We start from the raw sequence: 57,671 nt of genomic DNA, 5'->3' as shown, positions 1-57,671 counted from the left end.
ACTACAGAGGAAGAATGGAAAGAGGCATTGGGAGAGCAAAATCAGTATCTACAAGAAGAATATAGGTATTCTTTGCTAGATGATCAACAGGAGATAAAAGTAGACGAATTAAATGAAAAAGCAGTAGAAGCTGCTCGTTTTACCAATAAGATGATTGAAGCATTACAAAAAGGAACAAAATTTAATGATAAACAATTGCTGCAGACGATTGGAGAACACATTACTTATTTAAAAGCACAAAACCTGTTATCTTCTGATGCTCAATTTGTGGAGCAGACAAAATTTTTTTTAGAAGATGATTTTCATCGTACCATGCTGGAGAGTCAACAAACGGGACTTTCTTACTTTTTGTATGTCTCTTCAAAGGCATATGTTCAACAAAACGCATAGACAAATAATCATTTTACTAGTGAAATAAAAAATCAGTGCCCCCGCGTTCCGTACGCGGGGGCACCACACCTTCTGGGATCAGGAGGTGTTCTTGGATTACTTGTTGCGGTGGTCAGACACCGCCATCGCAGTCCAGGTGAAGATGACACCAACCAGTCCAGTCACCCAGTTGAACGATGAGTGACCGAAGACGGTGAGCAACGACAGCACCACGACGGAGAGCGCCACCCGGTTGTAAACCCGGTGGAACACCGAGGCGGCCAGCACTGCCGTACGCCTCCGCTGGGTGCGGCGGTAGTTCTTCAGGTAAACCCACATGAATACACCACCCATAATCATGTGCGGCAAGAACATGCCGAACACGTAGATCAGAGATGGCTGGTGGATCAGACCAAACGACAAACAACTACGGAAGCGTTCCCAAGGGGTCCAGTTCTCAGCGCCCTCACGGAAAGCCTGCTCCTCGTTAATCGCCGCCTTGTTGAGCCAGCCGTATGTGTACGGGGAGTAGCTTGTGACCTTCTTCTGACTACGACGAACAAGCTTGTTGTCGAGGTAGACGAGGATCACGAGACCGCCAATGGCAATCCACGAGTTGTCGATCTTCTTGCTGAACTCGACAGTCGCCGTCAGTGGAGAATACATCATCCAACTGAAGACTTGCGTCTGCAGGTAGATCAGCAAGAAAGTACCGATGAGCATTGGGATGACCCACAAGTAGTGCTTCAGACTGAAGCGCTTCTTCAGCTCGCCGAAACTGTAGACGGGCTGAATCGGAGTTTCCTTCGTCTTCTTTACTGGAGCCAACATCCAGGTGCAGAACTTGGACGAGAGGGTGTTTCCGGGACGGACGAACTCCTGCAGGTTCCGGTGCTTCTCGGGGAGTACCTCCATGAGTCGCCTCAGAGCTCGGCTTGCATTTGGGCGCTTACGCTCCGTGATGGCCTCGAGCAGCTTCGCGATCCGTAGAGAGATCTCCTGCTCAGGGACACTTGGGAGATCCTGCTTGTTGGTACTGTAGTAGATGCCACCGGGTTCCCAGTCCGTCAGGTGGTCGTCGATGTCATGGCTGATGAGATCGACTTCACCGTCGTACTTCTCGTCAAGCCGAATAATCACCGTACTTCCCAAGATCTCGATGGTAGCGAGACCCGGTACTACAATGGTTTCCAAGGTTGCTCCTTGGTCGAAGATGTGGATTAAAAATATTATATCAATAATTTTGCAGCAATGGACAATCTTAATGAAACATAATTGTAATCTTACAATCCTGAAAGAATAACTGTAAAAATGAAAGATAGATCAATGGTTGTAGTCATCAAGCGCCTCTATACTGAATGTAGAAATGAAAGGGGCGTTAGACGATGAAAAAAATATCGATCGAAATCTGGATTTATATCTTTCTAACTATTGGATGGACCACTATTTGCCTATTATCTGCTAATAATTTATTCAAAGCGATCAGCCAAGGAATGCCAATGCTCGTTGCCATTGGTGTTGTATTGTTCGTGAGGCGTAAAGGAAAGTGGAAAGATTTTGGGATGACTCGAATCGGAACGGCTAAAGGCTATCTACTGACACTTTTGGTAGTAGCAATGGTTGCTGTGAGTTTTTCTATTGCTTGGGTGATGGGGATTGTTCAATTACCAGTTATTACAAAAATGGAAATGAACCAATGGGGACGATTTGTATTCTTAGTGAAATTGTATCTACAAGTAGGTTTTATACTAAGCCCTCTACTCTTTGCTTTCGCAGAGGAGGTTGGTTGGAGAGGATATATGCAAACTCGGTTATTGCATGAAGTGGGAGCAAACAAAGCCATCTGGATTACAGCAGGATGTTGGGCCATTTTCCACTATCCCTTTTTTTTCTTATCGAATTACACAGACTCAGGGAATATCTGGATCAACGTGTTACTGTTTACCATCATGATTTTCCCATTATCGTTTCTATTAGGTTGGATTCGTATCAGTAGTAAGAGTATTTGGCCTGTGGTGTTATGTCATGGTTTGATTAACTATTTGCGAGGCTTCATGGATACACTTTTTTATGTAAAAAAATCGTATTGGACTTATGTCACAGGAGAAAGCGGGATTTTTACTATCCTAGTTTGGACGATTTTAGCAGTTATAGTCTATCAGTTTATGAAGCAAAAAAACAAAGTTCTCTAAAAATAGCTAATTCCCTGTTGATGGGGAATTAGCTATTTTTTTGCGGTTTTGTTACCCTAGCATAGAGAAATAGAAGCAGTTACCAATGTGAGCTTGGAGGTGTAAGAATATTGACTTATAGGTTGTATGTAATAGAAGATGAACGGACAATTGCAGAGAGTATAAAAAGTTTTTTGGAACCTTATGGATACACGATTGAGCTAGCAAAAGATTTTACGAGCATATTAGAAGAATGGAAAGAAATTCAGCCTGACCTGATTGTTTTGGATATTAATTTACCTTATCAGAATGGTTTTTATCTCTGTCAAAAAATAAGAGAGAAGTCTACTATTCCTATTCTTATTTTATCTGCACGTGCCTCAGAGATGGAGCAAGTTATGGGAATGGAGCATGGAGCAGATGATTATATGGTGAAACCTTTTCACTTGGAAGTACTGCATGCGAAGATCAAAGCATTGTTACGTCGTTCTTATGGTAATTTTGCAGAGTTAGCCCATCAAGAAGAGATTCAAGTAGGGGAGTTGGTGCTATCCATCCCTCAGATGGAAATAGCCTATAGAGGAGAGATACAGTCACTTACCAAAAACGAATGGAAGTTGCTGCATTTACTTTTGGATAATGCAGGAAAAGTGGTGACCAGAGATTCTTGTTTGGAAGCATTGTGGGATGATCATACCTTTGTAGATGATAATACATTATCGGTTAACGTCACGAGATTGCGAAAGAAGCTACAGAAGTGGGGATTGCAAGACCATCTTCAAACCAAAAGAGGTTTCGGTTATGTGTATATAGGCTCGGTGGATGCCGATGAATAGTATTCTTTTCTTTTTACGAACCCGTATGGATTGGATTGGTATGATATATACAACTTGGATCATCACTTATCTCTTATTTGCGATAGGCTTTTATTACTCAGGTTTCCCCTATTCTTTCGACTGGAAACTATTCGTTTACAGTGGGTTATTGGTGACGTTTTTTTTATGCTGCTTTCTTTTGTGGCAAGGGTTGCAGGTCATTCCTTCTCAAGATTTATTAAAACAACTTTCCAGGAAAAAGAAAATAGAAATTCAAACTCCTAGAAATACTCCTTTGGAATATCAGCTTACGTGGGAAGCACACCAGAACGTATACCAGCATTTAAAAGCAGAGCAACTTGGGATAGAACAGATCCATCAACGCCACTTAGAGTTTATTCATATTTGGATACATCAAATGAAAACGTATGTCTCTTCCTTGTCACTCTTGGCAACAGTATCAAAATGAGCAGAAAGCATTGATTTTAGAGGAGATTGATATGTTAAATGAGGGGTTGGAATTGGCATTAACGATGGCGCGTTTGAATCATTTTTCTCATGATTATCATATCAAAACAGTACGTTTATCGGATCTTGTTCGACAAGTGATCAATGAAAAGCGAAGGATGTTTATTCGGTTACATATTTTCCCAAAGATTGAGGTAGCAAGAGAAGCAATCGATGTGTTAACAGACCCAAAGTGGATGCATTTTGTGTTAGAACAGTTGATACAAAATGCCTGTAAATATACTTCCCAAATGAAAAAGGATGCATATCTCTTCTTTTATATAACCGAACAAGAAAAATACATTCGCTTGTCGATCACCGATGAAGGTCCAGGTATTCCAAAACAAGACTTGCCAAGAATTTTTGACCCGTTTTTTACTGGAGAAAATGGACGACAGTTTGCGGAAGCTACAGGGATGGGTCTGTACTTGGTACAAACTATTTTAACGCAACTTCAACATTCCATTCAGGTGGAATCAGTCGTTGGTACTGGGACAACCTTTCATCTGTTGTTTTCGAAGGTGACAAAAATGTAAGGGTATAGATACACTTTGCAAGGTAAATCGATGCAACCTGAATAGGAAGATAGATAAACTAGGAAGGGAGAAAGGAGAATGAGATATGATTTTAGAAGCAAAAAACCTTAGTAAAATTTATGGGGGTTCCTCTCCAGGTGCTTTTTACAAAGCATTAGATCAATTTAATCTTACAATAAATGAAGGGGAATTTGTTGGGATAATGGGTCCTTCTGGAAGTGGGAAATCCACTCTTCTACAAATATTAGGAACGATCGAGACCCCATCTTCAGGAGAACTCGTGATGGATGGAGAGAATGTCGTAGCTATGAAGCAAACCCAGTTGGCTGATTTTAGAAGAGAAAAACTAGGGTTTATCTTTCAAGACTTTCAGTTGCTTGATTCCCTGTCGATTAAAGAAAATATGTTGGTCCCCCTTGTGCTGAATAAAAAATCGAATCAAGAGATGGAAGAACGTGTGAAGCAGGTGGCTGCCTACTTAGGAATAGAAGCAATTTTATCTCAACGACCTTACGAAGTATCTGGTGGACAAAAACAGCGTGCTGCTGCGGCAAGAGCACTGATTCATCAGCCATCATTGGTACTTGCGGATGAACCAACAGGAAACCTTGATTCTAAATCTGCCAAAGCGTTAATGGAGTTGCTGGTGGATCTCAATCATCAAGAACAGACTACCATTTTGATGGTAACACATGACCCAGTCACTGCTAGTTATTGTGATCGCATTCTCTTTATTCAAGACGGACGACTACTCAATGAGATATATCAAGGTGACAGAAGAGCAGATTTTTACGATCAAATATTACTTGTGCAGTCTTCTTTAGGAGGGGAGCTATATGACACTAAAATCCCTCGCTTTTAAAAATATTCGACATCATAGTAGTAGTTATAGTGCCTATTTTTTAAGTTGTATTTTTGCAGTACTCGTATTTTTTCTCTATGCTTCTTTGCTCTTTCATCCGATCTTAAAAAATGAATTGTTTCCTGATCAATTTATTCTTTTTCTTTATCTAGTGGAGGCTATTGTCGCTTTATTTGCTTTCTTATTTATCGGCTACTCTCAATCCGCCTTCTTGCGAAATCGAAAACAAGATATTGGCTTGCTGCAAATATTAGGAATGCCTGTTAGACAGGTTGTTCGTATGATCTTTTGGGAAAATATATTGGTAGGTGCACTTGCTGTTCTGATTGGTATTTTTACCGGGATGATTGGGAGTAAGTTCTTTTTCCTTGCCGTTTCTTATGTTCTCCGATTACCTGCTCCCATACCTGTAAATCTGTCATTTGGTTCGATTATTCTCACGATTTCCTTTTTCTTCTGTTTGTTTCTCATTTTGTCATGGATAAGTAGATTTTCGCTGCAAAAGCAATCGATTAGTCAAGTATTACGGGAGAGAGTCCAAGAAAAGAAGAAACCGAAGTTTTCTATTTGGTTCGTTCTTTTATCGCTAGTCTCTATTGCGATTGCGTATTGGTTCTCCTTTACTACTTCTTTTGCAGGGATCACAAAAAATATGATCTTTATTCTCGTTTTCCTTTTCATTGGCACATACTTTGGATATACACAGTTGAGTATTGCGGTGATCGCTTTATTGGAAAAACTACCAAAATGGTTTTACCGAGGGACTAATTTGTTTCTATTCTCGCAGCTTCGTTTTCGTTTGAGAGATAATGCGCGTATTTTATTTTTGGTAACGATTTTTACCAGTATTGTCCTAACTGCTGTAGGTGTTTGTTTTACTTATTATATAGAATCAGATACGGTTGGAGAAGAACAAGCACCGTATCATATTAGTGTAGTAGCAAGTCCGCTAAATCAAGCTCAAATGGAGAAAAAAATTCAAAGTCTTGGTTTGAAACGAACAGCACATATCCAGTTTCAAATCTTGCAGTTAAAAACAACAGATCGTAACAAAAATATGAACAATCCAGTGGTTTATGCCATCTCGAATACAGCACTAAACCAGTTGCTCCAACAAGAAAAAAGGCAGAAAATCATGATTCATGCCGACGAGGTTATCCAGATACGAAATAGTGGTATTTGGAATAAAGCTCAGCAAAAACAAGAAGTCCAATCTTTTACTGTGCAGCAACAGCAAGAAAGCTTTCAATGGAAATGGGAAAAAATCATGCAAGGTGTGCTTTTTAACGAACATGATCAAACTCGTATCATGTGGGCTGTTTCGGATGCTACTTTTGCAAAACTTCAAAAGAGAGGCGCAGGAGTTATCCCAGTCGAGGGATACCGTTTTTCTGACCCTTCCAAGGGTAAGGTTCTTTTGGAAGATATGAAAAAGCAGTTTCAATCACACAACATGAATGAGAAAAATAGTACAGGGACGATTTTGCTACAAGCGTTTTTTCGAGATTTATTTTCTCCATTGTTATTTGTCAGTGTATTTATTGGGCTCCTGTTTTTCTTAGCAGCTGGTAGTATTTTATTTTTTCGTCTTTCTATCGAACTTCCTTCTGAACGACGTCAATTGGAGTTATTAAATAAATTAGGATTAAGAGAAGAAGAGGCAAACAAGATATTAGTAAGACAAATAAAACTATTGTTTGCAATCCCATTTTTAGTAGGAAGTATCCATTCTTTCACTGGGTTAACTTTGTTTAGTTTTTTGCTGCATCGACCAGTTTTCGCTAGTTATTTATTGGTTTGGTTTATTTATCTCGTTCTTGGTATGCTCTATTACTTCTGGACGAAAAGATCAATGCTACACGCAATTGGAAGATTCGAAAGTTGAACAGTCAGAAAAACGATTTTTATTTTTTTTTCGATGTAGGAGATGTAATTCAAAAGCTTAAGAAAAAATTGTCACAACACCACCTTAAAATATATTGTTAATGAGTTAAGTATATATTATCATATTAACTGAACGGATATCCGGTTTAATAATTAGGGGCAGGTGAATCAATTGGCACGAATAGCAGGAAAAGGGGAACATACAAAACGATTAATTGCTAGTAAATCGAGAAAGCTGTTCGAGCAAAAAGGATATGCAGCCACAACTATGGAAGAAATTCATACAAAAACAGGAATTAGCAAAGGCAGTATCTATTATCATTTTAAAAATAAAGAAGAGCTGTTCTTTTATATTTTGAATGAGTCTTCAGAGGAATGGAAAAAAACATGGAAAGAGATTTCAGCACCTCTGCATACATCGACAGAAAAACTATACAAATTGGCAGAACATTATGTTTCAGATTTACAAACTCCTTTGATTCAAACTGCTGCTGAATTCATTTCGAGCGAAGCTGCTGATCTATCCGTAAAAAACAGAGTAATGGAATGGATGAAGACAGATCACACTGTATTCTATGAATTATTAGAAGAGGGCATGCGAAATGGTGAGTTTGTTCAGACATCTGTTGATGATTTAACATTTATTATATATGGGTTATATAGTGGATTATCTATGAATCATCACTACCAAGATGGAAACTCTCTTCATCGATTATATAAAATCGCGATTGATGTCGTACTAAAAGGGATAGCAAAATAAAACACTGTTTCTCTTATAGACGCACTTATTGGATAACAGATAGCTAATTTTTTTAGGTAATTAATAAACCGTACGTTCAGTTTATTTTTTAGGAGTCATTAAAAGGAGAGAAAGAATATGCAAAGTCAATCATTATCTGTTCCGATTGATCAAGAAAAAAAACAAACCAGTCGTTCTTTAGCACCAGATTTGGCAAGAGGCTTTATGCTTTTGCTGATTGTATTAGCTCATGCGCCGATGTATGTACCAAGTAGTGGATCAGGAATACTAAATCACCCTCTAGGTGGATCCCTACTTGACAATATCATTAAATTTATTACTTTATTGTTTATTGATCTTCGTTCATATCCCATGTTTGCTGCATTATTTGGTTTTGGATTGGCAATGATTATTACACGTCGAATGTCTACAGATACTTCTCTTTCTGATACAAAAAGACTGATTTACCGCCGATGTTTGGCATTGATATTGTTTGGGGTATTACACGCTGTGTTTGTCTTCTCTTACGATATTCTAACTATATATGGAATAGCAGGCTTACTTATCAGTTGGCTCCTTTATCGTAGTGACCAAACGTTGTTACGGGGAGCAGCTTGGTTTTCGGCTTTCATTATTTTTTTCTTAGTGACACAATCCATCTTAATGGCTATCAGTGGAGAAACTAGTAGCCCACATGGATCCATGGCGGCAGATACATTTGTGATGTCTCTAATGAATCGACTGATGGAGTATCCAATGTGGATTGTATATAGTCTTCTTATTATGCCTTTACTCGCTCCCATACTTCTTGGTGCATGGGCGCAACGCAAAGAGTTACTAGAGAAGCCTCAGCAGAATAAATCTTTTCTAAGAAAAGTAACGATAATAGGTATTTCTGTTTCTGTGATAGGAGGATTGCCATTTGCTTTAGCTGGAGCACAGGTATGGCAACCCTCAGCAGAAATAAAAGGAGTTCTTATCTCGCTTCATACCATAACAGGGATGTTTGGAGGAATAGGATATACAGCTATGTTTGGATTAATTGCTTTACGTTTAAGAAATAACCGTGGTGTAATTATTAAAGCTTTGGCATCAACAGGTAAACGTTCCTTGACCTGTTATCTAGCTCAATCCATCTTGCTGGCTCTGCTCCTTGCGGATTGGGGATTGGGAATTGGTGGCAAGATTCATAGTTTTGGTGCTGCACTAATTGCTCTTTTTATTTGGCTGTTGACAGTTATCTTCGCTGAGATATTAGAACGAAAAGGGAAAAATGGTCCTGCAGAAGTACTACTTCGTCGTTTCATATATCGTAGAACATAATGGTAAGTGGAATCAGAAGGTTATCAAGTGAGGTAGTAATAGTAAAATTTAGTTTTTATTCCTATTATTATCTTCCAAAATAGATCGTTATGAGAGCGTCATCCGAAAAATAAAATAATATGTTGGGACATCTTTTAGACAAAAACAACCGACTACTTGTATGTTAAGCAGTGGTTGTTTTTTTTGATTTGATTATAATCTCTTAATCAGTGGTAAAAGCCAATGTATTATTAAATTTTGTATCCCACAAAATAGAAATTTTCCACCTTAAAAAACCAATATATTCAAAAAGTTGTTTTCCCTGAATTTGTACTTCAAAAGGAGTTGTATGGGAATAGGGTATTTTTTAACAGAGTACTTCCACTGTAAACCCTCCAGGTGCTTGAACATAAAAGGTGTAACCATGAGCGTGTACAGGAGGTTTAACATCGAAACCATCTTCTTTTAATTGGTGGTTGATGCGATTTACCTCGTCTTCATTGGCTTGAATGAATCCTATATGGAATGTTTTGGGATAATGAACATCATGTCCCTTCATCAAAGTGAGAACAAGTCCGTCGTTATCAAACAGGACAGTAAAACTATCCCCTCGACTCCCTTCACATCTCAAACCAAAATAGGTTTCTAAAAACTTTCGAGCAGCCAACACATCCGTCACTGTTAGATTAAGGTGGTTGATTTTCATTTCTTCACTCTTTCTTTTTTAAGGTTAGTAATCAACTTTCTATTATTATTTTACAATGTTCATGCAAGTGATAATGTTTTAGTATAATGATGCTTGATGTATATGATTTAGAATATAATTATCCGTCGCATAACTTTAATTTTTGGATTTAAGCTTTTGGCTAGGGGTGGAATGTATGTATTACAAACCAAAGGAGATTGCTGAAGCACTTGATGTTAGTACAAGTGCTCTTCGACATTATGAATCATGGGGCATCGTTCCAGCTCCAGCGAGGACGAAAAGAGGTTATCGACTGTACACAGAGGTTCACTTTGCTTACTTTCGATGTATTCGTGCGATGTATCCATCCTTTGATATGCGTGTGATATCAAAAATTCTTTTGCACATCCAACAAGGCGAAATCGATGCAGCGTTTTGGATTGTAAATGAAGAGCAAGCACGACTTCATCAAGAGAAAGTGTCTGCTGAACAAACGCTTGCTATGTTTTATAATCCAGATCTTACGAAGATGAATGTAAAAAGAAAAGAAAAAATGACAATTGGTGAGGTAGCTAAGTTAGCGAATGTATCCACATCAGCCATTCGGCACTGGGAGAAAGAAAGGCTAATTGAACCTAATCGAGATCCTGTTAATGGATATCGAGTTTATACACAAAATCACCTTCGACAAATTTCTCTCATTTGCGCATTTCGAAATTCAGTATATGGTCTTGAGAGTATGAGAAAAGTTGTCCAATCCGTTGAGTTCCATACTGTTTATAAGGCAAAAAGGGTTTTGCGAGATGCTCTGGAAAGTATCAACCTCCGAAACCAAAGTCGATTTCACGGGATCCATGAGCTGTATAACTTGTGCAAAGTAACTGGTTTGTTGTGATAAATTGGGTGCTGCTGAATACTCCATTTCGAGACTTTGAGGTTTTTTCCAGCGCATCATCATACAAGATTTCATTTTGGACTTCAATGTTTAGTAGACTGCTATTATTTCCATTTGACAAATACCACCTTCATAAGCGATAATACATCTAGTTTAAGAAGAACCTTTAATACAGTCCCGTGAGGCTGGCAAGGATGCGGAGATAGTACTATGACGTACTTCTTGTTCAGTGTGGACAAGAAGTTTTTTTAATACCCAAGAAGGAGCATTCCATTGTCCACGAAATTAATTTTGGATGAAGCGGCGATTCGTCGGTCTCTCACCAGAATTGCGCATGAAATTATCGAGCGCAATAAAGGTGTAAAAGATATGGTGCTAGTTGGGATCAAGACTCGTGGGATTTTTTTGGCTAGACGATTGCGAGAGCGTATTTGGCAGATTGAGGGTCATGAAGTACCGATAGGAGAACTTGATATTACTTTGTATCGAGACGATCTGACAGAGAAAAATAAAGAACCTCAGTTGCGTGATACAAATGTGCCGGCTATTGTGGGTAAGAAAGTTATTTTGATTGATGATGTCCTCTATACTGGTCGAACAATACGAGCAGCAATGGATGCTTTGATTGATTTAGGGCGACCTCAGATGATCCAACTCGCTGTTTTGGTAGACAGAGGTCACCGTGAGTTGCCGATCCGACCAGATTTTGTGGGGAAAAACGTTCCAACTTCAAAAAGGGAGATCGTACAGGTTTCTCTACTTGAAGCAGATAATCAAATGGATGAAGTTTCCATCAAGCTAAACAAGTAAATAATTCCTTTTAAGGTAGTCCTGTGAGGCTGACAAAGGCAAACTTTTGAAAGAACAAAAGTCTCTTTGTCATGCAGGCAAAAGAGACTTTTTTTGTGGATCCATAATCAAGTAGGGGGAGAACAAATGGCTAAAATACTATTGAAAAACGGACGTATTTTGGGAGCAGAAGGAGATGAGCTGCTGACTCGTGATATCCTCATCCATGAAAATCAAATCGAACAAATTGGGGAAAACATAGTAGACAGTGAAGCTGCCATCATTGATTTAGCAGGGAAGTTTGTTTCACCCGGATTTGTCGATTTACATGTTCACCTGCGAGAACCTGGCTATACCCATAAAGAAACAATTGAAACAGGAGCAAATGCGGCTGTGCGAGGAGGATTTACTACGATCGCATGTATGCCAAATACACGCCCGGTTATCGATACGATAGAAGTCGTAGCGGAAATTCTCTCTAAAGCAAAAGCAGCAGGCAAAGCGAGAGTATTACCGCTTGGAGCGATTACTACCCGCCAATTAGGAACAGAGCATACAGATTTTGAAGCACTGAAAGAAGCAGGGATTTTTGCTCTATCTGATGACGGTGTAGGAGTCCAGAGTAGCCAAATGATGCGGGAAGCAATGAGAAAAGCCAAAAAGCTTGGATTACCAATCGTTGCTCACTGTGAAGATGATACCCTGGTTAAAGGCGGAGTGGTTCATGAAGGTACATTTGCTGCAAAACATGGCTTGACAGGTATGCCCAGTTTATCTGAATCCATCCATATTGGACGGGATATTTTACTAGCAGAAGATACTGGGGTCCACTATCATGTCTGCCACATCAGTGCAAAAGAATCGGTGCGCCTAGTCAGAGAAGCAAAATCACGGGGTCAACAAGTAACAGCGGAAGTTACTCCCCACCATTTACTCCTTTGCGAAGAGGATATTCCAGATGTTGATGCCAACTGGAAGATGAATCCTCCACTGCGTGCAAAAGAAGATCGGGCAGCTTTAATTGCAGCTTTGCTAGACGGCACGATCGATTTTATCGCAACAGATCATGCACCACATACCGAAGAAGAAAAAGCAGCTGGTATCGAGCTCGCACCATTCGGAATTGTAGGTTTGGAAACAGCATTTCCTCTCCTTTATACTAACCTAGTAAAAACAGGACAGTTCACCCTGCGTCAACTGGTGGAGCTGATGAGTACCAAACCAGCTAAGCGGTTTAACTTGCCTTATGGAGAATTAGCAGTTGGAAAAGTTGCTGACATCACGGTGATTGATTTGGAACAAGAACAAGCAATTGATCCAAAATCATTCTTGTCCAAAGGGAAAAACACACCTTTTGTTGGATGGAAAACACAGGGATGGCCAACCTTAACCATCGTAGATGGCAAAGTAGTTTGGAAAGCTTAAATAGAACAGATTGTATAAGCGGAGGGTGACATGATGAAAGCACGATTACTTCTTATAGACGGAACAGTATTTACAGGTACATCATTTGGAGCAACTGGGGAATCCATTGGAGAAGTAGTATTTAATACCAGCATGACTGGGTATCAGGAAATCGTCACAGACCCATCATACTGTGGTGAATTGATCACAATGACCTATCCTCTGATTGGTAACTATGGATTCAATCGTGAGGACAATGAATCTTTAACTCCTCATTGCCAAGGGTTGATCGTACGTGAACATGCAGAGTATGCAAGCAACTGGAGAAATGAGCAGTCAATTGATGAATGGCTAGCCATGCATCATATCGTTGGAATCTCTGGGATCGATACTCGGATGTTGACAAGAAAAATTCGAATTCATGGCACGATGAAAGGCATGATCACGACAAGTGAAGAGCCAGTAGAAGTACTGTTATCTCGTCTGCAAGATACATCCCTGCGTACAGATCAAGTGGCACAAGTAAGCACCAAGAGCGTACAAATCTCTCCTAACAACGGCAAACGGGTTGTTTTAGTGGATTATGGTGCAAAACATAACATTCACCGTGAGTTAGTTGAACGAGATTGTGAAGTCGTAGTGGTTCCTTATAACACAACTGCAGAAGAGATTTTGAAGTACCAACCAGACGGTGTGATGCTCTCCAATGGCCCTGGAGATCCCAAAGATGTGCCAGAGTCTGTCCAAGCTATCCAAGGATTACTTGGGAAAGTTCCGATTTTCGGTATCTGTCTCGGACACCAACTCTTGTCGCTCGCTTGTGGAGCAGATACAGAGAAATTAAAGTTTGGCCATCGTGGAGGAAATCATCCAGTAAAAGAATTAGCAACTGGACGTTCTTACCTCACCGCACAAAATCACGGCTATGTCGTACGCGAAGCTTCGCTTGAACATACAGCATTGAGAGTGAGCCATGTCGCTCTAAACGATGGAACGATTGAAGGAGTAGAACACAAAGAATTACCTGCTTTCTCGGTGCAGTATCACCCAGAATCGGCTCCAGGACCACTGGACAATGGTTACTTGTTTGATCGGTTTATGACAATGATGGAGGGGAAATAATCATGCCAAAAGATACAGCGTTAAAGAAAATCCTCGTAATTGGTTCAGGACCTATCGTTATTGGTCAAGCTGCTGAATTTGACTATGCTGGAACACAGGCTTGCCAAGCGTTAAAAGAAGAAGGCATGGAAGTAATCTTAGTGAACAGTAACCCTGCAACGATTATGACTGATACCAACATGGCAGATAAAGTGTATATTGAACCACTCACTGTTGAATTTCTCACACAAGTAATTCGCAAAGAACGTCCAGATGGTTTACTGCCTACACTCGGAGGTCAAACAGGGTTGAACCTTGCAGTAAAACTTGCAGAAGCAGGTGTGCTAGAGCGAGAAGGAGTGCGTTTACTTGGAACGGAACTTCGTGCCATCACTTGTGCAGAAGACCGTGATCAATTCCGAGCTTTGATGCATGAGTTAAACGAACCAGTTCCTTCAAGTGAAATCGTGCAGACAGCAGATGAAGCTGTTAACTTTGCAAACTCCAATGGATACCCAGTTATCGTTCGACCTGCGTATACGTTGGGAGGAACAGGTGGCGGAATAGTAAATAATGCAGAAGAACTACGCGAAATCGTAGAAAATGGACTTCGTTTGAGTCCCATTACCCAGTGCCTCGTAGAACAGAGCATTGCTGGATTTAAAGAAGTAGAATATGAAGTAATGCGAGATGCCAACGATAATGCGATCGTTGTTTGTAACATGGAAAACTTTGATCCAGTCGGTGTCCATACTGGAGATAGTATCGTTTTTGCTCCAAGCCAAACCTTATCTGACAAAGAATATCATATGCTGCGTTCCTCCGCTCTGAAAATGATTCGCGCTCTAGACATTCGCGGCGGTTGTAATGTGCAATTTGCACTGGACCCAGACAGCTTTCAGTACTATGTAATTGAAGTAAACCCACGGGTGAGCCGATCCAGTGCACTAGCATCGAAAGCAACTGGTTATCCGATCGCGCGAATCGCTGCAAAGATCGCCATGGGTTACACTTTAGATGAATTGATCAACCCTGTAACAGGGCAAACTTACGCTTGCTTCGAACCGGCGCTAGACTATGTGGTTAGCAAGATTCCACGTTGGCCTTTTGATAAATTTTCTTCCGCTAACCGCCGGCTTGGTACCCAAATGAAAGCAACTGGAGAAGTAATGGCGATTGGTCGCAGCTTAGAAGAATCACTACTAAAAGCAGTCCGTTCTCTGGAAATCGGAGCAGATTATCTCTATTTACCAGAAACGAGTGAGATGACTCGTGAAGAATTGGAAAATCGATTGGTACGCGTAGATGATGAGCGACTCTTCCTGCTTGGAGAATGGTTCCGCCGTGGTTACTCCATGGAAGATGCTCACCAATTGACGAAGATCGACCGATTTTTCCTCATCAAACTGGAAAGAATCATCGCACTAGAACTTCAGTTAGAGAAAGAAAATGAACTATCTGCTGATTTATTACTAACCGCGAAACGGATGGGCTTTACTGACAGAACCATCGCACGTTTGACAGGTAACAAAGGAAAAGAAATAGCCAATAAACGAAAAGAGCTTGGCATTACACCAGTTTACAAGATCGTAGATACTTGTGCCGCTGAATTTTCAGCTTCTACACCATACTACTACTCCACTTATGAGCAAGAAGATGAAGTAGAAAAAGGGGATAAGAAGACTGTACTCGTACTTGGTTCTGGTCCCATCCGCATCGGACAAGGGGTAGAGTTTGATTATGCTACTGTGCATGCCATCTGGGCACTTCGCGAAGCCGGATATGAAGCAGTCATCATCAACAACAACCCAGAGACGGTTTCCACCGACTTCAACACATCGGATCGCCTTTACTTTGAGCCGCTTTTCAAAGAAGATGTGATGAATGTGATCGAGCGGGAAAAACCAATTGGCGTAATCGTTCAGTTCGGCGGACAAACAGCCCTGAACTTAGCAAGAGATTTACGAGAAGAAGGAATCGCTATCCTCGGTACTTCCTTAGAAGAGATCGATCGTGCTGAGGACCGTAAGAAATTTGAAAAACTGTTAAGTGATACTAACATCGCCCAGCCACCAGGAGCAGCGGTGACTTCGATTGAAGCAGCAGTAGAAACTGCTACAAAATTGGGATATCCTGTACTCGTTCGCCCTTCCTATGTTCTTGGCGGACGTGCGATGCAGATTGTGTACAATGAGACAGAACTCAGAGATTATATGGTAGAGGCAGTAAAAGTAAATCCAGAACATCCTGTACTCATCGACAGATATCTCTTAGGAAAAGAGTTAGAAGTAGATGCGATTTGTGATGGTGAACAAGTCGTAATCCCAGGAATCATGGAACATATCGAACGAGCTGGGGTTCACTCTGGCGACTCGATCGCTGTCTACCCACCGCAATTTATTACGAACGAACAAAAACAACGTTTAGTGGATATCACAACGAGCATTGCCAAAGCACTGAACACCAAAGGACTTATCAATATCCAATTTGTTCTCTTCCAAGACGAGATGTATGTTTTAGAAGTAAACCCGCGTGCTTCCCGGACAGTGCCTTTTTTAAGCAAAGTAACAGGCATCCCAATGGCACAAGTAGCTACAAAAATTATGCTTGGCGAAAGTCTGGCAGATCAAGGCTACACAGGTGGATTATGGCCGGAAACTCCAGAAGTAGCGGTGAAAGTTCCTGTCTTCTCCTTTGCAAAATTGCGCCGCGTAGACATCATGCTTGGACCTGAGATGAAATCTACGGGGGAAGTAATGGGTCGTGATCGTGACTATGCAAGAGCTGTTTACAAAGGATTAATCGCAGCAGGTATCTCTCTACCACGATTTGGCACAGTTGTAGCGACGATCGGGGATAAGGAAAAAGAAGAAGTCATTCCACTGATGGAGCGTTTTATTCAACTTGGATATCGAGTAGTCTCCACATCCGGTACAGCAGATGTTTTAGAAAATGCAGGGATTCCGGTACAACGAGTGAACAAACTGAAAGATGGATCTCCCCATATCCTTGATATGATTCGCAAAGGGGAAGCAGATTTAGTAGTAAATACATGGACACGTGGCAAAACACCTGAAAGAGATGGATTCCTCATCCGCCGGGAAGCAGTAGAACATGGGGTTGCTTGCTTGACGTCACTCGATACAGTAGAAGCGTTGCTCAGCACGATGGAGTCGATTCACTTATCTGCGCTGCCGATCGGTGAGGAAGCAAAAGTGAACAAAAAACAAACGGTAATGGTATAGGGGGAGCTATGAGTAAAAAAGTAATTGTAGCATTGGACTATTCGTTGCAAGAAGCAGAAGCTTTCTTACAATCGTTTCCTCCTGCATTTATCAAAGTGGGTTATCAATTGTTTTATGAAGCAGGCCCTGCATGGGTCGCGAAGAAGATAGAGGAAGGCTATCACGTCTTCCTCGATCTCAAGCTTCACGACATTCCTAACACCGTTTATCAAGGTGTAAAAACAGTGAGCAAACTGGGAGTTGACCTACTGACGATCCATGCGAGTGGCGGCAGTCAGATGATTGGACGTGCACGAGAAGCAGTAGAACAAACCGCTGCCGCAAATCACCGTACAAAAATTTTAGCTGTTACCCAATTGACGAGTACGGATCAAGCGATGTTAACGGATGAGCTACAAATTGGGACAAATGTGTCCGACTCTGCGATTCATCTTGCGCAGTTGGCACAGCGTTCAGGAGCAGATGGTGTGATTTGTTCCGGTCAAGAAGTTCGTGCGATCAAACAAGCTACATCATCTGAATTTCTAGCAGTAACACCTGGTATTCGTCCCAAGGAAGCTGGAGCAGATGATCAGAAGCGAGTCGTAACACCCGTACAAGCTATCGAGCGCGGAGCAGATTATTTGGTTATCGGTAGACCAATTACCAAAGCCAAAGATCCCAAACGAGCATATGAGACTATTTTACAATCGATCGAGGAGGCAACAACATGAGTGATTGGACATTAGAAGCAGCGATTGAACGGACAGGAGTATTGAAACAGGGTCACTTTTTGCTGACATCTGGTCGGCATAGCGATCAATACATGCAAATGGCTCAATTGCTCCAATATCCAGCAGAAGCAAAAGCAGCTGGAGCTGCTGTAGCAAAATTGTTTACGGATCAAGAAATCGATCTCGTAGTAGGTCCAGCGTTAGGTGGAGTTATCATTGCTCATGAAGTAGCCAGTAGCTTAGGAGTTCGCTGTATCTTTGCTGAACGGAAAGAAGGAGAAATGCAGATTCGCCGCGGTTTTGAAGTGGAAGCCGGAGAGCGGGTATTAGTCATTGAAGATGTAGTGACTACTGGTGGTTCGGTGAAAGAAGTTATTGCTCTGTTAGAAGAGAGAGATGCGATAATCGTAGGAGTAGGCTCTCTAGTAGATCGATCGAAAGGTACAAACCCATTTGAAGTACCTTATAGATCGCTAAAAGCGGTGCAGATTGAGAGTTATTTAGAAGAAGATTGCCCATTGTGTAAAGAAGGAATTCCAGCAGTGAAGCCTGGAAGCCGTCATAAAAAATAATGAACAAAGTTGTCCCCCTAACTAAGTTAGAGGGATGTTTTTTTTGTTACTGCTCATTATAATAAAATTAGGGAACTCATAGAGAAAAGAGAGACAGATGCCCTTTAAACTTGAAAAGAACCCGAATCCGATCCGAATTCACGATGGTAGCAATGTCTTTCAGTTGATGGACGTTGTTGGTGACGATAGGCTCCTTATCCTTGCTGTTGGTGTACCTGGATCAGGCAAATCCACTATTCTGAATAAAATGAAAATGATCTTGGAAGAACACTTTGATCTTGATCCAGCAGTTTGCGATTTGGATGATCGTCAATCGAAGTACTGGGAGATCCCATCCATTTTCCAGTATTTTTTGCCACCGCACATATACCAGTACCTGCGAACGAAGAAGATCGTTGATCCTGAAGGAAGCGATGAAGCGATGCAGTCCACTTGGAAGTGGATCTTGGATCAGATCTCGCTCGATTCCAAAGATCCGATCATTGTCTGTGATGCTGGTCCGAATTACTGGATGCGTTTTCAGCTTCTTAGTACAGCCAGGATGGCTGCGTACATGCGAAACGAAAGGCTTCACGTCCATCAGCTCTATGTGGATTGTCCTAATCGACTAGCCTTTAAACGCAATCTCATGAGAGAGAGGATTGTACACCCAAAGCCATTCCTCAATGCAGTGCGAGGAGTAAAAAGCGCCTTTCGCAAGGTGCTCCCATATTGCGATTCTTGGGGGATTGTTAAGAATAGTTGGGAGAGTCATCGGAAAGATGCCTGACCATTTCAAGAGTAACTGTATATTCATTCCCCGAAGAGCGGCGGTGTCGACGTTTTGTTGACACCGCCGTACTGCTTTTTAGGATAGCTAATAGAAAGAGAGAATAGTACAATAAAAAGTAGTGTCGTCTAACCTTGAGAGAAGACAGAGATGAACAAGGGTGCAGTACTACTGGAAACGCTTAAACCCTGGATCACCAATAACGGTCTCTTCCGAGAAGTTGCATTTTCTGATGAACAGCATTTCGCTGAGTTCTTTGGTCTCGATCCTATGTCAGCTCATAGGAGAATGAGGGAACTCGAGCTCGCTGGATACTGTCGTAGAAGATCTGATGGTAAACTGATCGTCGCAGTTCAAGATTGGTCCCGAACTGCTGAACCTCTCGTCGATGCCGTTCCTGTTGCAGTAAACGAGGCTTTTCTGCAAGAGGATGTAACAATGGACATAGAGGCATTCACAGGCGAAACCTACCTTGCGGCAATGAAGGAAAAGCTGGAGAAATTGAGGTCAGGAGAAACAAGACTTCGATCACTCCATATTCGCTTGTTGGTGCCAAACTTCAAGAAGGAAGTAGCCGTCCCCAGTGTCGTTGGTGCTCCTCATGATCCAAGTGCCCGTGAACGGCAGGATGAGATCAGTCAAGATGTGGTCACCTTGCTGCGGGATATCAAGAGGCTTCAGACTGATGACTATGGTAGCTACGCCTTCCGTGTGAAAGTGGAGATTGGGAGGCTTGACTACTTTACTCCGTGGGATAAGATCTTTATCTTTAACGGGGCTAAGGTTTTAAGAGGCGAATACGAAGTAGTGCAAGTTCAAGTCAGCTATAAGGATCGGCTCATGAAGATCAATGACTTTCGTGGGTTCGATGTGGCGATGAGTACCTCAGAGGAAGAAAGTGTCGTACGGAGGACAATCAAACAATTTGAGTCAAAGTGGCTACTCGCAGATGTTGTAGAACTCTGATGTTGTTGCCGCAATTTGGTGGGTTAGAGAAAATAGTCTCTGACCCGCCAGTTCGTTTATGTCAAGTAATTACATAAATCGAGTGCGGCGGTGATAAATGATGGCTATCACCGCCGCTGCTGCAAACAGCTCACCTCTTACGGCCACTAAACAACTTGAGTGCTGTTTTTTCCGTGGTGACATATGCAAGGGCTCTGTCTGCACGTTTTTTGGCATTGTAACTTATACGATCGACGTAGTCTTTTACATCACTTGTGATCACATGCCCAAATTGCTCTGGAGCTTCGATCTGGGACCACGTCTCATCCATGAGACGTTCACTGTCTGGCGCCTCGCTGTTTTTCAAATTCGTGTAGGTGGATTCCGTGAAAGTACTGATGGTAGTTGCTTTGTTTTTCACGTCGCGAAGAGCTTGCATTGCTGCATCGATAGCTTCTTGGGGGCTTACTTCGTGATTTCTTGAATACACTCTGTCCCTAGCCAAAGCTACCGTAGACTTGGCTGTCTCTTCAGCAGATTGCAAGTCTCGAACAAGCCCATTTGTCCAATCCAAAGACTGAAGCAACTCTAGGATGATGGGTGAGTTCCTCGACCCCCAAAACTCCCAGACCTCTCGCCGAGCTGCTTCAAGACTTTCCAGTTCTTCAACAATTCCGACAGAAGAGCCAACCCATACTTCCAAAATCTTTTGTTTCTTCAAGAGTTGCTGTAGGAGGTCTGGGTAGAGCTTTACCACCATGGAGGGGTTTTGCAGCCGAATCGCTTCTCTTACTCGCGAAGAGATACTCACAAGCAGCTCCAAGTTCCCATCCACAGAGTACTCACGTACACTGGCTTTGGAAACAGGAGAGTCTCGGAAAACCTCAGCAAAACTGTCACCGCATTCACGAATTTCATGCCACTTGTTGCGGAATTTATCCAGAACTTTATAATCCGCTCCAGAAGCCTCTTCCGCAAGAATGGCATGCCTCAACTCCCGGTAATCGCTAAGTACTTGGTGTACATATCGATTGTGGAAAGATGAGTAGCTGGAGATCAGTCCTGCGAGTTGCGTATTGCCCCAAGGATTGCTGATGATGATGATTTTATTGGAGCTTGCTTCCTGCATGTAGCGCATGGAGATTTCTCCAAGAACTTTACCCTCTGATGCTTCATCGAGGGCTTGCTCAGACAACTCCATGGTTACATGTTCCAGCGGTCCGCCATAAACCGATCGAACGGTAGCAGGATGAGACTGGTTCATATCGTTGATGCACCAAACTGTTGAGTCCACGTACTCTTGAAGTCCATGGGAATTTCCAGACACAACAATCGTCAGCGCTTTGGTCCCGCACTTTCGAGTAAGGACATCAAGATTCGCATGTTTGATTTGCTCAGCCACGGTATTCTCTTTTCTTTTGACGTAGGCTTAAGATAATTATACGGGATGGAGGTGGGAACTGCTAGCAAAAGTACAACAAAACGCACGCGGGCTAGGGACGATGTCCTCTAGCCCGTTTCACTACGTTTCCGTAGCGCTTATTCATTTAGCGATGTAGCATCCTCAGCAAACAGTAGCCACATCGAGTTGAAGAATGCGTTGGCCATATTGACGAACAAAGGATCACGTTCATCCCCTGAACCTGCCGCAAATGACAAGATCTGCCAAGATTGGTTGGTCATATCAAGGAGCCTAATCTCATCCCCGTCGTAAGGTGCTTCTGACTCTCTAATTTGGTACAAGCCAAAGGTAGCGACTTGATTGTTGACGATACACAGCTTAAAGAGTGGAGGGAAAGGAATTGTCTTTATCTTTAGTTCCACTTTTACTGGGTACTTTCCTGACAGCCTCTCAAGTTGCCCCCTGAGACGCATCACAGCACGACTCTGAATTCCATAAAGCCGCTGTTGTGGTCGTTTATCGTCAGGGTTGTCTACTGAACGCGGCAACTCTTGCAGCTTACCATCAGGGGACAGATTGGGCATCAACATCCTGACCTTGATCATGTCAGGACAAGGCAGCGTTCCATCTAGGATTTCCCCCAAAATGTGGAAGATAGAAGTATTCTGGGCTGTGAGAGTGAGGAGATCAAGGTGTACTTCTGCCTTTTGAAATTCCTCCCGCAAAGAACTTTCTGGAGTGGGCTTCTGTCTGACCACAATATACAGACTGTCTTTACGGGTAACTATGCCTTTTTCTACCAGAGTGGCGAGTACTCGATCAATGGTAGAACGGGATACGCCGAAACGGTCTACCAACTTAGTTTCATATGGTAGGATCATCCCAGGATACCATCTGCCTTCACTGATCTCTATCTCAAACTTTTCTGCTAGTTGGCTGTAAATCTCCTGTTCCATTACTTCTCCTAGTAGATTAGCGGATGTTTATTACTATTATACAGCCTTTTGTGAGCTGTCTCTAGCATATATCCAAAAAAGAGTGTAAGTTTTACTGGAAAATTAAATTTATTCCTATATATAATAGGCTTAGGTTCAACTGTTTTCAAAGAGAGAGAGAAAGCAATGGCTGTAGATTTCAATAGCCTTCCGCAAGAAAAACGACTGTACAGTCCTTCTGATGAGCGCCTTCTAAAGCTCAGTGTAGGTAGGCGACTCGTCGTTAGTCTGCACGGGCTTCCAGGTGGTGCGAAGAGTACAACTGAGAAGGACCAAATGTGGTGTCTGTACCAACTCAACGATACCAATCCACCATTGGTATCGATTACCTACCCGAATGGTCTTACGTGTGTGAGTGTCGATGCTGATCGATATCTTTCACCTGAAGAGCTGAGTGGAGATGTAGAAGTTACACCAGAAAGAGCCGATGAAGTTTATTACTTGGCTCAAAATTGGTTTGGAGAGGTCCTTAGAGAGTCAGACTCTATTATCTTCTGGCCAGATGCTGGGGATAATGATCCAGCTCGATACGCCAATCTGTCTCGAGCCAAGCAAGACTACAATTGCTACATTCATGTGAAATTTATGAGGGTCGATTTCAATACCGCGGTTCTCTGGAACTCAGGGCGACTTCGTAAAGTTTCGCCAGATGTGATGTGGCGGGTGTATGAGAAACTCGAAAAGGCGGTTGAAAAGCTGATCCTCTACGGAGACATTGACAGTTGGGAAATTGTTGATGTTGCGCCTGTAGACTTTCAAGCGGCACTTCAGGAAATGTCCCTTGAGGAACTCCAGAAGTATTTTGTGGAATTGGTCGAATCATCGCTGGAGAGTGTTGAGGATGCTCTGCAACTCCGCTATGCATTGTCTGCTCAAATGGCTTGGAAGAACATTAAAAAAGTAATCTCCTGGAAAAATCAGATCCTCCAGGCCTACAAATCTCGAGAGGGATTTGAGCAGGTCAAGGAACTAGTAGCCAAGATGGAAGATGCTCAGCAGATAGCTTGGAGGGCTTGGACTGAGCTGGAAAAACGTGAACCTGTCCGTATCACCATGCAACTGACCGACCAAGCATGGGAGTCATCGGCGCAGGTAGCAAGCAAAATCCGACAACTCCAGGAAGTTATTTCTGAGGAGGTGTCTGGATTTCCGCAATCAATTAGTCAGGTGAAAATGAACAATATCGAGACTCAACAGAAAATCGAGTCTCTCAAGTCGGTTATTACAGAGATAAGGAAAGCGGCACAGCAAGCCACGGAATCATGGGATATGGCTTGGACTCACTATACAAAGTGGGAAGAAGGATGGGAGAATTGGAAGGAGCTTTATCGGGGAATTCCGGAGGAAGTGGATATTCTCGGTGCTGGTCTGGAATCTCTTCAAGCTTCGATTGACTTCAGAGATATGGGCTTGGATGTTCCTCTGAAAGATTTGGAGGCGTCCCTCGATGCCCAGCAGAAAGTCCTCGAAGCATGGAGGACTGATCGGATCTGGAGAGATCCAGCCTGGGATGAGGCAGTAAATTCCGAGTATCAGGCTCTTAGGACTCTCAATAAGAAGCTCTCTTCACGTTCATAATCTCTTCCGTACAGCGGCGGTGACAATATATTGTCACCGCCGCACATTATTATATTGATTACTTTGAATATATTCATTGCTTTAAGTGCTCTTAATTTCAAAATTTATGGAAATATATGCTATAATTCTCTTGATATGGATCATGTTATGAGATGTTGAGGTGGGCTATATATGTTTAATAAAAGTTGTAAAACAATTTTTCCATTATTTTTAATTTTTTTATCCTGCACATACTTTTTATTCTCTTTGGATCATAAAGTAGAAGCAAAAGAAGAGAATGAAAAAGACGATATACGAATAGATTATGGGTCAATCGATCAAGAAGGCTATATTAACTATCTTCGTAAAATCGGCAAAATGAAAGCAGCCGCTACCTCTGAACAAATCGAAAAAATCATCAAAAACGAATTAAACTTAAAGCAAAATCCTTTTCCCTTTACAAATGGCATTGATACTACAAGTGAATTTGGGAAACGGGTATACTCCCAGCAACAAAACCTCTTTAAAAAAACAACTGAGAAAATCTACCACCTCTCCGAACGAACAAAACTTCCTACTTTAGTGCATCAAGATAATGCGGTAGTTGCATTGATAGAGTTTGACGATCAACGGCATAATCAGATCGCACAAACCGATAGCCGCAGTTTTTGGGTCAAAGATTTTAACCCTTCCCACTACCAGCAACTAATCTTTGGAAAGACTGGTTTCTTACATAATGGAAAAAAGCTGATCACCACCAATCAATACTATATGCAACAATCTGCTGGATCTTGGTCTTTAGCGGGTGAGGTTACAGATTGGAGCCTTGCCAAGCATGACGCTGCTTATTATGGTGCACATCACAAAACCGATGATTATACGCAGAATGATGTAAAGCCAACGGAATTGGTAATGGAAACTTTGCCGGGTGTTGCAAGTCGGATCAAAGGGAAAGAAAGGCTATATGACCAGCGTGATCCTTACGATTTAGATGATGATGGCAATGTGATGGAAGCAGATGGATTGCTCGACAATCTTTTTGTTGTCCATGCAGGCAAAGGAGAAGAAGCAGGAGGAGGGGACAACGCGATCTGGTCTCATCGCTCTGTCATTGGACCTGAACCTGTGTCCATTCCTGGAACGACATTAAAAGCTTATGATTACATTATCCAACCAGAAGACGGAGCAACAGGTGTTTTTGCGCATGAATATGCCCATAATTTAGGACTGCCAGATGAATATGATACAAGTGGCACAGGGACCGGTTCACCAGTGGAAGCGTGGTCGCTGATGTCGTATGGAAGTTGGACTGGGGTTATACCAGGAACAGAACCATCAGGATTTAGTCCATGGGATAAACTGTTCTTTGCTAGTTTGTATGGAGGTAATTGGTCTGTTCCTAGCGTGATCGAACTTGCAGATCTGAAAAATGTTCATCAAGTATCAATCAAGGAAGCAGTAGCAAATACAAAAAAAGGAAAAATGACAAAAATAAATTTACCCAAAAAAATCGTGTCTCCTCCTTTACAACCATTAGGAAAAAAATCGTATTATTCGACCAAAGGAAACATGCTTCGTACGAAACTGATTTCACCACAGATTGATCTGACACAAAAACAAAAGGCAGAGATTACTTTTGATACTTGGTACGATATCGAAGCTGGTTATGATTTTCTCTATCTTCAAGTGTATGTGGATGAAGAGGAGAAACCAAAACAAATAGCTTCTTATACAGGCACAACCAATAAAAAATGGATAAAGAAAACACTTGATCTGTCAGCATTTGTTGGGCATCGTATTCGACTAGAGTTTCGCTATGTAACCGATATAGGAGCAGTTCAGGAAGGTTTTTATGTAGACAATATCAAAGTGAGCGCAAATAACCAATTGCTTCTCTCAGATGATGCAGAAGGCTCTTCTTTTTTTTCAAAGGAAGGATTCCAACTTTTTGACGGTTCCCCAATCGCTTACCCAAATTACTATCTGCTGGAGTGGCGAACACAAAACGGGATAGATCAAGGTCTTGCCCATTTGCGTCGAAACGATAGTATGTTGAGCTATGATTCTGGGTTGCTTGTCTGGTACTATGATGGCAGCTATGGTGAAGACAATCAGACAGGACGACATCCAGGAGAAGGATTTTTAGGAGTAGTAGACGCACATCAAGTTGGTCATTATTGGAGCGATGGAAAAGTCGGTTCGACGCGCTATCAGGTCAATGATGCTGCATTTCATGTGATTCCCACCTCTCCTATACATGTTGTTTATCCAAATGTAACAATGAAGTATAAGTCAAAAGCAGGAATATCAAACTTCGATGATCAGGATGATTATAGTAGTCCGTTTAATCCGGCAGGTGGGAAAGTTTTGCCAAAGCATGGGTTGCAGATCAGGGTGGATAAAGTGAGTGAAGATAAGCGGAGTGTAAGAGTTGTGTTATCAAAAAGATAATAAAAGTACTGCTGCCCCTCTTGCATCTCTTTTCGAGAATTGGGAGGGGCAGCAAACCGACATTACATCACATATTTTACTCCGCGAAGGAGCGGTACACGGACTCGAAGATGGCACCGTTCACGGCACCCTCCATAGTGGAGGTACCGATCGAGGTGACACGACTCTTGCTGTTGGAGAGTGCTCGACGCCACCCGAGGTACTGGGTCAGCGGCACCCCCGCCTGTTCGTCCACCTTGTCCATGTTGGACTCGATGTACCCGTAGAAGCCGGACTGACCGTTGACCAGAGCCTCGAAGTTCTTCGACTTTCCAGTGGCCGGGGTTTCCGCGACGTTGACGGCGGAGCCATCGAACGCAGCAGCCGACATGGTGCTCTTCGGGCAGACATCGGCCAGCATGACGAACCGACCGAAGAGATCCTTGGGTGCGATGTGAGAAATCCCAATGCGCTTGCCCTCCTCGGTGCCGACACCATAGGTGGAACTCGCGATGATGTAGCTGATGAAGAGGCGAGCGGCCGGGTTGAACCCGAGCAGCTTGGCCTGCGCATCGGCCTCGATCATGCTGACGTACTCGGTGGAGACGTCCATGCCCTCCTCGGAACGGAACAGCTTCTCCGGCTCCGTGGACATGCTACGGAACGTGCACCCGCTGTGACCACAGTCATGGAACGCGAGCGCGAAGAGGAATGCCTGCTTGATCGCGTCGTCGATCTTCTTGGGAGCACGCTTCGCATACAGTCGCGAGATCAGCTTCGTGGCATGCTCCGACTTCGAAGACAGCCACGAGAACAGCCTGGGAACTCGATTCGAAGTCAGCTCCTCGTAGCCGTCAAGCAGTTCCTTGCCTGCCTCCACGATCTCCACGAAGTGACGGAGGTTGTGGTAGGCGGGGTTGGAGTACTGCACGGTCATATGAGCGGCGAACAGAGCACTGCTCAGCACGCGCTCGAACTTCGACCACTCGAGAGCCTCAAGCTCCTTGCCATTGGGCAGGTAGTTCCTGAGTTCCTCCTCGAGATTGTTGGGAAGTTCGTACCAGGTGGAGAACTCCTCCGGAACCGGGAACGCACCCATGTGAGGGCGGAGTTCAGCGTAGTTCCAGAAAGCCTTGGAGGCCATGACGGTGTACCTTTCCTCTGTGTGTGATGCCAGTTACTTGGCATGTGTGTAATCCAAATATATCATAAAAATAGACAAAAAAATAAGTAAATTATATGAATTTTTATTTTAGACACATCATTTTAAATATATATTTATTTTCCGATAATATTAAAAAACATCGATCTGTTTTTTAATTGAATTCCCATTTAAAAGGATTGTATTCTTATTATTTTTGGTACAATGATTATATGATATTTCTTAGGAGGGAACATGAAACATTATTCCATACATACTTTTCCGATAAAATCTGAATATAAGAGCAAACTACAGGAAGAATTAAGATCACAAATAAAAGAAGTCTCCTATGAAGGTTTACCCCGTGTCATTTGTGGCATAGACCTTGCTTATCACGAAGACAAAGCAGTAGCTGTACTCCTCATCATGGATCATCAAACCAAAGTAATAAAAGAAGTCGTACATCATGTGGATATCGTAGAAGAGCCGTATGTTCCGGGAATGCTCGCTTTTCGTGAACTGCCACTCATTTTACGAGCATGGGAGAAACTGAGTATCGAACCGGATGTTGTTTTCTTTGATGGAAATGGAATGCTTCACCCAATAAGAATGGGGATTGCCACTCATGCATCTTTCTTTTTGCAAAAACCAACGATTGGTGTTGCCAAAACATATTTGTTGGGAACACATGGTGAGTTGGGAAATGATCAAGGAGATTATCAATATATTTATGATAAAGGAGAATGTATAGGGGCAGTAGTACGTACGCAAACGGAAGTAAAGCCAGTGTATGTGTCCGTTGGAAATCAGATGACATTGGATGATGCGATCCGATTAAGTATGGAACAAGTAGGAAAAGAAAGTAGGCTACCAGAGATAGTCAGACAAGCAGATATTTGGACACGCAAGCTCCGTAGAGAACTATTAGAATAATAGCTTTAAACTGCAGCTTGTGCTATATTTAGGAAAATATTTGGATTAAATATATTTTCCTAAGAAAGGGTGCTTGACGTGAATCTACAATTAATTCGACATGCCACCTTATGGATGGAATATGCCGGAAAAAAATTTTTAGTAGATCCGATGTTTAGTAAAAAAGGGGAAGTAGAAGCTACCCCTCATACTCCTAATCAACAAGCAAACCCTTTAGTAGAGTTATCCGTAGAATTGAATGAGTATAAGAAGCCGGATGCGATTCTGCTCACTCACACTCATCGCGATCATTTTGATGATGCGGCAATAGCGTTACTCCCAAAAGAAACATTACTCTTTTGCCAACCCGAAGACAAAGCTAGAGTGGAAGAAGCATCTTTTACCCAAGTACAAGTGATACAAGAGCAGAATACATGGGAAGGCATTGCGATTACCCGCACTAGTGGGCAACATGGACGGGGAGAGATTGGAAAACAAATGGGGTCAGTTTCTGGGTTTATCTTACAAGCAGCTGGAGAGCCATCTGTTTATATTATTGGAGACAGCATTTGGTGTGAAGAAGTGGAACAAGCATTAGAGGAAAATCGACCAGAAGTGATCGTCGCTTTTGCGGGCGCTGCCCAATTTTTAACTGGTGGTGCCATCACCATGGATACAGAAGACATCAGACAACTGCGCCTAGCATCTCCAGAAAGCAATATTATCGTGACGCATATGGATGCTTGGAACCATTGCTTACTCACGAGGAAAAACCTCAGCGATTATCTGGTACAAAGGGATATGTTTGATAGATTCCATTTGCCACAAGATGGAGAAAGTCTCTCATTTCATAGATAGTTTCTTTGCAGAAAAATATAATAAACCCCAGTTAAAAAACTGGGGTTTTACGTATTCTCCTTCACTACTAAGTTGTTTTCTTTTATGATCGGTTTGGATAAGCGCATACGAGAAAATGTAAAGATAAGAAGAGCTATCCAGATAAATCCAAAACTAATAAATTCGATGGATGTAAAGGTCTCATGAAAGAAGAAAATTCCTAAAATAAGATTGAGACTAGGGGCAATGTATTGCAAAAATCCCATTGTAAACATAGAAACTCGTTTTGAACCGATTGCAAACCATAGCAAAGGCAGAGCAGTGATAATACCAGAACAAATAAGCAGCACCATAACCAATGGAGATACGTGAGCAATAGCACCAGTTCCATTAGCCTCCAGGAAAGCCAAGTAGATAAGGGCAAAGGGAGCCATAATCATGGTTTCCAAAGCTAGTGAAATCATCGCATCCGCTTGTACTAATTTTTTGAATAAACCATACAAAGCAAAGGAAAGTGCAAGAGATAGAGAAATCCAAGGTATCTGTCCATATTGAATAGTCAGAATAATAACACTAATAGATGCAAGACAGAGCGACACAGTTTGCCACTTATTTAGTCGTTCTTTAAAAAAAATCATACCAAATGCAATACTTATCAGTGGATTGATGTAATATCCCAAACTACACTCAATCACATGGTTGTTGGTAACGGACCAAATATAAATAAACCAATTTGCACTGATAAAAATGGCACATCCAGCTATATAAAAAACCGTTGTTAAATTGGAAAAAACTTGTTTGATAAGCGGCCATTGTTTATTTAATGTAATCAAAATGGCTACAAAAATAAAAGACCAGACAAAACGATGTGCCAGTATTTGCAAGGAAGGAACTTGTTTCATAGAGTTCCAGTAGATGGGCAATATTCCCCAGGAAATAAAAGTGGCTGTCGCATACCACATGCCGACTCTATCATCTTTTTGCTGTGATGACATAGCTGTATCCTCTTTTCTACGATATTCTAAATAGAAATCATTGTAAATATAAAGTGGATTTATATTTCTATATATACTATACTAAATAATCCTATCATATGTAAAAATCATTATATACTAAATAGTATATAATGATTTTATATACGAAATATGTGTGAACTATGAAGAATAAGTATTTTGCTAATGGAAGGAGTTTCTTATTTTTTACATTCATACACATTTTACAAATTATTTTATTTCATTCATGGTTTATATAGCGTTATAAGGTTCTGTTGTTGAAAAACACAACGGGCACTGCCTCCACTTACATCTGCGCTTTTGATACGAATAATGCATCGGTCTCAGGAGAAATAAAAATGTTTAAGAAAACCGGACAAAATCTGGTCACCAGCTTCATCTTTGCGATGGTTGTTGCCATACGAATCTTTGGATGATTTTGAAAGTGCCTTAAAGACGTATAGTATCTATTTTCCCATCACTTGGTTCGTTATTTTCTTGATACTGACATTTCAAAAGCAAATTTCTTTTCTTCGAAAAGGAATAATGCATGGGCTTAACAAAGCCTATGGAATCAAACTATACTCGTTTTTGCAACGATAGATTAGTATATGCTTTGATAGGGCTTTTGGCATGGATCGTTAGAATTTCACAGACGATTATCTACATACTAAAGTGAAAGAAAAATACCCCTCTCATATGCAAAGGGGTATTGTTTTATTTGTTGTTCAATATTTGCTTTACCTTTTGGTCATCAGGAGTTACATATAGTGTTTTTTGTTCCACATAAATGACAAATCCAGGTCGTGCACCAGATGGTTTTTTCACATGTTTTACAAGCGTGTAGTCTACAGGAACCTGACTCGATTCCCTTGCTTTGCTATAGTAAGCAGCTAGCATCGCAGCTTCTATTAAGGTATTTTCGGAAACGTGATCAGATCTTATCACGACATGGGAACCAGGAATATCTTTGGTGTGAAGCCAAGTATCTGTTTTTTTAGCTACTTGATGTGTGAGTCTATCATTTTGTTTGTTGTTTTTGCCAACTAATATCGTAGTGCCGTCACTTGCTGTATAAGTAGAGGGAGTAGGTTGAGAAGATTTCTGTCTGCCTTTTCTTATTTGTTTTTTGATCCATCCTTCTTCTGTCAGCTCCTCACGTATCTGTTCAATTTCTGCTAGATTTGCCAAAGCAATTTGGGATAGTACAGATTCTAAGTAATGATTTTCTTCGATCGCAATCTGGATTTGTTCCTCATTATAATGTTTCCCGGCTTTTAATTTCTGGTATTTTTTAAAGTATCGCTGTGCATTTTCATTTGGCGAAAGCGTTGGGTTCAGTGGTATGGTTATTTCTTTTTCCGTTTCATCGTAGTAATTAACAACTGTAACCGATTTATCTCCTCGTTTGATTTGATGCAAATAAGTAGTCAGTAATTCTCCGTATAACCGCGATGTTTCCGCTTTGGAGGAGTTTGCAATTTCTTTTTGCAATATCTTTATCTTTCGCTTGTTTTTTTCTACTTCTCTATGTAGTTTCTGAACCAATGCTTGGGTTTGTTGACCAACACGATCACGTTCTGCTTTATCTGTAAAGAAGGCATCTAAACATAAGCTCATCGTCGCAAATGATCGATGGTCTCCTTTTAGATGTGTCAAAGGTATAGAAGCAAACTGAGGCCGATTCTTACTGATTACAATTTCAGGTTGATAATGATGGGCTAACATATCTTGCTGCCAATGATAAAAGGAATCCCAGAGGGACTGACGATCTCCAAGCTTCGCTTTGCTGAGGATTTCTTCTGCTGGTAAGGGACCAAGACCCATGTACTGGGTAACCATTTGTCTGGACAATTGCCCTGCATTGTAATCCAAGCTAGCAATGAAGCTGTCGTGCTGGGCTGTTAGTGGATTACTCTTTCCTTGGTCAGGTGGGGACAGGTAGGTAACTCCAGGTAATACTTGTCGATATTGACTTGTTTGAAAGCCTACTCGGCGCAATCCGTCAATTACCTTATCTGTCGCTGGATCAAGCAAAATAATATTACTGTGACGCCCCATGACTTCAATTACTAATTTTCGCTCTACAATGTCTCCGAGTTCATTTTTTCCTTTCATCCATAAATGAATAATCCGCTCCATCTCTACTTGTTCAATCCGTTCGATAATACCGCCCTCTAATTGTTTCCGTAACAACATGCAGAACATAGGGGGTTCTGCTGGATTTTCATAAGTAGCAGTTGTGAGATGGACTCTGGCATAGACAGGATGACAAGAAAGCATCAAACGGTGATTCTTTCCCTTTGCTCGAATCGTAAATACTATTTCCCACTGGCTCGGTTGATAAATTTTTGTAATCCGTCCACTTGTTAATTCATTATGTAATTCGTGCACTACTGCACGAGTAACGGTTCCATCGAATGACATTCTTCCTACACTCCCTTATGTTTTTCATTTTACATGAACCCGGTTTGTAAAACCATTCTTTACTTCTAACTGCGCTTGTCCTGCATAAGATGAATAGAGAAGGTTGTGGGACAAGGAGGAAAGACATGACGGATTCATCTCGTTTTGTAGAATGGACAGCAGAGAAAGTAGCAGATTTTTATCAGGTAGACAAAACTACTGGTTTGACGGAAAAAGAAGCGAAGAGTCGTCTAGCAACGGTCGGAAATAATCAGCTGACTTCTGGAGAGAAGGTATCTTTAGTTGCATTGTTCTTAAATCAATTTCAAGATTTTATGGTGCTTATTTTGCTTGTTGCAACTCTGATCTCCGGTCTGCTTGGTGAGTACGTGGATGCAATAGCTATTCTTAGCATTATTGTGCTTAATTCTATTCTAGGATTTGTTCAAGAAGTAAAAGCGGAGCGTTCGTTATCTGCTTTGAAAAAATTATCAGCTCCAATGGCAAAAGTATTTCGTGATGGAGTATGGAAACGTATAGATGCAGCACTTCTTGTGCCAGGTGATATGGTGTCACTAGCTAGTGGAGATCGCATCCCTGCCGATTTACGATGGATGACCGCTACTGGATTGATGATAGAAGAATCCGCTTTGACAGGGGAATCTCTATCAGTGGAGAAAATAGTGGAACCATTATTACATAGAGAGCTGACATTAGCTGATTATCGAAATATGAGTTTTATGGGTACGATGGTAGTGAAAGGTTCTGGGGTAGGAATTGTAGTAAACACAGGAATGGATACAGAAATGGGCAGAATCGCTCATTTGATTCAAAGTACAGAGCAAAACGTAACACCATTACAGAGACGTTTGGAACAACTCGGGAAAATCTTAATTGTTGTAGCGCTTTTTTTAACAGCATTGGTTGTGATTACAGGTGTCATGCATGGTCAAGATTTATACAAAATGTTTCTCGCAGGGGTTAGTCTTGCTGTTGCCGCCATTCCAGAAGGATTGCCAGCAATTGTCACTATTGCTTTAGCACTAGGTGTGCAGCGAATGATAAAGCGACAGGCGATTGTTCGAAAGTTACCATCTGTTGAAACGCTCGGCTGTGCATCAGTTATTTGCTCTGATAAAACAGGAACGTTAACAGAAAATAAAATGACAGTTACCCATATTTACACGGACCAACAGCTTATTACACTATCAGATGAGAAAAAAGAACTTCGATCCTTTCAGAATCCTATGGTGAAGCAGCTTTTAGAAATTGCAGTTTTTTGTAACAATGCTACATTAGTACAAAAAGGGAAGAAAGTAAGTTATGAAGGCGACCCAACAGAGGGTGCACTGTTGGTGATGGGAGCACATGGTGGTGTCACCAAAAACGGATTAGAGGGTAGCTTGGTAAAAATAAAAGAGCATCCATTTGATTCCGAAAGAAAAATGATGTCTGTCGTGGTAGAAGATATGAAAAAGCAAAAAAAGCTCTTGGTCAAAGGTGCACCAGATGTTTTAATTCGAGATTGTACCCATATTTATCAAAATGGGCGAATAGAACCAATGACAGCGAAAATACGCCAGCAATTACTAAATCAAAACGAAAATTTAGCATCCAATGCCTTGCGGAATCTTGCTTTTGCATATCGAGAATTAACAGGCTCTATCCAAACACAATCCGAAGCCCAGTTGGAGCGGAATTTAGTATTTGTTGGCTTAACTGGTATGATAGATCCACCGCGTAAAGAAGTCAGAGAAGCAATTAGACTTTGTCGAAAAGCGGGCATACGGACAGTTATGATCACAGGAGATCACCAGGCAACTGCTGAGGCAATAGCGATTCAACTTGGAATCAAGCGACCAAATGGTTTGACAGTGACAGGACGAGATATCTACAATATGGAAGATAGCGAATTTCAACAACAAGTGGAAAAAATTGATGTGTATGCGCGTGTTTCACCAGAACATAAGTTGAAAATAGTTTCAGCTCTGCAACAAAAAGGGCATGTTGTAGCCATGACAGGGGATGGGGTCAATGATGCTCCAGCCATCAAAGCAGCAGATATCGGGATTGCGATGGGAAAAACAGGTACAGATGTATCCAAGGAAGCATCATCGCTGATTCTTGCCAATGATAATTTTTCCACTATTGTTTCTGCTATTGAAGAAGGACGTCACATCTATGATAATATACAAAAGTTTATCAGTTATTTACTAGCGAGTAATGTTGGGGAAATCTTGGTTATGTTTTTCGCTATGTTGGCGGGACTTCCTCTACCACTTATCCCCATACAAATCTTATGGGTAAACTTAGTAACAGATGGACTGCCAGCGATGGCTTTAGGGGTAGACCCAGCAGAAGAAGATACCATGTCGCGAGCTCCTCGTGATAGCAGGGAAAATATATTTGCTCGTCGTGTAGGATGGAAAATTGTAACACGTGGATTATTGATAGGCCTGTGTTCTCTGCTTGCATTTTGGGTTACGTATCAAGAAGGTGGACAATTGATGCTCGCCCAGACAGTAGCATTTACTACACTCGTTTTCGCGCAATTAATCTATGTATTTGACTGTAGATCGACGGGGACTATTTTTGAACGAAACCCGCTTTCTAATCTGACACTCTGTTTTGCCGTGATTATCTCTGTTTTCTTATTACTTGTGGTGATTTATTATCCACCACTGCAACCTATTTTCCATACGGTACCACTTCGACTGCATGAATGGCTGTTGATCATTGTTACATCCACTTTACCTGTTATTCTAGCAGGTTTATTGGATCAGTTACGAAAACCGATAAGAAGAGCATTGCCACAATAGAAAGGAAATACATCATGAAATTTCATAAAATGCATGGTTTGGGAAATGATTTTGTTGTTGTTCATATGGAAGATACACTCCCAGATGACGTACTAGAATTAGCAAAAAAAGTCTGTGATCGACATACAGGCGTTGGAGCAGATGGGCTTGTGTTTATTTTACCCTCTGAACAGGCTGACCTTCAGATGAGAATATTTAACTCCGATGGAACCGAAGCACAGCAATGCGGCAATGCTGTTCGCTGTGTTTCCAAATACTACTACGAGCGAATAGATAACAGAAAAACGAAGATAATGGTAGAAACAAAAAGAGGTATCCAATCTATTGTTCTTCAAGTAGAAGCAGGCACTGTAAAACAAGTGCAAGTAGACATGGGAGAACCCATCCTTGAACCGGTACAAATTCCTGTGAAATCTCCAACGATTCATGATCAGGTTGTCATAGGAGAAACAATTTATGATCAAGTTGTCATCAAAGAACAAGCATATGCATTTTCTGCTGTTTCTATGGGGAACCCTCATGCTGTGATAGAGGTAGATACATTATCGGATGCTCTGGTAAATGGCATAGGTCCAAAAATCGAGACAAACGAAGTTTTCCCCGAGAAAGCGAATATCGAATTTATCGATATCCACTCACCAGATGAGATTTCCATGCGGGTATGGGAGCGCGGCGTCGGGGAAACGATGGCATGTGGCTCAGGTGCCTGTGCCGTACTCGTTGCAAGTCATTTGAATGGAAAAGCAGCACGAAAGGCAACCATTCATCTGCTAGGCGGAGACTTGATGATTGATTGGAAGGAAAAAAACAATCATGTCTATATGACAGGACCCGCATCATTTGTGTTTGCAGGGGAACTGACAACATAAGCTTGAAAAGGAAAAAGAGAAGAACTCCATCTTGAAAATGGAAAGCTCTTCTCTTTTCATTTTTGGCAACCAAGCTTTGAGTAACGTTTTGACTTTAGGTGAAATCATGCTTCGTCTATCTACTAATACAGAAACTCGGTTAAGTGAAATCAAACAACTGCAAGTTCACTATGGTAAGGGTTCCTTGCGCCACCGGCTCGATTCAACTATTCTAACCTCAACGGAAGTTGGGACCAGTGTGAAGACCGTTGCCACTGTTATCTGCTGAATCAGTGACAGCTAACCTAGATTGTCTTCGAACAGCCAGTCAGTCGTTTAAAGCAGTTTTTATTTTGGATGTAGAAAAAAAGTGTATCCATCGTTTGATTTTTAGCTTCGTAACACGGAAAGTGGTGTCAGTTTCATTTGTTAAAATAAAAAACTCCCCAACTGGTGATCAAACGATACCAGCGGGAGTTTTTAAATAAATTTTATCCAGTGAAAAGTTGCGTCCAGTAGCTGCCATAGCTGCCACCAGATACATAACCGACACCAATACGAGTAAAAGATGAGTTTAATATATTTTCTCGGTGACCTTTGCTATTCATCCATCCATCAACTACTTCTTGTGCAGAACGCTGACCTGCGGCAATATTTTCTCCAGCAGTTTGGTAAGAGACACCAAATTGTTTCAACATCTCAAAGGGAGAACCATAAGTTGGAGATTGGTGTGAAAAGTAGTTTTTGTCTTTCATATCCTGTGATTTTTTGCGGGCGATCGAGCTCAATTTACTGTCTAGTTCCAATGGTTTTAAACCTTGTTTCTCTCGTTCTACATTTACCAATCGAACGACTTCACGCTCTACAGCTAAGATACCGGAATCGGTTGCAGATGGAGTAGAAGAAACTGATTCATTAGTGGATTTAACCGATGTGGGTTGAGATGAGTTAGAAGTTGATGTATTTGTTTTCTTTGATGTATCCGATTTAGTAGAATTTGCAGTATTATTAGAGTCTTCCTTTTTTGTTGTAACTTTTTTCTTGATTGTTTTTGTCTTTTCTTTTGTTATAGAGGTTGGGAAGATAATCTTGATTGACTTAACTTTTATTGCTTTGGCTGCTGTAGCTGATTCGCCTGCTGCTTGTCCAAAAGTAGGAAACACTAAGAGTGCAGGTATAATCAACGCAAAAATCCATCGCATTCTATCCCTCTTTTCTAAAAGATTTTGATGTGTGTACCAGTATATATGATATTTTTGTGGAGAGAGATGTTAATTTAAGGAAATAGAGAGGATGCAAGTAATGGAGTGTGTAATCATACGTTACTCAAAAAATGTAGGAGGTACTCAGTGGCTTTGCAGAAGCAATAAAAAATAGAGAAAAAGTGCATATAGATCAACCGAACTTTAGGGTGCTCCTGTTGATTCAAGTTGTAAAATTGTTGAATCGAGGGAGCATTCACAGTCTTTAGCAAAATATTACGATGGATTGGTCGAATGAAAGCACAGTCGATGTTTCATTTGTTTGCATCCTTTGCGGAGCTTGAATGAAATTTAGCAAAGTAGAAGGAACAGCTGCTAAATGGAGCGACCGACATCAGCCGGTCTAAGTGTTCCTTGATCACTTCTCGCTCAGCAATGGAATGTAATAAGAAATTACGTTTTCAGCTCCTGCATCAAAGAGTCCTTTAGCTCCCAAGAAAGTATTCGAATACCTCAGAAATGGAACTCCAGACGTTTTTGTGGTGACAGAATCACCAATCATTAAACATTGTGTTGGTTTCATTTTCAAATGTTGTATTTTGTCTTGGAGGACTTTAAATTGCAGATATTTGAATTCAATTGACCGAGGAGTTACTTTTCAAGTGTTTTTGGAAATGTAGGTTAGATATTATCTTTTGTTTTTCGTAGTTTAATAAAGAAATCTGTAGCCTTTCTGCTAATGAACAAATTAGATAACAAAGAGGAACTATAAGAAGTTGCATAATAAGTTAAACTCAGTACGCCGGTTCATAAAGAACCGGCGTACTTTTATTGCCAAGTAAAATATAAGGGTGACTACCCCCTCACATCTTGAAAGAAATCCATTTCACCGGATTTTTGTCATGGCGACGATTTCATCCCATCGGTGTTGAGGTATGACTGTGTTCTGTGCTGTCTTCTCAAAAAGGGTATGCACATACAGCGAGTCATCAGATTGCCTAAGCACATCGACTCGCCCGATTTCCACAATGCCTTTACCAGATTCACCAAAGACGTATGCTGTTGCTTCGGGTGGATCCAAGGTATCCACATGGTTGATCATCAGTAGGGCACAGTTATATGACTTCGCAAGGTAGGAGAGAATTTCTGACATCTCTTTACCAGTAGCAACGTCGATGTGAGCGAACGGTTCGTCGAGAATAAGAATATCCAGCTCACCCAGAATCATCTGTAGCACCCCGCGACCAATCATGCAAAGGGCTCGCTCTCACCTTTTCGAATAGATTGAACATTACACCACTAGTCCCAGCTTGGTGTACGTCCAGCTGATCAGCATATAGCTCCAACCGATTATTCTGCTGTGCATCCAACATCTTTCTTTGCTTACTAAATCCCTTATTCCACTTGTAAGCAAAGAAGACAAGACCAGCCATGAAAGCAAGTCCGAGTAGGGTCAGCCAAAAGTACTTTCCGATTCCAAAACTTAGAGCGATGCCGATCAGTTGTGCAGAAACGATGGTTGCACTTTTCAGAGCAGAGAAAAGATTGGTTCCAAAATTCCGGACCAAACTCGCTGTCATACTGGTGTGCATTTGGCCATTGTTATTTTTGACCATATTCAGGTACCGTTTGGACATGAACTTCATCTGGAGAAAGACCCGTTTATTCAAAGCCTTCTCCATTGTTGCCCCAAGGGTATCGTTCATATTAAAGAATACCATGAGGAAGAATACTTGGGCTGCTGAGAAGAGAGTAGCCCATGTAGCTGTCCAGATCGACGGGTTTTCCAGCAGCATCTTCTGACCGAGTGGCAGAAGACCAGCAAATGTCGCTTCGATCACAGTGAGGATGATGACTTTGACCAGTGCCCACTTGTCCGCTGACAAGGAGAGTGCTACTGCCTTTTTGCCCTTTGTGAACTTTTTCTGTTTGTTTTTTAGTTCGGGCCTTCTGTTGTGAAACATCTGAATCCTTCAGTTGAGGAATGGAATGAGATTAACTTGCTACTATATAAACTACTAAATTAAAGAAATATTCGCAACAGGTTTGTATTACTGCAAAGCAATTTTCAGGTTTTCTAAATTACGCATGGAGATAGAGAAGTAATCTTCCCCTTTTTTTAATTCATCTGGTGTTAATCCTTCTAACGGATCTAAGACTAATGCAGTGGCATGTATTTCATTGGTTACAACCTTTGCTATTTTTGGATCGACTAGTTTTTCGAAGAATATATATTTAATCTTATTTTGTTCTGCATATTGAATGATCTCTTTCAACCTTTTTGGGCTTGGTTCTTGATCAGGGGATAACCCAGAAATGGCAACTTGTTTCAAACCATATCGCTCAGTCAAATAGTGAAAGGCAGCATGTGAAGTGAGGACATTTTTGTTTTTAGTTTGGGAGAGGACAGATTGATAAGACTGATCCAATTGGTCCAGACGTTTTGCCAGTTTTTGATAATTTTGTTCATAAAGAGTTTTATGTTTTGGGTCTTTTTGAATCAAAGCCTGTTTTATATTTTCTGCTTGTTTTTTCGCGAGCGATGGGTCAAGCCATACATGTGGGTCCACGTTTTCTGTATGGTTTCCTTCGTGATGATGGTGGTCTTCTTCCTCTTCTTCGGTTGCTGTAAGTAACTTTATGTTTTTCGTAGATTCAACGAGCAGCGTTTGCTCAGTATTGATATTTGTTTTTACTTTATCTACCCAACCTTCTAAACCTGCTCCATTATAAATGAATATATCTGATTTATTTAGGTTGATAAGATCTTTTTGTGTTGGTTCATAATCATGTGGTTCAACACCTGTAGGTGTTAGATTATGAACAGTTACCAGATTTCCGCCAATTTTTTCTGCAAAAAAAGCTAATGGGTACATACTGGTGTAAATAACTAATTTTTGCTGCTTGTTATCTGTTTTTTCCAAACTATTACTGGTTTCGCTGCAAGCAGTGAGAAAAATAAAAACAAATAAAAATATGCTGATGATACTCCAATTTTTCATGATGCTATATACTCCTTTTTAAATCGTAATTATTCTTATTTACATCTCCAGAAATATTGTATCGATATATGACTTGTTTGTCTATCTATTTTTCATTTAAATTTAATAATATATTATTCGTATATCGATTTGATAAATTCATATTTAGGTTATCTTCTTTGTTTTTTCTAACAATTGCATGTCAATTAACGGAAATAAGCGGTAAAAAGGTTTACAATATGGAATGATTACGATATAAGAGGAGGACAATACATAGATTAATAAGAGAAAATATGTTAAAGGAGAAAAGCAGGAGGAGGATACATGCTTCGTTTATTAAAAAACTTTTATGTAGAGATTTTATTGGTATTTTTGTTCATGACTCTCGTTGTTTTCTTTAGTTCGGATTCTTTCCTTCGATTTGAATGGGATGTCAGCTGGTTGAGTTCTTTTGTTTCTTATGGGAAACTGCAAAATTTAGCTACGATCTTTTTGAGTATTTTCTTAGAAGGATTGCCTTTCATCCTAATTGGTGTGTTAGTTTCCAGTTTGATTCATGAATTTGTAAATGAGAATACACTGTGGAAATTAACCCCCAAAAACCCGTTTCTATCGATTCCCATGGCTACATTGTTTGGTTTGATCTTGCCAATTTGTGAATGTGGAATTGTCCCGATTGCAAGGCGATTGATTGAAAAAAAGTTGCCTGTTTATACTGCGTTTACATTTTTACTCGCTGCTCCCATCGTAAACCCTGTCACGATCATTTCCACTTATATTGCTTTTGGAGATGATTGGGGAATAACGCTTACTCGGTTATCATTAGGGGCAGGTATTGCAGTAGTAATGGGTTTTCTCTTTTTTCTGTTCTTTCGAAACAGGGAGGTGCTGCGGAATAATTCCCATACCTGCGAATCAGATGAAATGGACGACCATTGTTGTTCGGATCATAGGGAACATCATACAAAGCATGATACTCCCAAGTGGAAAGACAAACTAAATCATGCGTTGTACCATTCAATTTTCGAGTTTATGAATATGACCAAATATTTTATTTTAGGTGCTTTTTTGGCGTCTGTTTTCCAAACTTTTGTTGGCTTTGCTGCTATGAAATCCATGGCCTCACATGAATGGATTGCGATTATTGTCATGATGGGATTAGCTTTTGGATTATCGATTTGTTCTTCTTCTGATGCCTTTATTGCAGCATCTTTCCGAAATGCAATGGGAACAGCTCCACTTTTTGCATTCCTCGTCTACGGTCCCATGATGGATTTGAAAAATGTTTTGATGATGGCAGGCAGTTTTCGTGCTTCCGTTATATGGTTCTTTTGGGGTGGGACGACCTTGCTTACGATCGTATCGGTTATTTGTTTTCTATAAGAGAAAGGAGACATGGGCATGTCATCCATCATTAGAGCAGCATTGTTGTTCGGTCTAGCCTTTATGGTAGCCTACTTAATTATCACGAGAGAACTTTCGTATTTTATCAATCCTCGGTTTCAATATTTAAGTATCTTTAGTCTGATTTTTCTTTTGATTCTTGGGTGTGTGCAGATTAACCACTACAAACGACCATCCGCTCATCGGATTGGTACATGGGGTTATCTGATTGTGCTTCTGCCGATTTGTGCGTTTCTGCTTTTTCCAAGCAAACCACTTGATGCAAGCATTGCTGATCAAAAAGTTTATACCTATGTTCCAACGGAAAAGCCTAAAAACCAAAGCACAGATCAACAACAGCTTGCACAAGAAGACGATTCTTGGGAAGAGCCTTATAAGCAAAAAGCTAGTGAACTGGAAAAGCTGTCGGTTATTACATTGTCAAGCAAAAATTATTTGGAAGTAACCAATGTATTGATGATGTATCCAGAGAAATTTGTTGGCAAGAAAATTACATCCACAGGTTTTGTATATCGAGAAGAGGGGCTCAAAGATAACCAATTTGTTCTGGCTCGCTTATCCATGTCCTGTTGTGTTGCCGATGCAGGTGTAGTTGGATTTCTAATTGATACACCACTGAGCAACCAATTTAAGAAAGATCAGTGGTATGAAATAGAGGGGACATTTGAAATAACGAAAAATGAGACGGGAGAGGTGCCTGGTATTAAACTAAAATCATACAAACGTGTGCCAGCGCTTAAAGATTCCTATGTATACCAACAATTTTAGATTCAATAGCTTCAGTGGTTTATGTGGAAAACACACGAATTATCCTGTTTGTAAGTTCAAGTATGTATAGTCTTCATTTTTCACCCTATCTACTTAAAGTTGATAGGGTTTTGATTTCCCTCCTTCCAAGCAACTCAGAAGGAGGGATGTTGTTTTACACTTCGACTAGCAAATCCTCTGGATTCACATTCAAAACTTCTTTGGAGGAGAAAGCTACCAATTGATCAACAGACACCGTCGAAGGGCTGCCGAAATTATGATAACCTTGCTCGATCCGTTTCAAATTTTGCACATCCTTCATTTGCATTCCCAATTGAGACATCGCATCGGCTACCTGTCGTTCAGATAGCTTCAACTTTTCTCGATAACGTTTTACGTTCCTGCCAACGATACGAGAGTAATGTCCTTTTGTCCAGTTAGAAGTAAATGAAGCAGCTACCGTTCTTTTTTGAGGGCCGAAAAGCAGATCTGTCACTGCAATCTCGAATACAAAAGCAAAAGCCATCAGTTCCTCAACACTCACAGAACGGTAATGGGCACCATCCTTCCCATTTTCGATCTGAGAGAGACTTTGTTGACTCATAGGTAGGCCTAGAGCGCGAATTTTTGTAGCGAGTTGACCTTGAGTCCAACCAAGGTCCCACCTCTTACGTTGGATGTTTTTCCCCACTTGGCGAGATATGGAGACCTGATCAGCTGTTCGCCTAGATTCAGCCATCTCATTTTCCTTTATACGAGTACTGCAAGGGATAGAAGTGAAAACAACTGTTTTAGTATATATGAATTCTTTTCACCTATAAACAGAATTCTTATAAAGATAATGTTATAAAGCCCACAGAATAATTAAATAATACATAAAAAGGAATTATTATTATTTATATTATCCGAAATATAATCAGAAGTTAGTTTTGACACATTTATAAAAATGATCTACAATAAAACGAGCATTCAAATCGTAATCATTCCTTTTAATGAGTGATACGAGAATAGGATGCGAGAGGCATTAGGTGATCCATAAAAGATCAATAAGATAGACATCGATGTCTCACTCGCATCTGCCATGAATCAATTGTGAAAGAGACGAACCTACCAATCGGAGAAGGAAAATGCATAAGCACTTCATCGAATCACGAGACCCGTTCCGTAACCGGAAAATTACTGGAATCCTTCTACTCTTGCTCCTCAGCGGCTTTATGATTCAGTTTGTGGGCGGGCTTTATGCTCACTCTTCCAGCGTGATGAGTGATGCTTTTCATATGCTGGTAGATGGTACAAGCCAGTTGGTATACTGGCTTGTGCTTACAATTGCTGTCTGGAAAATGCGACCTCCTGAGTGGTTTTCGAAGCTTCATCCGTCGCTATCGACTATCTTGCAGAATTTGAAAACGACTAGCCTTTGGAAACTGGGAGACTTCGTATGTATGATGCTCTTGTTTGTAGCAGCCAGTTCTACGATTTTTCTTTCGGTTGATCGGCTGGCTTATCCACAACGAGTTCAACTAGAAGTCTCCTTGCCTGTTGTAGTGATTGGATTGGCAGTCAACCTTGTCAATCTACTGGTCCTTATTGGCAGCCGTTCACAGGACGACTTGAAGGGTGTTCTTCTCCATGTAAAGTCTGATCTCTATCACTCGATCATCATCCTGATTGGACAGTTGGTCGTATGGGGGTTTGGAAACCAATTTTCTTTCGTTGATTCGTTGCTTGGTCTTTGGCTGGGGGCAAAGATGATGCAGTGGTCGGGGAAGTTGCTGAAAGAAACGATGCAGGGAAAGCAGTTTGCCATCAAGGGGGTTATGGTTCATTTCCCAGCTCTTGCTGGGCATAGTTGTATGAGCCACAGTCGTCCAGAGGGAGCAGAGGACACCATCGAGGAGCATCGGCACACACATGAACACAAAAAGAAAGAGAGTCACCATTGTTGTTCTCACTAAGGTTCCAAAGAAAGTGTGAAGAAGGGTTTATGATGAGGATATAAAAAAATAAAACAGCTTTTGCATCCATCCGTAGCAAGTAGCGAGCCTACTTGTTTCCGATTGGAAGTTCGTATTGGAGTCTTGACTATCACTTCGTGTGCTTGGTCGAGGCTCCATCGAATTTTGCTGGATTTTTTTAGCGAGAAGAGATGCAGGGTTCAAGTGTTTAATATGGAATAAACGAACAAAACCACCTACACAGGTGGTTAACTTTTCTATTATTTGTGTCGAGACAACTAAATTCTTTTCTTTAATCAGATTCGACTAAACCTACTTCCAAATCACTCTTTGATAACACTTTATCAATCGTTCCTTTTTCTAGCTCTTTTGATAGTTCAAGGATATCTAGTTTTACTTTACGATATCTTTTCAATTGCCTTTGTAATCTCTTGATTTCAAGGTTCTGGTGCAAAAAATCAAAGATTCTGATGGCCCATACGACGATCATGAGATGGGTTCATGAGTATGGGCCAGAGTTGGAGAAACGGATTCGCAGACATCTCAAGCGAACCAATGATTTGTGGAAAGTGGATGAAACGTATATCAAAGTGAAGGGAAAATGGAAGTATCTTTATCGTGCTGTGGATTCCCAAGGAAAAACCATCGATTTCTTGCTCTGTGCGAGGCAGAATCGCAAAACAGCAAAACGCTTCTTCCGTAAGGCTTTACGCTCGTCTCATACGAAATTTCCTCAAGTGATTTCCGTAGATAAGAATGCTGCTTACCATCCTGCGATTCGAGAATTACAAAAGGAGAAGAAGTTGCCCTCCTTCATAGACATCAGGCGAATTAAATACCTCAACAATAGGCTGGAACAGGATCATCGATTCATCAAAAAGCTTGTACGTCCGATGCTGGGATTCCAGTCCTTTCGCACTGCTGCTCGGACACTCATAGGGATCGAAGCCATGCACATGGTAAAAAAGGACAGATTGCCTCCATTGGCATCTCTGTCTCTGATAAAGTTAATTTCATAAATAATATATTTAATCTGGTAGCTCAGTTCTTTTTCAATCACATGGAGAATCTGGCTTTTTTGTTTCTTCGATTTTTTGCACCAGAACCTTAAAACATTAGATGATATTCGCAATCGTGAAAGCTGGGATGAATTTTGGAACTCTGATAATTCCCGATTTCCCCGTGAAGAATGGAGAACAAAAGAATTAGCAGAGGTATTTAATAAAGGTTGGGTTAAGTTGGAGCCTTTACCTGAGAATGGTACAACTATAGTAATTGATGAAAGTGTCTAAAGTTGGGCACGTAGTGGTGGAGGAAATCACCATGCAAAATTAAAAGCTCTGGCTGCTATGTGGTTAATGTCTAAAGGTGAAGAAAATATAAATTTTGAATGTAGAATTTCCGGTCGTGCAGCAGATGTGTATGGAAAGGACTTGAGATGTTGGATTGAATGTCTAAATACCACTGCTGACAAAATTATGAATTCGTTATTTGATGCTAAATGCAATTCGTTTGTTGTATTTCCTTTCGTTTTCCATGACATGATTGAAGATATCGTTTACAACAACAATAGATGAAGAGAAGATAGAAAAATGGGAAAGATTCAAAAATAATCCTACAAAAGGTTTATTGTAAACCGGCATTTGACGACTTGCAGATATCACAAGTCCCATGATTAAGAAAATTGTGTAAGAATTGCATAGGGTTTTACCCTCAGTTTATCGAATAGGTAATGTGAGGAGAGAAATAAATGGATATTTTTTTATTTGGTTTATCGGAACTAATGAACCTCTTGAATTTAAGCGGGACGAAGCGCTTATAGTGAAAAATCAATTAGATTCTGCTGTGAATAAGGAGAAAAAGATAGTTAAAATAGTTTTGGATGGTGAGTATTTTGGTACTAAATTCCCAGGAGAAACTTATAACATCTATACAATTAACTTAGAGCAAATTTCTTACTATATGTACCAAAATGAAAATGTTTAAAGGTTCAAACCAGTATCCAGCGACTGACTATCTGACGGACTAGAGCACGAACATCTCACTGCCCTAAAAGAAATATCTTTTTATTTTGAAGAGGTGAGCTAATTTGGAATTGGATGTAATATTTTTTCTTTTTTTTATTTTGTTACCTATAACTATTATCTCTATTTTGATTTATGTACTAATTTCTAAAAGGAAACAACGAATAGCCAATGAAAAACTACCTATCTTATCAGCAAAAGCAAAAGTGGTTTCTAAACGTATGCGTGTTGAAGGAGGCCAATATACAAGAACATTATATTTCGTAACTTTTGAAACAGATGAAAGAGATCGCATGGAGTTGATAGTAGACGGTTCAGAATATGGAAAATTAATAGAAGGAGATTTAGGAACACTTACTTTTCAAGGTAATTGGTATAAAGGATTTGAACGAGACATTTAGTCGCTGGTTCTACCAGCGACCGAACGATAAACCCTAATTTGCCCAATAAATGGAATCTACTGACGGATTAGAGCGCAAACCGTCTGACTACCCTTTTAAATCCTTTAGAAAGATAGCGAATACTGTTTTTGAAATGAAGAGAGGTTCACAGTTTTGGAATTAATTAACTCTTGTTTAATAATTTCCTCAACATCTTTTATATTCAAATTGCGAGGGCCATTAACTTCAAAGTTGTGAGAGCATTGTTTTTTATCATTTGTTACAATCAAGTGAGAAAATGGAAATTCACGTCCTCCATTATATTGAGTAGATCCATTAGGAGCCGAAAAAACACACTGTTGAGATATTTCTTTTCTTTTGCTAAAAGGATTTACATAGAAGTACTTATCATTAACAGTCCCATAGTATGCATCAGGTGTAGATGTTAAGGCGATTCCCTTATCATTATACTGTACTACTTGATAGCCATCTTTTGTCTTTAAAGGAGGTTTTCCTTCTACATTATAAATAACAACTAAATTACCCTCATATCCCTCTGGAATAAGATGAATAGTATTAGTTTTCTGTACAGAACATCCTGTTAAAATGAATAATAAAGTAATGAGATATATTATCATCATCTTCATGATTCCTACATTTCTTTTTTTCATAAGGCTCATATCCTTCACTTTTAATCATTCATTTATAATTTTTTCTTTAAACTTTTTAAGAAATCATTTGTGACTCTTTTTTTGCTCTTTACCTTCCTTCAACTTCTCATAGATTGGAGACAACTGTTACCCTCTATTATGGCATAGAACCAGCATCCATGTGACTAAGCGCAATTTGGGGTACCAGAGAGATACGTGTAAAAATAGGACATATCCTAGGAATATTTCCTAATCGCTCTTAAAACGCTGATGAAAAAGCCCAGTGACAAGGCTATGCTGAGAGCCTGATTGTACTCTCGGTACCCTATCTTTTCTTGATATATGTTTAATTGGATTGGAGCAGATTTTAAAGGTGTTATAAACTCCTTAAGTTTCCTATATTAGTAAAACAATCATCAATATCTCCATCAGTATCAAAATACCATTCTGTTGTTTTTAATTTCTTTAGCTCATTCGTTGGTTTAAATACAAATTCACAATGAAGTTGTTCCATTGGGTCATCCTCTTCATTGGTAAATTGTCTAACAAAATCATAGTAGAGCAGCTCTTCTCCAGTAAAATCATATACGCCACATTGAAACAAGATAGCAATTTCTTCTTCGTCAATACTTGTTCTTTTGCAAAAGATTTAAATACTGCCCAAACTCTTGCCATATCATTTGTATTTTCACCTATTTTATCCTTTAGAAAACTTTCAGCATCACTTATTTTTAGCAAAACAACACTCTCTTTAACCAAATGTGTACACCATTATTTTTACCAAAATCCGATAATGTTTTTACGTCTATCACATGAACCCTGTCACTTGGAAGTGAAGTTGTGTACGGAAGTAGCGTGCCTCTTGTTCTGGATCTGGAGAAGAAAGAATCGCAGAGATGATCGCCACACCATCTGGTTGGTAAGGCATGACCTTAGATAATGTTTTCTGATTTATTCCCCCAATTACTACCACAGGAATTCTCACAAGAGACTTAATTTTTTCCAATGTTTTAAGAGATACAAGATTTGCGTCTACCTTTGAAGGTGTAGAAAACATGGCTCCTACACCCAAATATGCAGCCCCATCCTTTTCTGCTTGTAAGGCTTGCTCAACAGTATGAACTGAGACGCCAATAGGCATTGTTGGTCCTGCCCATTGGCGTACTGCTGCAAATGAGAGATCAGTCTGCCCAATGTGAAGTGCATCAGCTTGAATAATTTTGGCTATTTCTACTTGATCATTGATAATAAGAGGTACTTGAAATTGCTTACAGAGTTGCTTAAAACGTTTTGCTGTTTGTAGAAAAGTCTCAAAAGATACCTGCTTCATACGCAATTGCACACAAGTTACTCCACCTCGAAGTGCTGCCTCCGTCCTGGAAAATAAATTTACCTGTTCATCAGTTACCAGATACAAGCGCAAACTATCCGGCAGTAACATATACTTTCCCCTTTTTCTGCAACCATTGATTGTTCATTTTGGCAAATCCATCAAATAAATATGTACGAAATGATCCTACATTATCAGCTTCCACCAATCCTTCTGCCCATTCACCTACAAGCCCCATCACCAATAACGAAGTAATAGCACTTGTAAATGGTGGGATTCCTGCACCTAAACAGCAACCAATCAAAGCTGTTGTCATACAACCTGTTCCGGTCACTTTGGTCAGTAATTCTGTACCATTTGTGATTTGGGCTTCCTGTGTACCATCGGTAATATAATCAACCTCTCCACTAACTGCAATAACTGTCTGAAGTTGTTTTGCTAATTTCCGAACTTGAGGGATAAACTGTTTTAACTCTGTATCGATTGCATCTACTCCTTTACCTTCACGAAATCCACACAAGGTAGCAATTTCAGAAGCGTTACCGCGAATCACCGTAAATTGAACCTGTCTTAGTAATTCTTGTACAGTTTGTAGCCGGAATGTTGTTGCTCCTACTCCTACAGGATCTAATACTATAGGAACTTGCTTTTGATTTGCTGTTTTAGCAGCTCTGATCATAGATTCAATGAGAGATTGGGAAAGTGTACCAATATTGAGTACCAACGCTTGACTGTGAGCAACCATTTCTGATACTTCTTCTGGGGCATGTGCCATAACAGGACTGGCACCGCATGCTAATGTAATATTCGCACAATCGGTAACCGTCACATAGTTGGTAATATGATGGATTAATGGTTGTTCCTCTCTAATTTTTTCCCATTTAAAAGCGATCGTCATAAGAAATGATCCCCCTTTGAATTGAATTATAAGTCATTCCATAATGCGTGAAAATGATGAATCGGACCAGCTCCAGATCCGATCGGGTATGCATGATATAAGCCTTTTGTCACGTATTGTTTAGCTTTCTGAACTGCCTTACTAAGGGTAAGTCCTTGAGCCATAAACACTGCAATGGCAGAAGAGAGACTACAACCTGTCCCATGAGTATGTTTTGTCTCAATTCGTTCTGACATAAATGCTTCTCCAGTGGAAAGTACATCGATTACTTGATCACCCAATACATTATGGCCACCTGTAATCAGTACTTCACCAACTGTGAACTGCTTTAACTTTACAGCTACTTGAAATAAGTCTTTTAACGATTGCAACTCAGTTTCTAACAAAACAGCTGCTTCCTGCAAATTTGGGGTAATCAATGTAGCAATTGGAAACAAATGTTGTTTGATCTCTTCTATCGCATCTTCTTCTAATAATCGACTTCCTGTTGTAGACACCATAACTGGATCAACAATGATTATTTTCGGTTGAAATCGATTGATCGCTTGTACAATCACTTTAATCAGCTCACGACTAGCAACCATTCCAATTTTTACGGCATCAATCCGAATATCTTTGAATACTGCATCTAATTGCTTTTCTACGATGAAAGGACTCAATATTTCAATTCCCGTAACTCCTTGCGTATTTTGTGCTGTAATTGCAGTAATTACACTCAATCCGTAGGTTCCCAGTGCAGAAAAAGTTTTTAAATCTGCTTGTATTCCTGCTCCACCTCCTGAATCACTTCCCGCAATCGTTAGAACATGTTTGATCATGTGTTCTCCTCTCACTTAAATAACATTTTTGCTTCATCCAGTCATGAGATATAGAGTTAATTGATTATGAAGTATAACAATCTCATCCTCTTTCCTGCTTTAAGAATCCCATTAAAGGGTTAAATGAGACTATGTCCGGACCCAATAATCGTAAACGCATTCCTGAATTGATTTAGTTACGCTCATTCCATATGTGTCAAGGATCATCTCGACTATCATGGGTAAATGTGTCCCCCTTTTTTTTTGAATTCAATTGACTTTTCTTTCATTCCCTCTTGATGTGCTTCTTCTAAATCTATCTCTTTGTTTTTTGCATACTTTCGGATATCTTGTGTAATTCGCATGCTGCAAAATTTTGGACCACACATGGAACAAAAGTGAGCTGTTTTTGCTGGTTCAGCTGGCAATGTTTCATCATGAAATTCGTAAGCACGCTCTGGATCAAGAGAGAGATGAAATTGATCTACCCAACGGAACTCGAAACGTGCTTTTGATAAAGCATCATCCCACTTTTGTGCACCAGGATGACCTTTTGCTAAATCTGCAGCATGAGCAGCAATTTTATAGGCGATTACGCCCTCTTTTACATCATTTTTATTTGGTAAACCTAAATGTTCTTTTGGTGTTACGTAGCACAACATAGCGGTTCCAAACCAACCGATCATCGCCGCACCAATAGCAGAAGTGATGTGATCATATCCAGGTGCAATATCCGTGGTTAGGGGCCCTAGGGTATAGAAAGGAGCCTCATAACAAATCTTTTGTTGCAAATCCACATTCTCTTTTATTTTATGCATAGGAACATGCCCAGGTCCTTCTATCATTGTTTGGACATCGTATTCCCATGAGATTTTCGTTAATTCACCAAGAGTTTCTAGTTCAGCAAATTGCGCTTCATCATTGGCATCAGCGATAGAGCCTGGACGTAAACCATCTCCTAAGGAAATAGAGATATCATAAGTTTGGAGAATCTCACAAATTTCTCGAAAATGGGTATAAAGGAAGTTTTCTTGATGATGTGCTAGACACCATGCTGCCATAATCGAGCCTCCGCGAGAAACAATTCCCGTAACCCGTTTTGCAGTTAAAGGAACATAGCGAAGCAAAACTCCTGCATGAATAGTAAAATAGTCTACTCCTTGTTCGGCTTGTTCGATTAATGTATCTCGATAAATTTCCCAAGTAAGATCCTCCGGCTTGCCTTGAACCTTTTCCAAAGCCTGATAAATAGGAACGGTTCCAACAGGTACAGGAGAGTTACGAATCACCCATTCTCGAGTATTATGGACGTTTTTACCAGTTGAAAGATCCATGATGGTATCTGCACCCCAACGAGTGGCCCAAGTCATTTTTTCCACTTCTTCTTTAACGGAAGAGGAGACTGCTGAATTTCCGATGTTTGCATTAATCTTAACGTGAAAGTTTTTTCCGATAATCATGGGTTCCAGCTCTGGATGATTTATATTGGCTGGTATTATAGCTCGTCCAGCTGCTACTTCTTCTCGTACAAAATCAGCACTTACATTTTCTCGAATCGCAACAAACTCCATCTCAGGGGTAATAATCCCTTGTCGAGCATAGTGCATCTGTGTTACGTTCTTATCCTTTTTGGCACGAAGCACTTGATGATTAGTAGTTGGAAAAGGTTTAAAATTCCCCATCTTTTCTTTAGATTGAAAACCATTATCGATCGGCTGCACCGTTCGTTTTGGATATTTCTCTACATCCACTCGCTCAATAATCCAGTTATGACGCAGTTTGGGAAGCCCTTGATTAATATTGATCTTTACCTTTGGATCTGTATAAGGTCCACTTGTGTCATAGACTTGAATTGGTTCATTAGGAGTTACTCCGCGCCAGTCATTAGTTGGAGAAAGTTGAATTTCCCGCATGGGGACATGAAGATCAATTCGTGAACCTTGCTTGTATACTTTTTTACTTGCTGGAATAGAAAACTTGCTCATTGTATACATTCCTTCCAATATGAGGATTTACAACTGGTACAAGTGAAAACGTGATGAATGAGAGGCACCGAAAGATTGTGGTCAAGAAAAAAAGCCGTACGCCATAGGCGTACGGCTCCCAATGTTATATATTGGAAGTATCATAAAGAACGATTACTCATCCCTACGCTGGCATTATCCAGATCAGGTTATCGGTCGGTGGTAGAGTTCTCCACCCTCTCAGCCTGGCTATTCCCAAGCTCCCGTTTCAATTATATACAGTTGCAAATATCACTATAACATAAATACAAATCATTTAGATAGATAAATTTTCGTATTTAAGTTGCATGAATTTACATCTAATATTAATAAGGAGTTTCTTATGGCCCAATGACAGGGTTCCTATTATAGACCGCAAAGTAGCACAATGTCTTATATATCAATGTGTTTGATCTCTGATGTTTGAAACATAATTTATTGATTTTGGTATTGATTGGAATGAAACATAATTACTTTGTGGTTACAGGCCACAGGGTTGCTGCTTTAGTCAGCAGAATTATTTCCTTAATATGTAAAACAAAGAACCAGCCCTTTATTTAAAGCTGGTTCAGCTTATCTATCATTGCTTTTCGACTAGGATTGGTATATAGCAGAGTGGTATGGATGTCACTATGTCCAGCGATGGATGCCACTATGTCCAGCGATGGATGCCACTTGATTTCTCTGCGAATCTCTTCAGAATGCAGGTATTCACATAAGAAGATGGTTTTAATCGCTTTGCCTAATTCACAGATTGCCTGATAAGTGGGATGTTGAATATCCTTTGTAAATTGTTTTAATTCCTAATCGGAGAGCGGTAGCATATTTAACGATTTGGTCATACTGTTGTCGGATAAGATTCCAGTTAATTGGTTTACTTCATACAGACTGTAAATGTGGATATGTTCATTCATTCCTGTTTCAGGGCGATATAATTTTTGCGAACCAATATTTTTGAAGCGTGGCATCAGTTTAAAACCGAGCAAATGGGAAAAAGCAAAGGCAACGACACTCTGACCATGCATATCGACATAATTTTTATTTACTTCCATATCCGTGCAATGGTGAAGAACGCCTTCCATCATGGAAGCAACTTCCGAAGACAGACATGATTTTAGTTGGGAATGGCTTTCAAGGTAGTAGGGCTTGGACTGCTGGCGGCGGCTGGAGCCATGCACTGGCACAAGAAGAGGAATCCCGGCTGGATGTCCTACGGCGGATGGATCATGGGCTGGGATGTTCCCCGTGACACCCTGATTCCCGGTGCAGTGGTGGGAAGCATCATCTGCCTCATCCTGAGCTAACACCTCTGCTTATCTGCTAGATCGGTCTGCCCGCCATTATACTCGTAATGGTGGGCAGCAACTTTTTAAAATTAATTCCTCTTTTTGTATTGTTGTTATGTAATAAGAAGCCATTTCAAAAATATCGTACACATCATGTATGTGCTGAGACGTTGTTTATAAAATTCAATTAGTATTCCATTTTACGAAAAAAACTGCCACTTGCTTATAAGATGGCAGTTTTTTTGATCTATTTTTTACAGCGATTTGTTTATTAGGTGGCAGCAGTCTAAAGAATCACTTCTTGGAACTACTGCCTCGACTATGCCCGTGTTGGCATAACCGATCGTCGTGGGGTTTGAAGCCCCGCAGCTAACTATCGAAATAATTAGCTACCAAACGCTCACAGCAAGTTGTGGATCAGTCGTCCTGCTCGCAGCGACAATTATTGATGCAACAAAGGACGCACCTGCCATTCCAGCAAGTATCACTCACCGGGCGGTTGTCACCACTGGTACACTTAGCAGCCATGATTCCATTCCTTGTGTTAGGTTGTATTTCTTCCGAACTTTCGTTCGGTATATCTATAATAACACATATTTCATCATGTGTCCAACCTCATAGAACGAAAATTGAAAATTATCTAAGTGGAATATATCGTGAGTAATTCGCCGACATATGAAGATACAATCAAAAGTGAATGATGTACTGTCTTGACATTGTAAAGTGGGATGATATGGTATGTTTAGATCCATATTTGAGTTGGACAACTGCCTTAGGAGATCAACATGTCCCAAATGAAACGTGTATTTCTCGGCGGGACGACTGCCAGAACCAAGTGGCGGGAGGAGCTGATCGCGCGTCTCGAGTCTCGAAGTGTGCGCAGCGATCAGATCATCAACCCTCATTTACCCCGTGGCGTGCCATACACACCTGCTCATATGAAGGCGGAGCGTCGTGCTAGCATCCGATCAATTCCCAGCAGGAGAGCGTTCTCGAAAGGTTTTGGTGGATCTCTCCGACGAGCTCTTCGAATCATTTGGCGCAGAGGGACCTCCTTATTTCTTGTCGCTGTCAGAAGCCGAGGACTGGATCGTCGCTCAGCTCACGGGCTAAAAGCTCGACTCGCACCGCACATTGACGCATTCTTTGGCTTCAGTGCGGTGCACTCGTTAGTGATAGTTGTAGTGGTAACAGTTCAAGGAAAGTTTGTTTATACTTAAGACATTATAAAAGGAAACCACTTAACTATATACATTTATAAGTATCAACAAGGACAATTAGTCTTCATTTGTTGTACTTTTCCTGTCTCTTGTAGTTTAATAGCCTACATAATTTTGGTTGAAATTTTCTATAACAAAATTATTATCCGCCTCCAGGCTCGCTAGTCATCCTAAATTACCCCATTTCATTTCAGTTTTAACTTGAAACACCTTATTCCTATATCTTTCAAATAAACTTTGATTCCCTAATTTCTGGTAACAAAGACCTAAATTAATGGCGATTTCACATCTCTTTTCGTTATTTTTACTAGTTTTAATCAAATTTTCAGCATTTTTATATGGAGTGATTGCCTTATCGAATTTTTCTTGTTGAAGCCAACAATCTCCCAAAGAAATAAAACAATCAATTAAATCTATTATATTATGATTTCTCTCACTGATCGATATAGCTTCTTTAAGTGCTTGTTCTGCTCTTTTCCAATTTTTTTGTTGGATATAGAGTCGGCCTAATTGAATATATGCAGTAACTAGAGGATATTCATTTTTTATGCTTTTTCGTAGGTTAAGTGCCAATTTAAAGCACTTCTCTGCTTTAGGTAGATTCCCTAGTTTAAAATAGACAGAACCAAGTGTAGTGTGTAAAGTCAATATTTGGTCGGTTAAATTATTGTTTTGTACGATTTCCAATCCTTGATGAGCATAATCGAGTGCTTTTTCATAGAGTTGAAGTTCGGTTAGTATAACTGCATACATATTATACATTTGAACAATTGTGTCTAAGTGGACAATAGAAAGAACTACTTTGGTACTTGGTAAATTCTCAATTGCAGAATGTAGTGATTCTATAGCCTCTAATGCTTTTTCTGGTTGTTGCAATCTTTTTAAGTAAATACTTTTGTTTAACAGAAAGTGAAATTGAAATCGAGGTCGCTCGCCGTCTAGATGAAAAACCTTTAATCCATCAAGTGTATATTGAAGTGCATCTTCCAGTTGATTTTCAAAAAATGCGACTCTACCTAGTTCATTAAAACAGGCAGCGTGTAGATTGGTTATGTTTGATTCCTTGTTCTGATTGAAGAGTGTTAAAGCCTCATGAAAATAAGCTTTAGCTTTTTTCCATTTCTTATTTTCATAAGCACATCGTCCCAATAAGTAGCTGTAAAATGGGTATAAACGATCTTTTTTTGTTATTTGATACTTTTCCCTTATCTTTTCTAGTTTTTGTAATGATTCATCTGGTTCAACTGCGATCACATTTTCAATTTCTTTCATTTCCTCATTTGCTTCTAGTTCTAGTTGCTCCTTTTCGGCAATAATCCCAAATAAAGAGTTTCCCATCCCTAATTTCTTTGCATAGTAGATATACATGGATTCTGTCACGTTTGGAAGTCCACGTTCTGCATTACTAATGGTCGATCTGGAAATGTTTTCATCGACCATATCCTCTATACGTTGTCCCATACTCTGTCGTTTGTTACGGAGAATTGGTCCGATTTTCTCAAATGGAAACGTCATGATTTTCACCTCTTAGATTGAAATGGAATGGTCTAAGAATTCGTTGAATATTTTTCCAAATCCTGCTTTTATCGGAACAGAATATAAGAAAGGGAGAAAATAATATAATTATTGAAAAAATTTAAAATATTATTTATTATTTTTATACAAGAACAACATCAAGTGATTTGAATTGAAATACGTTGGGTGAACGATATGGAAATAATGCGAGTAGACAAGATTCATAACGGAAGGTGATGAAAATGGCTTTGCGATTGATGGTAGAAGGGTGTAGGGAAAAGGTGAAAGAGTTTGTGGAATCGATCAAAAAGGTTCCTCAATGGAGATTTTACAGTGGATCAAGGGTATCAATAGGAAGAAATGAGTTAAGAATCGATTGCTTTTTTGACGAAAAACCAGATAGAAGGGAAAAGCCTAGTCTAACAGACAAATCAATCAGCAAACTTACGATTACAAGTGAAGATGGAGAAAAAATAGAGATGGTACTCCTTGATGCAGAGGTAGTCCAGATGGGAAATGGGATTACTTATGTACATGGTAAAAACTATGACATCTATGCTGATAAATGCAACTGAATGAGAATTTATCCCTTTGAAAAGTTTTTAAGTATGATGTATAGCCCTCGCCCTTTAAAGGT

The 57,671-nt window shown here is 40.4% G+C and carries 51 protein-coding genes, 2 pseudogenes and 1 riboswitch (1 of these 54 running past the window's edge); of the genes and pseudogenes, 32 read left to right on the top strand and 21 right to left on the bottom strand.

Features of this window, described 5'->3' with window-relative positions:
• Positions 1-390, top strand: the 3' portion of a protein-coding gene (locus GSM42_RS06595) for a MerR family transcriptional regulator (protein WP_160800750.1). The gene continues 366 nt to the left of window position 1, outside the view; 390 of the gene's 756 nt are visible here — the last part of the coding sequence; its start codon lies off the left edge, out of view; the stop codon is at positions 388-390.
• 96 nt (positions 391-486) lie between these two features.
• Here the strand turns inward: GSM42_RS06595 and GSM42_RS06590 are convergent, their stop codons facing one another.
• Entirely contained in the window at positions 487-1,563 is a 1,077-nt protein-coding gene (locus GSM42_RS06590; protein ID WP_160800749.1) for a hypothetical protein, read from the bottom strand.
• 191 nt (positions 1,564-1,754) lie between these two features.
• Between GSM42_RS06590 and GSM42_RS06585 the strand changes: the two genes are divergently transcribed.
• From GSM42_RS06585 to GSM42_RS06550, 8 genes are all read left to right on the top strand, one after another.
• Positions 1,755-2,561, top strand: a complete 807-nt coding sequence (locus GSM42_RS06585; RefSeq protein ID WP_160800748.1) for a CPBP family intramembrane glutamic endopeptidase — start codon at positions 1,755-1,757, stop codon at positions 2,559-2,561.
• A gap of 110 nt (positions 2,562-2,671) precedes the next feature.
• Positions 2,672-3,376 carry a response regulator transcription factor gene (locus GSM42_RS06580; protein ID WP_160800747.1) on the top strand — a complete coding sequence of 235 codons (705 nt, stop codon included), beginning with the start codon at positions 2,672-2,674 and terminating at the stop codon, positions 3,374-3,376.
• Complete coding sequence (locus tag GSM42_RS06575; RefSeq protein WP_160800746.1) at positions 3,369-3,824, top strand: hypothetical protein; 456 nt, start codon at positions 3,369-3,371, stop codon at positions 3,822-3,824. Before GSM42_RS06580 ends, GSM42_RS06575 begins: the two co-directional genes overlap by 8 nt.
• Before the next feature lie 31 nt (positions 3,825-3,855).
• The gene (locus GSM42_RS06570; protein WP_160800745.1) at positions 3,856-4,398 is read left to right on the top strand and encodes an ATP-binding protein; all 543 of its coding nucleotides are present in this window, start codon (positions 3,856-3,858) and stop codon (positions 4,396-4,398) included.
• 85 nt (positions 4,399-4,483) lie between these two features.
• Positions 4,484-5,260, top strand: a complete 777-nt coding sequence (locus GSM42_RS06565; protein WP_160800744.1) for an ABC transporter ATP-binding protein — start codon at positions 4,484-4,486, stop codon at positions 5,258-5,260.
• Positions 5,235-7,145: an ABC transporter permease gene (locus tag GSM42_RS06560; RefSeq protein WP_160800743.1), complete on the top strand. Its 1,911-nt coding sequence runs from the start codon at positions 5,235-5,237 to the stop codon at positions 7,143-7,145. Before GSM42_RS06565 ends, GSM42_RS06560 begins: the two co-directional genes overlap by 26 nt.
• 171 nt (positions 7,146-7,316) lie before the next feature.
• Positions 7,317-7,904, top strand: a complete 588-nt coding sequence (locus GSM42_RS06555) for a TetR/AcrR family transcriptional regulator (RefSeq protein WP_160800742.1) — start codon at positions 7,317-7,319, stop codon at positions 7,902-7,904.
• Positions 7,905-8,021: 117 nt separating this feature from the next.
• On the top strand, positions 8,022-9,206 hold the full coding sequence (locus GSM42_RS06550) for a DUF418 domain-containing protein (RefSeq protein WP_160800741.1): 1,185 nt from the start codon (positions 8,022-8,024) through the stop codon (positions 9,204-9,206).
• A 346-nt stretch (positions 9,207-9,552) separates the two neighbouring features.
• On the opposite strand, the gene GSM42_RS06545 is transcribed toward GSM42_RS06550, so the two are convergent.
• Entirely contained in the window at positions 9,553-9,891 is a 339-nt protein-coding gene (locus GSM42_RS06545; RefSeq protein WP_160800740.1) for a VOC family protein, read from the bottom strand.
• Between the two features lie 175 nt (positions 9,892-10,066).
• Here GSM42_RS06545 and GSM42_RS06540 point away from each other — a divergent pair, with 175 nt between their 5' ends.
• From GSM42_RS06540 to GSM42_RS06500, 9 genes are all read left to right on the top strand, one after another.
• Positions 10,067-10,765: a MerR family transcriptional regulator gene (locus GSM42_RS06540; RefSeq protein ID WP_160800739.1), complete on the top strand. Its 699-nt coding sequence runs from the start codon at positions 10,067-10,069 to the stop codon at positions 10,763-10,765.
• A gap of 273 nt (positions 10,766-11,038) precedes the next feature.
• Entirely contained in the window at positions 11,039-11,575 is a 537-nt protein-coding gene (gene pyrR, locus GSM42_RS06535) for a bifunctional pyr operon transcriptional regulator/uracil phosphoribosyltransferase PyrR (RefSeq protein ID WP_160800738.1), read from the top strand.
• Between the two features lie 126 nt (positions 11,576-11,701).
• On the top strand, positions 11,702-12,979 hold the full coding sequence (locus GSM42_RS06530) for a dihydroorotase (RefSeq protein ID WP_160800737.1): 1,278 nt from the start codon (positions 11,702-11,704) through the stop codon (positions 12,977-12,979).
• 33 nt (positions 12,980-13,012) lie between these two features.
• A complete protein-coding gene (locus GSM42_RS06525) occupies positions 13,013-14,080 on the top strand; it encodes a carbamoyl phosphate synthase small subunit (protein WP_160800810.1) in 1,068 nt (355 codons plus the stop codon).
• 2 nt (positions 14,081-14,082) lie between these two features.
• Positions 14,083-17,304, top strand: a complete 3,222-nt coding sequence (gene carB / locus GSM42_RS06520; protein WP_160800736.1) for a carbamoyl-phosphate synthase large subunit — start codon at positions 14,083-14,085, stop codon at positions 17,302-17,304.
• A gap of 8 nt (positions 17,305-17,312) precedes the next feature.
• Entirely contained in the window at positions 17,313-18,017 is a 705-nt protein-coding gene (pyrF, locus tag GSM42_RS06515) for an orotidine-5'-phosphate decarboxylase (protein ID WP_160800735.1), read from the top strand.
• The gene (gene pyrE / locus GSM42_RS06510) at positions 18,014-18,589 is read left to right on the top strand and encodes an orotate phosphoribosyltransferase (protein WP_160800734.1); all 576 of its coding nucleotides are present in this window, start codon (positions 18,014-18,016) and stop codon (positions 18,587-18,589) included. Before pyrF ends, pyrE begins: the two co-directional genes overlap by 4 nt.
• Positions 18,590-18,686: 97 nt before the next feature.
• Positions 18,687-19,358 (top strand): ATP-binding protein, encoded by a 672-nt coding sequence (locus tag GSM42_RS06505; RefSeq protein ID WP_160800733.1) that lies wholly within the window; start codon positions 18,687-18,689, stop codon positions 19,356-19,358.
• Positions 19,359-19,646: 288 nt separating this feature from the next.
• Positions 19,647-20,324, top strand: a complete 678-nt coding sequence (locus GSM42_RS06500; RefSeq protein WP_160800732.1) for a hypothetical protein — start codon at positions 19,647-19,649, stop codon at positions 20,322-20,324.
• A gap of 130 nt (positions 20,325-20,454) precedes the next feature.
• Here GSM42_RS06500 and GSM42_RS06495 read toward each other — a convergent pair whose 3' ends face one another.
• Together GSM42_RS06495 and GSM42_RS06490 are read right to left on the bottom strand one after the other, a co-directional pair.
• Positions 20,455-21,705 carry a hypothetical protein gene (locus GSM42_RS06495; protein ID WP_160800731.1) on the bottom strand — a complete coding sequence of 417 codons (1,251 nt, stop codon included), beginning with the start codon at positions 21,703-21,705 and terminating at the stop codon, positions 20,455-20,457.
• Between the two features lie 137 nt (positions 21,706-21,842).
• Complete coding sequence (locus GSM42_RS06490) at positions 21,843-22,661, bottom strand: GntR family transcriptional regulator (protein WP_160800730.1); 819 nt, start codon at positions 22,659-22,661, stop codon at positions 21,843-21,845.
• A 165-nt stretch (positions 22,662-22,826) separates the two neighbouring features.
• On the opposite strand from GSM42_RS06490, the gene GSM42_RS06485 reads away from it, so the two are divergent.
• Together GSM42_RS06485 and GSM42_RS06480 are read left to right on the top strand one after the other, a co-directional pair.
• Positions 22,827-24,278: a hypothetical protein gene (locus tag GSM42_RS06485; protein WP_160800729.1), complete on the top strand. Its 1,452-nt coding sequence runs from the start codon at positions 22,827-22,829 to the stop codon at positions 24,276-24,278.
• A 171-nt stretch (positions 24,279-24,449) separates the two neighbouring features.
• Complete coding sequence (locus tag GSM42_RS06480; RefSeq protein ID WP_160800728.1) at positions 24,450-26,708, top strand: immune inhibitor A domain-containing protein; 2,259 nt, start codon at positions 24,450-24,452, stop codon at positions 26,706-26,708.
• A gap of 76 nt (positions 26,709-26,784) precedes the next feature.
• Here the strand turns inward: GSM42_RS06480 and GSM42_RS06475 are convergent, their stop codons facing one another.
• A complete protein-coding gene (locus GSM42_RS06475) occupies positions 26,785-27,831 on the bottom strand; it encodes a hypothetical protein (protein WP_160800727.1) in 1,047 nt (348 codons plus the stop codon).
• A gap of 252 nt (positions 27,832-28,083) precedes the next feature.
• On the opposite strand from GSM42_RS06475, the gene GSM42_RS06470 reads away from it, so the two are divergent.
• Together GSM42_RS06470 and GSM42_RS06465 are read left to right on the top strand one after the other, a co-directional pair.
• Positions 28,084-28,761, top strand: a complete 678-nt coding sequence (locus GSM42_RS06470) for an endonuclease V (protein WP_160800726.1) — start codon at positions 28,084-28,086, stop codon at positions 28,759-28,761.
• Positions 28,762-28,839: 78 nt separating this feature from the next.
• Positions 28,840-29,598 carry an MBL fold metallo-hydrolase gene (locus tag GSM42_RS06465; RefSeq protein ID WP_160800725.1) on the top strand — a complete coding sequence of 253 codons (759 nt, stop codon included), beginning with the start codon at positions 28,840-28,842 and terminating at the stop codon, positions 29,596-29,598.
• Positions 29,599-29,645: 47 nt separating this feature from the next.
• Here GSM42_RS06465 and rarD read toward each other — a convergent pair whose 3' ends face one another.
• Together rarD and GSM42_RS06455 are read right to left on the bottom strand one after the other, a co-directional pair.
• Positions 29,646-30,572, bottom strand: coding sequence for an EamA family transporter RarD (gene rarD, locus GSM42_RS06460; RefSeq protein ID WP_160800724.1), 927 nt, complete (start codon positions 30,570-30,572; stop codon positions 29,646-29,648).
• Positions 30,573-31,286: 714 nt separating this feature from the next.
• Complete coding sequence (locus GSM42_RS06455) at positions 31,287-32,996, bottom strand: Rqc2 family fibronectin-binding protein (RefSeq protein WP_160800723.1); 1,710 nt, start codon at positions 32,994-32,996, stop codon at positions 31,287-31,289.
• Between the two features lie 125 nt (positions 32,997-33,121).
• On the opposite strand from GSM42_RS06455, the gene GSM42_RS06450 reads away from it, so the two are divergent.
• The 3 genes from GSM42_RS06450 to GSM42_RS20350 are packed head-to-tail and all read left to right on the top strand — an operon-like array spanning position 33,122 to position 36,931.
• Positions 33,122-35,794: a calcium-translocating P-type ATPase, SERCA-type gene (locus tag GSM42_RS06450; protein ID WP_160800722.1), complete on the top strand. Its 2,673-nt coding sequence runs from the start codon at positions 33,122-33,124 to the stop codon at positions 35,792-35,794.
• Between the two features lie 14 nt (positions 35,795-35,808).
• Positions 35,809-36,663 (top strand): diaminopimelate epimerase, encoded by an 855-nt coding sequence (dapF, locus tag GSM42_RS06445; RefSeq protein WP_160800721.1) that lies wholly within the window; start codon positions 35,809-35,811, stop codon positions 36,661-36,663.
• Between the two features lie 31 nt (positions 36,664-36,694).
• Positions 36,695-36,931 (top strand): hypothetical protein, encoded by a 237-nt coding sequence (locus GSM42_RS20350; RefSeq protein ID WP_202404811.1) that lies wholly within the window; start codon positions 36,695-36,697, stop codon positions 36,929-36,931.
• Between the two features lie 202 nt (positions 36,932-37,133).
• Here GSM42_RS20350 and GSM42_RS06435 read toward each other — a convergent pair whose 3' ends face one another.
• The 4 genes from GSM42_RS06435 to GSM42_RS06420 form a co-directional block, all read right to left on the bottom strand.
• Positions 37,134-37,844 (bottom strand): CAP domain-containing protein, encoded by a 711-nt coding sequence (locus GSM42_RS06435; RefSeq protein WP_160800720.1) that lies wholly within the window; start codon positions 37,842-37,844, stop codon positions 37,134-37,136.
• A gap of 886 nt (positions 37,845-38,730) precedes the next feature.
• Entirely contained in the window at positions 38,731-39,072 is a 342-nt protein-coding gene (locus tag GSM42_RS06430) for a hypothetical protein (protein WP_160800719.1), read from the bottom strand.
• Positions 39,059-39,808, bottom strand: a complete 750-nt coding sequence (locus tag GSM42_RS06425; RefSeq protein WP_160800718.1) for an ABC transporter ATP-binding protein — start codon at positions 39,806-39,808, stop codon at positions 39,059-39,061. The genes GSM42_RS06430 and GSM42_RS06425 overlap by 14 nt, the downstream gene beginning before the upstream one ends.
• 87 nt (positions 39,809-39,895) lie before the next feature.
• The gene (locus GSM42_RS06420) at positions 39,896-40,846 is read right to left on the bottom strand and encodes a metal ABC transporter substrate-binding protein (RefSeq protein ID WP_160800717.1); all 951 of its coding nucleotides are present in this window, start codon (positions 40,844-40,846) and stop codon (positions 39,896-39,898) included.
• Between the two features lie 303 nt (positions 40,847-41,149).
• Between GSM42_RS06420 and GSM42_RS06415 the strand changes: the two genes are divergently transcribed.
• A complete protein-coding gene (locus GSM42_RS06415) occupies positions 41,150-42,208 on the top strand; it encodes a permease (protein ID WP_160800716.1) in 1,059 nt (352 codons plus the stop codon).
• 18 nt (positions 42,209-42,226) lie between these two features.
• Positions 42,227-42,997: a TIGR03943 family putative permease subunit gene (locus tag GSM42_RS06410; RefSeq protein ID WP_160800715.1), complete on the top strand. Its 771-nt coding sequence runs from the start codon at positions 42,227-42,229 to the stop codon at positions 42,995-42,997.
• A 154-nt stretch (positions 42,998-43,151) separates the two neighbouring features.
• Here GSM42_RS06410 and GSM42_RS06405 read toward each other — a convergent pair whose 3' ends face one another.
• Complete coding sequence (locus tag GSM42_RS06405) at positions 43,152-43,715, bottom strand: helix-turn-helix domain-containing protein (RefSeq protein WP_160800714.1); 564 nt, start codon at positions 43,713-43,715, stop codon at positions 43,152-43,154.
• Positions 43,716-44,103: 388 nt separating this feature from the next.
• Here GSM42_RS06405 and GSM42_RS06400 point away from each other — a divergent pair, with 388 nt between their 5' ends.
• On the top strand, positions 44,104-44,931 hold the full coding sequence (locus GSM42_RS06400) for a cation efflux transmembrane domain-containing protein (protein ID WP_160800713.1): 828 nt from the start codon (positions 44,104-44,106) through the stop codon (positions 44,929-44,931).
• 292 nt (positions 44,932-45,223) lie between these two features.
• Here GSM42_RS06400 and GSM42_RS20960 read toward each other — a convergent pair whose 3' ends face one another.
• On the bottom strand, positions 45,224-45,346 hold the full coding sequence (locus tag GSM42_RS20960) for a hypothetical protein (RefSeq protein WP_275402130.1): 123 nt from the start codon (positions 45,344-45,346) through the stop codon (positions 45,224-45,226).
• A 55-nt stretch (positions 45,347-45,401) separates the two neighbouring features.
• Here GSM42_RS20960 and GSM42_RS06395 point away from each other — a divergent pair.
• The 3 genes and pseudogenes from GSM42_RS06395 to GSM42_RS06385 form a co-directional block, all read left to right on the top strand.
• Positions 45,402-45,973 (top strand): annotated as a pseudogene (locus GSM42_RS06395) (IS6 family transposase); the annotation flags it as partial.
• A 692-nt stretch (positions 45,974-46,665) separates the two neighbouring features.
• Positions 46,666-46,917, top strand: a complete 252-nt coding sequence (locus GSM42_RS06390) for a hypothetical protein (protein ID WP_160800711.1) — start codon at positions 46,666-46,668, stop codon at positions 46,915-46,917.
• Between the two features lie 103 nt (positions 46,918-47,020).
• Positions 47,021-47,356: a DUF2500 domain-containing protein gene (locus GSM42_RS06385; protein ID WP_202404810.1), complete on the top strand. Its 336-nt coding sequence runs from the start codon at positions 47,021-47,023 to the stop codon at positions 47,354-47,356.
• Between the two features lie 104 nt (positions 47,357-47,460).
• Here the strand turns inward: GSM42_RS06385 and GSM42_RS06380 are convergent, their stop codons facing one another.
• The 8 genes and pseudogenes from GSM42_RS06380 to GSM42_RS06345 all read right to left on the bottom strand — a co-directional run bounded on the left by GSM42_RS06380 (position 47,461) and on the right by GSM42_RS06345 (position 57,034).
• A complete protein-coding gene (locus GSM42_RS06380) occupies positions 47,461-48,006 on the bottom strand; it encodes a DUF6843 domain-containing protein (protein WP_160800710.1) in 546 nt (181 codons plus the stop codon).
• Positions 48,007-48,361: 355 nt separating this feature from the next.
• A complete protein-coding gene (locus tag GSM42_RS20530) occupies positions 48,362-48,589 on the bottom strand; it encodes a hypothetical protein (RefSeq protein WP_237446498.1) in 228 nt (75 codons plus the stop codon).
• A gap of 204 nt (positions 48,590-48,793) precedes the next feature.
• Positions 48,794-49,426: a thiamine phosphate synthase gene (gene thiE, locus GSM42_RS06370; protein WP_160800709.1), complete on the bottom strand. Its 633-nt coding sequence runs from the start codon at positions 49,424-49,426 to the stop codon at positions 48,794-48,796.
• Positions 49,410-50,213, bottom strand: coding sequence for a hydroxyethylthiazole kinase (thiM, locus tag GSM42_RS06365; RefSeq protein WP_160800708.1), 804 nt, complete (start codon positions 50,211-50,213; stop codon positions 49,410-49,412). Before thiM ends, thiE begins: the two co-directional genes overlap by 17 nt.
• Before the next feature lie 26 nt (positions 50,214-50,239).
• Entirely contained in the window at positions 50,240-51,031 is a 792-nt protein-coding gene (gene thiD / locus GSM42_RS06360) for a bifunctional hydroxymethylpyrimidine kinase/phosphomethylpyrimidine kinase (protein ID WP_202404808.1), read from the bottom strand.
• Between the two features lie 215 nt (positions 51,032-51,246).
• Positions 51,247-53,004 (bottom strand): phosphomethylpyrimidine synthase ThiC, encoded by a 1,758-nt coding sequence (gene thiC / locus GSM42_RS06355; RefSeq protein ID WP_160800707.1) that lies wholly within the window; start codon positions 53,002-53,004, stop codon positions 51,247-51,249.
• A 134-nt stretch (positions 53,005-53,138) separates the two neighbouring features.
• Positions 53,139-53,251: riboswitch (TPP riboswitch) on the bottom strand.
• Between the two features lie 319 nt (positions 53,252-53,570).
• Positions 53,571-54,191, bottom strand: a pseudogene (locus GSM42_RS06350) (Tn3 family transposase).
• A 1,493-nt stretch (positions 54,192-55,684) separates the two neighbouring features.
• A complete protein-coding gene (locus GSM42_RS06345) occupies positions 55,685-57,034 on the bottom strand; it encodes a helix-turn-helix domain-containing protein (RefSeq protein WP_160800706.1) in 1,350 nt (449 codons plus the stop codon).
• Between the two features lie 242 nt (positions 57,035-57,276).
• Here GSM42_RS06345 and GSM42_RS06340 point away from each other — a divergent pair, with 242 nt between their 5' ends.
• Entirely contained in the window at positions 57,277-57,609 is a 333-nt protein-coding gene (locus GSM42_RS06340) for a hypothetical protein (RefSeq protein WP_160800705.1), read from the top strand.
• The last annotated feature ends 62 nt before the right edge of the window (positions 57,610-57,671 follow it).

The organism is Shimazuella alba (genome assembly GCF_009831235.1).
In the GTDB taxonomy this organism is placed as follows: Bacteria; Bacillota; Bacilli; order Thermoactinomycetales; family Thermoactinomycetaceae; genus Shimazuella; species Shimazuella alba.
This window is presented reverse-complemented; position numbering and strand designations above follow the sequence as displayed.

Bases quoted from the DNA above. Each gene is read 5' to 3' on its own strand.
- GSM42_RS06585 (WP_160800748.1), top strand. From the start codon at position 1,755: ATGAAAAAAATATCGATCGAAATCTGGATTTATATCTTTCTAACTATT.
- GSM42_RS06575 (WP_160800746.1), top strand. From the start codon at position 3,369: ATGAATAGTATTCTTTTCTTTTTACGAACCCGTATGGATTGGATTGGT.
- GSM42_RS06570 (WP_160800745.1), top strand. From the start codon at position 3,856: ATGTTAAATGAGGGGTTGGAATTGGCATTAACGATGGCGCGTTTGAAT.
- GSM42_RS06565 (WP_160800744.1), top strand. From the start codon at position 4,484: ATGATTTTAGAAGCAAAAAACCTTAGTAAAATTTATGGGGGTTCCTCT.
- GSM42_RS06560 (WP_160800743.1), top strand. From the start codon at position 5,235: ATGACACTAAAATCCCTCGCTTTTAAAAATATTCGACATCATAGTAGT.
- GSM42_RS06550 (WP_160800741.1), top strand. From the start codon at position 8,022: ATGCAAAGTCAATCATTATCTGTTCCGATTGATCAAGAAAAAAAACAA.
- GSM42_RS06545 (WP_160800740.1), bottom strand. From the start codon at position 9,891: ATGAAAATCAACCACCTTAATCTAACAGTGACGGATGTGTTGGCTGCT.
- GSM42_RS06540 (WP_160800739.1), top strand. From the start codon at position 10,067: ATGTATTACAAACCAAAGGAGATTGCTGAAGCACTTGATGTTAGTACA.
- GSM42_RS06530 (WP_160800737.1), top strand. From the start codon at position 11,702: ATGGCTAAAATACTATTGAAAAACGGACGTATTTTGGGAGCAGAAGGA.
- GSM42_RS06525 (WP_160800810.1), top strand. From the start codon at position 13,013: ATGAAAGCACGATTACTTCTTATAGACGGAACAGTATTTACAGGTACA.
- carB (WP_160800736.1), top strand. From the start codon at position 14,083: ATGCCAAAAGATACAGCGTTAAAGAAAATCCTCGTAATTGGTTCAGGA.
- pyrF (WP_160800735.1), top strand. From the start codon at position 17,313: ATGAGTAAAAAAGTAATTGTAGCATTGGACTATTCGTTGCAAGAAGCA.
- pyrE (WP_160800734.1), top strand. From the start codon at position 18,014: ATGAGTGATTGGACATTAGAAGCAGCGATTGAACGGACAGGAGTATTG.
- GSM42_RS06505 (WP_160800733.1), top strand. From the start codon at position 18,687: ATGCCCTTTAAACTTGAAAAGAACCCGAATCCGATCCGAATTCACGAT.
- GSM42_RS06500 (WP_160800732.1), top strand. From the start codon at position 19,647: ATGAGGGAACTCGAGCTCGCTGGATACTGTCGTAGAAGATCTGATGGT.
- GSM42_RS06490 (WP_160800730.1), bottom strand. From the start codon at position 22,661: ATGGAACAGGAGATTTACAGCCAACTAGCAGAAAAGTTTGAGATAGAG.
- GSM42_RS06485 (WP_160800729.1), top strand. From the start codon at position 22,827: ATGGCTGTAGATTTCAATAGCCTTCCGCAAGAAAAACGACTGTACAGT.
- GSM42_RS06480 (WP_160800728.1), top strand. From the start codon at position 24,450: ATGTTTAATAAAAGTTGTAAAACAATTTTTCCATTATTTTTAATTTTT.
- GSM42_RS06475 (WP_160800727.1), bottom strand. From the start codon at position 27,831: ATGGCCTCCAAGGCTTTCTGGAACTACGCTGAACTCCGCCCTCACATG.
- GSM42_RS06470 (WP_160800726.1), top strand. From the start codon at position 28,084: ATGAAACATTATTCCATACATACTTTTCCGATAAAATCTGAATATAAG.
- rarD (WP_160800724.1), bottom strand. From the start codon at position 30,572: ATGTCATCACAGCAAAAAGATGATAGAGTCGGCATGTGGTATGCGACA.
- GSM42_RS06455 (WP_160800723.1), bottom strand. From the start codon at position 32,996: ATGTCATTCGATGGAACCGTTACTCGTGCAGTAGTGCACGAATTACAT.
- GSM42_RS06450 (WP_160800722.1), top strand. From the start codon at position 33,122: ATGACGGATTCATCTCGTTTTGTAGAATGGACAGCAGAGAAAGTAGCA.
- dapF (WP_160800721.1), top strand. From the start codon at position 35,809: ATGAAATTTCATAAAATGCATGGTTTGGGAAATGATTTTGTTGTTGTT.
- GSM42_RS06435 (WP_160800720.1), bottom strand. From the start codon at position 37,844: ATGCGATGGATTTTTGCGTTGATTATACCTGCACTCTTAGTGTTTCCT.
- GSM42_RS06430 (WP_160800719.1), bottom strand. From the start codon at position 39,072: ATGATTCTGGGTGAGCTGGATATTCTTATTCTCGACGAACCGTTCGCT.
- GSM42_RS06425 (WP_160800718.1), bottom strand. From the start codon at position 39,808: ATGTTTCACAACAGAAGGCCCGAACTAAAAAACAAACAGAAAAAGTTC.
- GSM42_RS06420 (WP_160800717.1), bottom strand. From the start codon at position 40,846: ATGAAAAATTGGAGTATCATCAGCATATTTTTATTTGTTTTTATTTTT.
- GSM42_RS06415 (WP_160800716.1), top strand. From the start codon at position 41,150: ATGCTTCGTTTATTAAAAAACTTTTATGTAGAGATTTTATTGGTATTT.
- GSM42_RS06410 (WP_160800715.1), top strand. From the start codon at position 42,227: ATGTCATCCATCATTAGAGCAGCATTGTTGTTCGGTCTAGCCTTTATG.
- GSM42_RS06405 (WP_160800714.1), bottom strand. From the start codon at position 43,715: ATGGCTGAATCTAGGCGAACAGCTGATCAGGTCTCCATATCTCGCCAA.
- GSM42_RS06400 (WP_160800713.1), top strand. From the start codon at position 44,104: ATGCATAAGCACTTCATCGAATCACGAGACCCGTTCCGTAACCGGAAA.
- GSM42_RS06380 (WP_160800710.1), bottom strand. From the start codon at position 48,006: ATGAAAAAAAGAAATGTAGGAATCATGAAGATGATGATAATATATCTC.
- thiE (WP_160800709.1), bottom strand. From the start codon at position 49,426: ATGTTACTGCCGGATAGTTTGCGCTTGTATCTGGTAACTGATGAACAG.
- thiM (WP_160800708.1), bottom strand. From the start codon at position 50,213: ATGACGATCGCTTTTAAATGGGAAAAAATTAGAGAGGAACAACCATTA.
- thiD (WP_202404808.1), bottom strand. From the start codon at position 51,031: ATGATCAAACATGTTCTAACGATTGCGGGAAGTGATTCAGGAGGTGGA.
- thiC (WP_160800707.1), bottom strand. From the start codon at position 53,004: ATGTATACAATGAGCAAGTTTTCTATTCCAGCAAGTAAAAAAGTATAC.
- GSM42_RS06345 (WP_160800706.1), bottom strand. From the start codon at position 57,034: ATGACGTTTCCATTTGAGAAAATCGGACCAATTCTCCGTAACAAACGA.
- GSM42_RS06340 (WP_160800705.1), top strand. From the start codon at position 57,277: ATGGCTTTGCGATTGATGGTAGAAGGGTGTAGGGAAAAGGTGAAAGAG.